The sequence below is a fragment of the Deinococcus budaensis genome, from assembly GCF_014201885.1.
GTDB classification, from domain to species: Bacteria; Deinococcota; Deinococci; order Deinococcales; family Deinococcaceae; genus Deinococcus; species Deinococcus budaensis.
On the sequence record NZ_JACHFN010000003.1, the window covers coordinates 164,263 to 218,964 of the forward strand.

Genomic DNA, 54,702 nt, shown 5'->3' on the forward strand with positions numbered 1-54,702 from the left:
GCCGCGAGTTCCCCGGCGGCGTGCCCGCCCATGCCGTCCGCGACCGCGTACAGCCCGCCCTGCGGCAGGTCCAGCGCCAGCGCGGCGTCCTGATTCACACTCCGTTGACGCCCCACATCCGTCAGCAGACCGGAGGAAAGCAAGGGCGACGCGGCGGCGCGCATGTGACCAATATAAGGGAATGGTGTAACGCCCCGCGCCGCAGGTGGCCGCCGGACGCGGCCAGCCCCCCTCAGGGCAGCCTGGCCCCGAATTCGGCCACGTCGCTGAGATAGTCGCTCAGCCAGGCCCGCAGCGCCGCGCGGGTGTGGCCGCCACGCAGGGTCAGCGTGCTGTCGAGGTAATAGGCGTCCTCGTAGACGTAGGCCTGGGTAAAGGCGTCACTGTTCCACTCGTTCAGAAAAGCCAGGTCGGGATCGTCCGCGCCCAGCTCCCAGCCCAGGCTGACGGTGACGCGGGCGCAGCTGCCCGCCTGGCAACCGCTGAACCACATGTCCAGTTCGTATTTTCCGGCGACCACGCTCAGGCTGGGGGCCTCGCCCGCTGCGGGAGCGTTCACGGTCACGCGGTAACCCGCCTCGCGCAGGCCTGCGGCGACAGCGGCGGGCGTGGCCGGCTGCACCTGCGTGCTTCCCGGCGCGGGGGGCGCGGCGGGCGTCTGGGCCAGCGCGGCTCCCCCACACGCTGCCCAGGCTGGCAGACAGAAGGAGGGCCGCAAGGGTCCGGGCAGAGGGCGTCATGCCCCCACGGTACGCCCCCCGGCGCCGGGCGCGCGCTCATTCTTCTCACCCCAGCCTGGCCTCACCGTGAGCCATGACGGCCCCGCGCGACCCCGCCCTGACCTCGCCCCCGCCCCCGGCGCCGCCCGGCGGCTTTCGCCACGCCTTCGGGGTGTATATCGGGCGCTTCGAGCCGCCGCACGCGGCCCACCGGCTGGTGATGCTGGAGGCGCTCGAAAGGGTGCAGACCTTGATCGTGGTGATCGGGAGCGCCCGCGCCGCGCGCACGCCCAAGAATCCCTTTAGCGCCGGGGAGCGCGAGGCGGTGATCCGGGCGATGCTGGAGGAAGCCGGCACGGCGCCGGGGCGGCTGCGCTTCGTGCAGGTGCGCGACTACTTCTACAACGAGGGCCTGTGGCTGTCCGAGGTGCAGCGCGGGGTGGGAGCGCACACCGCCGGAAGCGCCGACGTGGCCCTGATCGGCCACCTCAAGGACGACAGCAGCTACTACCTGCGCTCCTTTCCCGCCTGGACCTTCATCCCCACGCAGGTGGTCAGCCCGCTGAGCGCCACCGACGTGCGGGGCGCCTATTTCGGGGACCGCCTGGACGAGGTGCGCGGCATGGTGCCGCCCGCCGTCCACGCCTTTCTGGAGGCCTTCCGGCAGACAGACGAGTACGCCGAGCTGCGCGCCGAGGCCGAGCACCTGCGCGCCTACCGCGCGGCCTGGGCGGCGGCGCCCTTCGCGCCGGTCTTCGTGACGGCCGACGCGGTGGTCACGCGCAGCGGGCACGTGCTGCTGGTCCGCCGCGCCGGGCAGCCGGGACGCGGACGGCTCGCCCTGCCGGGCGGATTCCTGACCCCCCCCGAGCGGCTGCTGGCCTGCGCCGTGCGCCACGCCCACCGCGAGACCGGGCTGGACGAGGCCCTCGACCTCCCCACCCGGCTGCACGCCCAGGCGGTTTTCGACTACCCGGAGCGCAGCCTGCGTGGGCGCACGGTCACCCACGCCTTCCATTTCGACCTGGGGCTGGGGCCGCTGCCGCCGCTGCGGGCCACCGCCGACGCGGCCGAGGCGCTGTGGCTGCCGCTGGGAGACGCGCTGGCCTGGCCCGAGGCCTTTTTCGAGGACCACCACGCGATCATCGAGCACTTCCTGATGCGGGGGTAGGGGCCGGGGGGTACGCGGGGCTAGACCCCCAGGCGGCGCACGACCTGCACCCCGTTGCGCTCCAGCTGGTGCAGGAACAGGGCGTGGTAGAGGTCGCCGGGGTGCCCGGGCGCGTCCCAGGTCTGGGCGCAGTCGGCGGGCACGACGACCTGCCGCGCGAGTTGCCGGGCCATCCCGTCGGTGACGAGGTGCAGCGCGAGCGTGTAGAGGCACAGGTCGGTCACGTCGCCCACGGCGACCACCACGTCGAAGTCGGCGGCCTCCAGCCACGCTCGGAACTCCGGGCTGGTGTGGCTGGCGATGCTGTTCTTGCGGAAGTGCCGGAACTGGGCAAATTCGGGCAGAGCTTGCAGCTCGGCCACCGCCTCGGCTTCGGGGGTGCCCGCAATGCAGTGGGGCGGGTAGGCGGCGAACTCGCGGGCGTCCGCCGGGTGCTCGTCCTGCACCAGCACGACGTTCGCGGCGGGCACGCCCGCGTCCAGCAGCCTGCCGATCAGCCCGACCACCTGCGGGATGATCGCGGTCACCCGGGGACTGGCGAGCGGCCCCAGCCGGGTAAAGCCCTCGATCAGGTCCACACACACGACCGCCACCCGCGTGGGCGGGACGTCCAGGGTCACGTCCTGGAGATCGTCCAGCCAGCGTCCCAGAAGGTCGGCCTGCTGCGTCGCCTGTTCGCGGAGGGTCATGGGGCAGGTGTAGCACGGGGAGGGGGCGCCGCGTCGCCAGGCTGCGCCTTTGGAGGGACGCAACCCTGGCCCCCCGCGTGGCGTACTGGGAGCATGACCCGAGACGACCGCAGCGACGACCCGCCGCAGGGACCGCCCCCGGACCAGCGCCCCCCCACCAGGCCCGAGGTGCCCTCCTGGGTAGACGAGGTGCTGAGCGCCCAGAGCAACCCGCCACCCACAGCGCCCAGCGCCCCGGCCCCCGTCCCGGACATCACGGTGGCGAGCGTGGACCCCGCCGCCGTGGCCCGCCCGGCGTCCAGCCCTCCCTCCGGCAGCAGCGACCTGCGGATTCCCGAGACGCAGGCCGCGCAGCCCCGCCCGACGCCGCTCACGCCGCCCGACCGGACGGCACCCCCCCAGCCTGCGCCCCGGCCTGCCGCCCAGACAGCGCCGACGCTGCTCGACTCGGCCGACGACTGGATCGCGCGGGCGACCGGGGGCGCGGCGCGCAGTCCCTCCATGCCCGGCTCCAGCGCGCCGTCCGCCGCCTCTCCCTCCCCCTCCCCCCTCCAGACCGAGGCCGTCACGCACGCGCCGGTGCCGACCCGTCCGCCGGACCCCTGGGCGCTGGGGCAGTCTGCCGCCAGTGGCCCCGTGCCCGGCGACATCGCCACCCGGCGGCTGATCGCCGGGTTGCTCGCCATCGTGCTGGGCAGCTTCGGCGTTCACAAGCTGTACCTGGGCATCACCACGCCGGGGCTGATCATGCTCGCGGTGAATGTGGGCGTGTGGATCGTGGCGCTGCTGCTGGGGCTGATCACGTTCGGTATCGGGCTGGTCGTCACCCTGCCCCTCGCCGGGCTGGTGAGCGGGGCGCTGGGGTTGCTGGGGCTGGTCGAGGGCATCCTGTACCTCACCAAGTCGGACAGCGACTTTTACCAGCAGTACGTCGTGGAGAAAAAGCCCTGGCTGTGAGGGCTTCCAGCAGCCAGCACAAGAAAGGGCCGTCCTGGAGGCGGGACGGCCCTTTCCCCTTCCCTTAGTCCAGCGCTCCCGCCAAGTCCGCCTGCAAATCCTCCAACGCCTCCAGGCCCACGCTCAGGCGCAGGGTCTGCGGCGTGACCCCGGCCGCCGTGCGGGCCGCTTCGGGGAGGCGGCCGTGGGTGGTGGTCCAGGGGTGGACGATCAGGGTACGGGTGTCGCCCAGGTTGGGCGCGATGCGGATCACCCGCAGCCGGGCCAGGAAGGCGGCGGGGTCGGGCACCTCGAAGGTGAGGACAGCCCCGCAGCCGCCGCGCAGGTAACGCTGCGCCAGGGCGTGGTGGGGGCTGCCGGGCAGGCCGGGGTAGCTCACGCGGCCGACCTCCGGCCGGGCGTCCAGCCACCCAGCCAGCGCGAGGGCCGTGGCCGACTCGTGTCGTAGCCGCAGCGCCAGCGTCTCCAGGCCCTGCGCGATCAGAAAGGCGCTGTGCGGCGCGAGCGTCATCCCGAGCTGGTGCGCCCCGAACCAGCGCGCCCGCCAGCCCAGCGCGGCCTCACCCCGGACACTCAGCAGGCTGCTCTCGCCGCCCTCGGTGTAGAGGGGGTTGCGGGTCAGGTCGTGCCGGGTGCCCACGGTCACGCTGCCCCCCATCACGCTGCCGTGCCCGCCCGCCCACTTGGTCAGCGAGTGGGTCACGAGGTCGGCGCCGTGCTCCAGCGGACGGCACAGCAGGCCGACGCCGCCCCAGGTGTTGTCCACCCCCAGCAGCGCCCCCTGCCCGTGCGCCACCTCCGCCAGCGCCGCGAGGTCCGGCACGTCCCCGGCGGGGTTGCCGATGGTCTCGGCCCACACCAGCCGCGTGTTCGGGCGCATCGCCGCCGCGATGGCCTGCGGCGTGTTCGCGGTCAGGGTGGCCGAGATACCCATCAAGGGCAGCACGTTGTTCAAGAGGCCCGCGCTGCCGCCAAACAGGCTGGCGGTGGACACCACATGGTCCCCGGCGCGGCACACGCTCAGGATCGCCGTGAGGGTGGCCGCCTGCCCACTGGCGAGGGCGACCGTCGCGGCGCCACCCTCCAGCGCGGTGAGGCGTTCTTCCAGCGCCCGCACGGTGGGGTTCTGGAGCCGGGCGTAGCTCAGGCCGGTGCCCTGGGCAAACTCGCTCTGGGCTTCTTCCAGCGTGGTGAACTGAAAGGCGGCGGCCTGATGGACCGGGATGCCCACCGTCTCGCCCAGCCCGCGCGGGATGGCGCTTTGCACAGCGGTGGTTTCGTAGTGCCAATTGGGAGTGGGCCAATCGGGAGTGGGCCAATCCGGGAGAGGGTCGCGGGCGTCGGACATGCGCCCACGCTACGCGGCGGCGGACGGTAAGGTGCGGGGCATGTCCTACCTGGGAGACTTACGCGCCGTGTGGGGAAGTGGCGTCTTGATTTCCGTGGGCGTCGGAGTGTTGCTTCAGGATGAATCGGGCCGAGTCCTGCTCCAGCAGCGCGGAGACAGTGGCCTCTGGGGCACGCCCGGCGGCGGCCTGGAACCTGGCGAAGACTTTCTGACTGCTGCCCGCCGCGAACTGCTGGAGGAGACCGGGCTGGAGTGTTCAAATCTCGCACTGCTGGGATTGGGCGAGGGGCTGGTCAGCGGCCCGGAGTTCTATCACCGCTACCCCAACGGGCATGAGGTTTATCAGGTTGGAATGCGGGCCTACGGCACGCTACCCGCCTCAGCCCTGGAATATGCCGCGCCAGACGACAGCGGCGAGACGCTCGCGCTGGCGTGGTTCGAACTGGATGGATTACCGCCGCTGAGCAGCAATATCGACCGCGCGAAATTGAACGTGCTGCGCGTCCGGGCGGACCTGCCGCCCCTGCCGCTCCTCCCCTTCCCGGAGGCCCCACCCCACGACGACCACCTGACGCGGCTGCGGGCGGCGGTCGGCCCCCGCCCCCTCTTCGCCCCCGGCGCCAGCGTGCTCGTCACCGACGACCGCGAGCGCCTGCTCCTGCTGCGGCATGGCCGGACGGGGCGCTGGGTGCTGCCCGGCGGCAAGCTGCACCCCGGCGAGAGCTTCGAGGCGTGCGCGCGGCGTGAACTGGCCGAGGAAACCGGGCTGCGGGCCGGGCGGTTGACCCCAGTGCAGCTTCTGCAAGGGCCGGAGTTCCGCTACGAGGACTCCGGGGCATGGGACAGCGTGGGCGTGCTGTACCGCGCGGAGGGTGTGACGGGCAAACTCACGTTGCCGCAGGATGAGGTCACGGACGCGCGCTGGTGGTCGCCGGGAGAGCTGAGGGAGGCGGAGTTGCTGGGAATGTACACCCGGCGGGCGGTGGAGACGTGGCGGGGCCGCGCTAGCCTCGTGCCATGACCGCCGTGACCGACCCCCTGACCCTGCCCTGCGGCGTGACCGTGAAGAACCGACTGCTCAAGGGCGCCATGAGCGAGGCGCTGGGCACCCGCGACCACGCGCCCCGGCCCGAACTGCCCGCCCTGTATGCGCGGTGGGCACGGGGCGGCACCGGCATTCTGCTCACCGGAAACGTGATGGTGGACGCCCGTGCCCTGGGGGAACCCGGCAACGTGGTGCTGGAAGACGAGCGCCATCTGGCCGACTTTCACCGCTGGGCGGTGCAGGGGTCGCGGGACGGGGCCGCGCTGTGGATGCAGCTCAACCACCCTGGCAAGCAGGCCCCGCGCGGTCTGAACGCGGGCGGCACGGTGGCCCCCAGTGCCCTTCCTTTCCGGGCGGACTGGCCCGCGCCTTTGCCACGCCGCGCGAGCTGACGGTTCCCGAGATTCACGAGTTGACCGCCCGTTTTGCCCGCTCCGCGCGGCTGGCGCAGCGGGCAGGATTCGGCGGCGTGCAGCTTCACGCGGCGCACGGCTACCTGTTCTCGCAGTTCCTCTCGCCCCGGCACAACGTCCGCACCGACGAATACGGCGGGAGCCTGGAAAACCGCATGCGCTTCCTGTTAGAGACCTACGACGCGGTGCGGGCGGCGGTGGGGCCGCGCTTTCCGGTGGGCGTCAAGCTCAATTCTTCCGACTTCGTGCGGGGCGGCTTCTCGGAGGAGGAGAGCCTCGCGGTGGTGCGGGCGCTGGGCGAGCGTGGCTGCGACCTGATTGAGCTGTCGGGCGGCACCTACGAGAAACCGATGATGATGCTGGGCCGGGGCGAGCGCGGCGGCTTCTTCGCGCACTTCTCGCGCCGGGCGCGGGCGGTGGCGGGCGTGCCGATCTGCGTGACGGGCGGCTTCCGCGACGCCGCCACCATCCGGCAGGCGCTGGAGGACGGGGCCGCCGACATGGTGGGCATCGGCCGCCCACTGGTGCTGGACCCCGAGTTCAGCGCACGGGTGCTGCGCGGGGAGGCCGCAAGCAGCAAGGTCCGGCCCCTGAAGACGGGCATTCGCCCTCTGGACCACAGCGGCTATATGGAAATCACCTGGTACGAGGACGCGATGCGGCGGCTGGCTCGGGGGGAGGACATAGGGGCAGAAGAAGCCCCGCTGCTCGCCCTGGCCCGGATGACGGCGGAGATGGGGGCGGGCGCGGTGTTCCGGCGCAGGCGGGCATAAAGGAGAGGGGCCGGAGCCTCTCGCCCCAGCCCCACCCCTGCTCCCGGCCTACTTCTCGCGGATGCTCCAGCCCTGCGCCCGCACCGCGTCCATCAGGCGGTCCATCACGGGGTCCACCTCGGCGTCGGTCAGGGTCCGCTCGCCCCGGAAGACGAGGCGCACGGCCACGCTGCGGTTGCCCTCGCCCACCTGCTCGCCCTCGTAGACGTCAAAGGGTTGCACGCTCTCCAGCAGCTCGCCCGCCTCCCCGCGCAGCAGGGCGGCCACCTCGCCGTAGCTCACGCCACGCGGGGCGATCACGGCGAGGTCGCGCCACGCGGCGGGGGCGCGGCTGGGGTCGCGGAAGCCCCAGGCGCGGCCCGGCAGCGGCAGGCCCGCTTCCAGCAGGTAGGTTTCTCCCTTCAGGCCGAACTCGGCAGCGATCTCGGGGTGCAGGGCGCCCAGCCAGCCCACGCTTTGCCCGTTCCAGACGACCTCGCCCGCGATGCCGGGGTGCAGGGCCGGGGGCACCGCCTCGCCGCGCACCTGCCGCACCTCCAGCGCCGCGCCCTGCCCGGCGGCGAAGGCTTCCACCAGCCCCTTGAACGCCGCGAACGACCCCGCCACGCCAGGCTGGTAGGTCGCCGGGGCGAGCGGCCCGCGCATCAGCAGCCCGAGGCGCTCGGCCTCGCCCGACGCCGGGAAGACGCGCCCGATCTCGAACAACAGCACCCGCTCGCCCCTGGGGTGGGCCTGGGCGGCCTTCAGCAGGCTGGGGTAGAGGGCGGTCCGCAGCCCGGTCCGGTCAGCGCTGAGGGGATTTTGCAGGCGTACGCCGGGACGCGCGGCGCGGGCCTGATGGGCCTCCTCGTCGCTGGTAAAAGTGTAGGTCACGACCTCCTGAGCGCCCAGCCCGGCGAGGGTGCGGCGCAGGTCGGCGCGGGCGGCGCTGTCCCGCTCGGCGCCCACGTTGCTGGGGTGGACGCGCAGGGTAGGCAGCGTCTCGGGAAGGTGCGCGTAGCCGTGCAGCCGGGCGACCTCCTCCGCGAGGTCCTGCCACAGCACCATATCCACCCGCCACGGCGGCGGGGTGACAGTCAGGTGTTCGCCGTCCTGCACGACCTGACAGCCCAGCCGGGTCAGCAGCGCGGCCATCTCCCGGCTGGTGATCTCCATGCCCAGCAGGGCACGAATCTGCTCGCCCGTCGCCCCGATGGGGCCGGGGAGTTCGGGCTGGCCCACGACGGTCGCGCCGGGATGGACCTGGCCGCCGCCGTGCCGGGCGAGCAGCCCCGCCACCCGGTCGGCGGCGCGGGGCGCGAGCAGGGGGTCCACGCCGCGCTCGTAGCGGTAGACGGCGTCGGTCTTGAGGCCCAGGCGGGTGCTCGTGCGGCGCAGCAACACGGGGTCAAAGTGCGCGGACTCGATCACCACGTCCGCCGTGTCCGCCCGCACGTGCCCGTGGTCGCCGCCCATGATGCCCGCAATGCCTAATACGCCCTGGCCCGCTTTCGGCTGGCCCGCCGTGGCGAAGGCCTCCGCCACGCTGGGAATGCCCACCTCGCGCCCGTCGCGGATCAGCAGGTCTTCGGGGCCGACGGTGTGCTCGCCCCCCAGCAGGTCGCGCACGGTTTCGCCCTGCCGCAGCCCGAAGGAGACGACGATCTGGTCGCCCTCCACGTCGCGGCGGTCGTAGAGGGCGGTGGGCTGGCCGAGTTCCAGCATCACGTAGTTGCTGGTGTCCACGATCAAGTCAATGGAGCGCATCCCCGCCAGGGTCAGGCGGCGCTGCATCCACAGGGGCGCGGGGCCGTTCTGCAAGCCGCCCACGGTCCGGGCCGCGAAGTGGTCGCAGCCGAACCGAATCTTGCCGGAGGGGTCGCGCTCCAGCGTCACCCCACGCGGGGGAAGGACGACACGAATCTCGCCCTCCCCGCTGGCGGCGGGGCCAGCTTCCGGCTCCACCAGCTCGGTGCCCAGGTACGCCGCGAGGTCGCGGGCGAGGCCCAAGGCGCTCAGCACGTCGGCGCGGTTGGGGGTGACCTCCACGTCGAGGACCGAGTCGGCGGCCCATAGCTCGCGCATGGGCGTGCCGGGCGCCGCCGTCCCCGCCGGGAACAGCAGCAGTCCGGCGCTGCTTTCCCCGACCCCGAGTTCCTTCGCGCTCGCGGCCATGCCCCACGACTCCACGCCCTGCATCGGGCGCACGCCGTATTCCACGTCGCCCAGGCGGGTGCCAGGGGTCACGAGGGCGACCATCGTTCCGACGGGAAGGCCCACCGCGTTGGGCGCCCCCGAAGCGATCTCCCGCGCCCCGTGCGGCCCCACGTCGAGCGCGAGGCGGGTCAGCGCGGTGCCGGGCAGAGGCTCGGCCTGCGTGACGGTGGCGAGCACGACGCCCTCGGCCGGGGCGGGCACCTCCTCCACCCCTTCCAGTGGCAGCCCCAGCGAGGCGAGGAGGGGTTCGAGGTCGGAGACAGGCGGGAGGGCGGGGACAAGTTCCTTGAGCCAGGAGTAGGGCAGTTTCATGGGGGACCTCGGGGGCAAATTGAGTGGAACGGAGAAAGGGCTGCTTGGCCTGCTCACCCCCTCCCCGGCCCTCCCCCCTGAAGGGGGAGGGAGAAAAGATGTGAGGGCGTTAGGTTGAGGTGTGGGTTACAGGGGAGAAAGGATGAGTCCGTCCACCGAAGTCGCGCGGTCGCTGCGGCGTCGCATGACGCCCGAGGAGGCGCTGCTGTGGCAGCACTTGCGCGGCAAGGCACTCGGCGTCAGCTTTCGGCGGCAAGAACCGATGGGGCGATACGTGGCCGACTTCGTGTGTTACGAGCGCAGCCTTGTCATTGAACTCGACGGCAGCCAGCACCTCAACAGCGAGGCGGACCGGGAGCGGGACACGGACATGGCCGCCCACGGCTTCCAGACTCTCCGTTTCTGGAACAACGAGGTTAGAAGCAACCTCGGTGGTGTTCTGGAACGAATTCAGCAAGTCGTGGAATTGAGGAAGAATTTGTAGCCCCTCCCCCTTAAGGGGGGAGGCCGGGTGGGGGTGAGCGGGCCGGGCCACCCCGCTCCCGTTCATCCCTCCTCCCCCATCTCCCGCACCAGCCCCCGAACCCCCTCCGGCACCAGATTCACCTCGTCCAGCCTATGGAGCGCCACCCATTCGGGCGAATACCAGTTCTCATCGCTGTGGCGCACGCCTTCGGGACCGTCCCCGAGGCGCATCTCGCCGGACAGCACGCGGGTCAGGAAGTAGTGCTCGCGGTTGCCGAGATTGTCCAGCGTCAGGACTTCGCGGACGACCTCTACGGCGAGGTTGACCTCCTCCAGCATCTCGCGGGCGCAGGCTTCGGCGGGCGTCTCGCTGCCCTCGATGCCGCCGCCGGGCAGGGTGGCGTAGACGCGGCCTTCCTTGCGGCGGCGCATCAGGAGGACTTCGTTTTGATTATTGAAGAGGATGCCGACGGCTCTGGCCCTCACCCCAGCTCCCCCCGGAACTGCCCCAGCACCCTGGGGTCGTTGGCGTAGAAGTAGCGGATATCGGGAATCCCGTACTTCAGCATGGCGATGCGCTCCGGCCCCAGCCCGAAGGCGAAGCCCGTCTTGCCCTCATACACGCGGGGCTTGCCCGCCGCCTCGCGCAGGTCGTCCACGGCCCGGAACACGCTGGGGTGGACCATGCCGCAGCCGCCCAGCTCCAGCCACTTGCTCTCGCCGCGCGGATTCTCCCACCACACGGCGAAGTCGGCGCCGGGTTCGGTGAAGGGGTAATAGGAGGGCTGAAAGCGCACCCGCGCGGTCGGGCCGTACAGCCCGCGCGCCATCTCCGCGACCGTGCCCTTGAGGTCGGCCATGGAGATGCCGTCGCCCACGACCAGGCCCTCCAGCTGGTGAAACATCGCCTCGTGGGTGGCGTCGGTGGCCTCGTAGCGGTAGACCTTGCCGCGCACGACGATCTTCAGGGGCGGCTCGTGGTCCACCATGTAGCGCACCTGCATGGGCGAGGTGTGGGTGCGCAGCAGGCGGCCGTCCTCCAGCCAGAAGGTGTCCTGAAGGTCGCGGGCGGGGTGGTACCACGGCACGTTGAGCGCCTCGAAGTTGTGGTGCTCGTCCTCGACCTCCGGTCCCTCGATCACCGCATAGCCCAGCCGCCCGAAGATGCCGGTAAGGTCCTCGTACACCCGGTTGATGGGATGCAGCCCGCCCGCCGGGAGGGGCAGGCCGGGCAGGGTCACGTCCAGCGCCTCGGAAGCGAGCCGGGCGTCGAGGGCAGCACGCTTGAGCACCGCCTCGCGCTCACCCAGGGCGGCGTCGATGGCCTGACGCACGGCGTTGATCTCCGCGCCCCGGGCCTTGCGCTCCTCGGGGGGCAGCTTGCCCAGGGCACCGAGTTCTCTGGTCACCAGGCCGCTCTTGCCCACGTAGCGGGTCTTGACGCTCTGGAGGGTGCCGAGGTCGGGGGCTTCTTGAATGGCTTGCAGCGCTTCTTCTCTCATGGCTTCTCCTGACGGCAACGAAAAACCCGCCACTGGCAGGTGGCGGGACCGGGCGCTCGACCGTCTTTCAGGTCGGCGCTGCCCCGCGCCCCGCAAAGGGCGAAGGTGTACCGGCCAGCCGGGACAGACGGGGCGTCATCGGCTCAGGGTAGCGGGCGCGGGGAAGGGGGTCAAGGCCGGACCCGTTTGCGCTGCGGCCCCGGCGGCTTTGACACCCGCATCACACTTCGGGCGGCAGGGTAAGCGGCGTGAACGCTTCTCTGCCCGTCTCTGCGCCCGTCTCTGCCCTGCTCACCCTGTCGCTGACCCTCACGGCCTGCGGCCACGCACCGGAGGCCCGGACCGCCGCCCCGTCCCCCGCGCTGGCTGCGCTCGCGGCGGCGGGCGAGCCGGTCCTCAACGAGCTGTACTACGACGCGCCCGGCACCGACGCGGGCACCTTTATCGAATTGAAGGGTCCGGCGGGCAAGAGCCTGAGCGGCTACACGCTGACGGCTTTTGATACGGCGGGCACCGCGTACCGCACCCTGACACTGTCGGGGACCATCCCGGCGAGCGGCTACTTCGTGGTGGCGCAGGACAGCACCGTGCCGAACCGCTCGGTCGTGAACGTGGGCGCGGACCTGAACAACGGCAGCGGCAGCCTGCGCCTGCTGAAGTCGGGAACCGTGATCGACGCGGTGGCCTACGGCACGCCGACCTCGGGCCGGGGCGAGGGCAGTCCGGCCCCCACGACCGGCGCGGGCAGCGCCCTGGCCCGCGTGCCCGACGGCACGGATACGGACACCAACAGCGTGGACTTCCGGGTGCAGGTCGCCACCCCCGGCGCGGCGAACGGCGGGAGCGGGGGGATCGCCAAGAAGGTGCTGTTCGACCTCACGAAGGCCGAGGACGCCGGAAACGCCGACTGGCGCATCGACGGGGCCTACAGCGACTACGCGGCGGCGTTGCGGGAGCTGGGCTACGCGGTGAGCAGCGTGACAGGCACGGCGATCACCTCGACCACGCTGTCGGGCGCGTCCGTGCTGGTCATCCCCGAACCGCAGGCCCCCTTCAGCGACGCGGAACGGGCGGCCATCCAGACTTTCGTGCAAAACGGGGGCGGGGTCTTCCTGATCACCGACCACCGGGTCAGCGACCGCAACAACAACGGCTGGGACAGCCCCGAGGTGTTCAACGGGTGGGACGGCAGCACGCCGGGCAGCGTGAGCACCGCGTACCAGGCCAGTCTGGACAGTGACAGCGTGTTCGGGCTGGGGGCCTCCTTCAACTCCAGCTTCAGCGACCCGGTGTACACCGCGACCCCGCTGACCTCCCACCCCATCCTCAGCGGCGTGAGCAGCGCGGGCGTGTACGTGGGCACCAGCGTGGACGTTCTGCGGGGCACCGCGCTGATGGGCACGGGCGGCAAGACCTACCTCGGCGTGAACACGGTGGGCGCGGGCCGGGTGGCGATGTGGGGCGACAGCAGCACCTTCGGAGACAACACCTCCTCGGACGGCAGCACGGGCAGCTACAACAACTGGCCCAACCTGAGCAACGCGGCGCTGGGAAAGAACGTGGTGCGGTGGCTGGCGGGGGACCTGTAGCGGGGGTCAGTGGCTGATCGCGGGCGCCTGCCGCAACCAGCGGTCACTGTCCAGCTGCTCCAGCATGAAGGTCGCCACGCTCGCCCGGCTGACACGCGGGCCGATGTCCCCGACCCTTCCGGCACGCACCGGCTGGGCGGGGCCGTCGATCAGCATAGGCACCCGCACGACCGTCCAGGCCAGGTCGCTCTCGCGCAGCCGCGCGACGTGGCCCTCCGAGTCGCGCAGCACGTCGGGCTGGCTCAGGCGCAGCGCCGTGCGAATCACCCGGTCAAAGACCTTGGGCTGGTCCCCAGGCTGCGCCACGCCCGCGCCCGTCATCGAGATCAGGCGCGAGACGCCCGCCCCCGACATCGCCGCGACCAGGTTCTCGGCCGCGCGGGTCATCACACCGCTGCCGTCGCCGCGCGCCTCGCCGCGCACGGGTCCCAGCGCGCTCAGGACCGCGTCCACCCCCTCCAGCAGGGTCGCCACCGCCTGCGGGTCGCGGGCGTCTCCGGTCACCGGGACCAGCCGGGGGTCCTGGCGGTGCAGCCGGGCGGGGTCGCGCGCCAGCACCCGCAACCCATACCCGGCAGCGAGCGCCACGTCGATCAGGAGCCGTCCGCTGCGCCCCGTGCCGCCCAGAATCGCCAGCTGGCGCCCGCCGCCGCCCTGGCCCGCGTCCCTCTGCTCCGTATGGGTCATGCCCTCAGGGTAGGAACTGCACTTCCCTCCCGGAAGAAGGCGGGAGAAAGAAAGCCGCTTTCCAAAAGGAACCTTTTCGCCTGGCGGGCCTGCGGCCTATGCTGGGGGCATGAAATATGGCCGCGCCGCTTCCTCCGGCCCCGAGTGCGGGGTCGAACGCACCCTGACCGTGATCGGGGGCAAGTGGACCACGCTGGTGCTGCGCGAGCTGCTGGCCGGGACCCGGCGCTACAGCGACCTCAAGCGGGCGCTGGGGCGGGTGTCGCCCAAGACGCTGACCGAGCGGCTGCGCCACCTGGAAGCCGAGGGGCTGCTCACCCGCACCGTCCACGCCGAGGTGCCGCCCCGCGTGGAGTACACCCTCACCCCGCACGGCGAGAGCCTGGGCGAGATCATCGCGGCGATGGGACGCTGGGGCGCGGCGCACCGCCCCGCCGGGGCTACCGCCGAAGCCGAGCGGGCCTGAGCTGCCTGTCCTCACGTCCCCGCTGGGAGGACAAGGCCCCGGCGCCCCTCACCGCCGGGTGTTACCGTAGCCCCATGACCACCGCCGAACCCTCTGCCAGCGTCCAGGCCGCCGTTCCGGGCGCGGCGGCCCGCGACACCGAAGTCTTCGAATTGATCGCGCAGGAGCAAGGGCGCCAGCGTGTGGGGCTGGAACTCATCGCCTCCGAGAACTTCACCTCGGCGGCGGTGCGGGAAGCGCAGGGCAGCGTCCTGACCAACAAGTACGCCGAAGGCTACCCCGGCAAGCGCTGGTACGGCGGCTGCGAGGTCGTGGACCGGGTCGAGACGCTCGCCATCGAGCGGGTGAAACAGCTGTTCGGCGCGGCGTGGGCCAACGTGCAGCCGCACTCGGGCAGCAGCGCCAACCTGGCCGTCTACAACGCGCTGATCGAACCCGGCGACGTGGTGCTGGGCATGGACCTCTCGCACGGCGGGCACCTGACCCACGGCAACCCGGTGAACTTCTCGGGCCTGCGCTACCACATCGTCGGGTACAAGGTAAACCCCGAGACCGAGCGCATCGACATGGAGGAGGTGCGCCGCCTCGCCCACGAGCACCACCCCAAGATGATCATCGCGGGCGCGAGCGCCTACAGCCGGACCATCGACTTCGCGGCGTTCCGCGAGGTGGCGGACGAGGTGGGGGCGATCCTGTTCGCGGACATCGCGCACATCGCCGGACTGGTCGCGGCTGGGCTGCACCCCAACCCACTGCCCCACGCGCACGTGGTCGCCTCCACCACCCACAAGACGCTGCGGGGGCCGCGCGGGGGGATCATCCTGTCCAACGACCCCGAACTGGGCGCCAAGATCGACCGGGCTGTCTTTCCCGGCTACCAGGGCGGCCCGCTGGAACACGTGATCGCGGCCAAGGCCGTCGCCTTCGGCGAGGCGCTGCGGCCCGAGTTCCGCGAGTACAGCGCGCAGGTGATCAAGAACGCGCAGGCGCTGGCGCAGGCCTTTCAGGACCGGGGCTACCGGGTCGTGTCGGGGGGCACCGACAACCACCTGCTGGTGCTCGACCTGCGGCCCCAGGGCCTCAACGGCACCAAGGCGACCCGGCGGCTGGACGCCAACCACATCACCATCTCCAAATCCACCCTTCCCTACGACACCGAAAAGATCCTGCACGGCGGCGGCATCCGCCTGGGCACCCCGGCGGTCACTACGCGCGGCATGGTCGAGGCCGACATGGACACCATCGCCGGACTGGTCGACCGGGCGCTGAAAGGCGAGGACGTGAAGGCCGAGGTCCACGCCTTCGCCGGGGGCTTCGGGCTGCCCTGAGCCTCGCGCTGTCAGACGGCTGTCAGAGAAAGGCGGGCCTGCCTTCCGGCACAGGCCCGCCCTCTCCTGAAGGTTTCCTTCATCTCCGCCTAACACGGTCAAAGATGTCCTTGACAAGTCCGTCCTCCCCTCCCCACCAGATCAGACTTCTGTGAGATTTCTGGCAGTACCATCAACCCGATGACCGCCCAGACCCTCGCGCCTCCTGGTTCCCTTCCGCTCGGCCTGCCGCAGCCGGAGGCCGTGACCGCACCGGAGCTGAGGCGCGGGCTGGCGGCGCTGGGGCTGAGGCCCAGCGGGGCGGGCGAGGCGCTGCGTCCGGTGCTCGAGTTGCTGGCCGAGCGCACAGCCGCGCCCGGGGTGGGGTACTTCGCGGTGCCCACCGGGTCCCGGGGGTCCGCCGCACAGGACGGGGGCGCCTGGCCCCTGGTGGCCGCCCTGAACGCGGCCGACGGGGGGGCCTTGGCCTTTGAGGACACCCGCCGCAGCGCCCACGCCGCCGCCCTGGCGCCGCGGGGGGTGCTGGCGCTGCTGGCCGCGCCCGTGCGCGGCGCGCGGGGCCACCTGACCGGGGCGCTGCTGGCCTACAGCGGCGCGGCGCGGACCTGGACCCCGGGCGACCGGCAGCTGCTGGGCGCCGCCGCCGAGGTGCTGGCGCTGCTGGCCGCGCCGCAGGGCGCCGAACGGGAAGCTGCCCACCCGGCCGCGTTGCGGGCGCTGGGGGTGCTGCTCGAAGCGCGGGACGCGGAGACGCGCGGCCACACCGAGCGGGTGACCCGGCTGGCGCTGCGGCTGGGGCAGGCGATGGGGCTGGGCGCCGCCGAACTGCGCGCCCTGCACTGGGGGGCGTCGCTGCACGACATCGGCAAGATCAGCCTGCCCGACGCCCTCTTGCGTCATCCGGGCGCCCTAGACGCCCCGGGCCGCGCCCGCATGCAGCAGCACGTCAGCGAGGGCACGCGGCTGGCGGGGTTGCTGCCCGGCGTGCCCGGCGCCGCCCTGGCCGTGATCGCCGCGCACCACGAGCAGTGGGACGGCGGCGGCTACCCGCGCGGGCTGGCCGCAGAAGCCATTCCGCTGGCCGCGCGCATCCTGACCGCCTGCGACGTGTACGACGCCCTGACCAGCGTGCGCCCCTACAAGCGGGCCTGGACCCACGCCGAGGCCGCCGCCCACCTCGCGCGGTGCAGCGGCACGCACTTCGACCCGGCGGTGGTGGGCGCCCTGCTGCGCCTGCTGGAAGAGGAAGTGACCGCCCGGTCGGCCTGACCGTCTCCGTCTGTGGGGGGAGGGGCCTGCGCGCCGCTTTCAGGCAGGCGTGAGGCTGAGCAGCGTGACTTCAGGCGGGCAGAGGTTGCGAAAGGGCACGCCGCTGGTCCCCAGCCCGCGGCTGACGTAGGCGGGGGTGGCGTGGGCGCCCGTGACCCAGCCCATCGCGTAGCGCTGGCCGTAGCGGCTGGGAATCATCGGGGCGCCGATCAGGGGCAGCCGGACCTGCCCGCCGTGGGTGTGGCCGCACAGCGCCAGCCCCGCCCGCCCCGGCAGCTCGGGCAGGATGTCGGGGTTGTGGCTCAGCAGCAGGGTGGCGCGCGCCCCCGCCCCCGCCAGGGCCTGGGCGGGGTCCGGCTGGCCGAACCAGAAGTCGTCCACGCCGCCCACCCAGAGGTCGCTGCGCGCGGCCCGGCCCTCGTCGCGCAGCAAGGTCACGCCCGCCGCCGCAAAGGCCCGCGTCATGTCCTGCTGGCGCTGGAACCAGTCGCGGCGGGCCGGACCGCGCCAGCGCGGGGCGTAGCGCCCGAAGCTGCCGTAGTCGTGGTTGCCCCACACGCCGTACACGCCCAGCGGGGCGCGCAGGCGGGCGAGTTCGGCGAGCAGCGGGGCGGGGTCGGCGTCCGTGCGGGTGTCCAGAAAGTCGCCGCCCAGCAGCACCACGTCGGGGCGCTCGGCGTTGGCCGCGTCCACCCAGCCGCGCACCTGCCCCGCGCCCACGTACAGCCCGTAGTGCAAGTCGGTCAGGAAGGCCGCGCGCAGCGGCGAGCGCAGCCCCGGCAGCGCGGCCCGCTCGCGCACGACCCCGAAGGTCGCGGCCTGCGCCACCCCCGCGCCGCCCAGCGCCCCCACCGCCAGACCGCCGCCCAGCAGCCCCCGCAGCACGCGGCGGCGGGTCACGTTGGGGGGGGAGGAAGGAGAGTCGCTCATGGCTCCAGGCTAGCGGGCGGGCGTGAGGTTCTCCGTCCCTCAAAAGGTGCAGGGCGGGCCCAGGGCTATAGGCGCAGGGCCAGGCGGGGCAAGCTCAGGGCCAGGGAAGCGGGCGGGCGGGCCGCGCCTCATCCCACCCGGCGTACACTGCCCCCATGACCTGGGCCGGTGACCTTGTGGTGGTGGACGTGCTCGACGAGGACGCGGGCCTCGCGGACGTAGAAGACGCGCGGGGCCGCACCTACCAGCTGCCCGCCGAGTGGCTGCCCGGGGTGCGGGACGGCGCGGCCTACCGGGTGACCGTGGGGGCCCAGGGCGTGACCTTTACCCCCGACCCCGGCGGCGCCCGGCAGCTGCGCGAGCGCAACAAGCAGACGCTGCTGGACTTTTCCGATGAACCCGGCAGCGGCGAGGACCGGGCGTGACCCGGCCTGTGGTCGTGGTTCCCGACCTGCACGGCCGGGCCGACCTGCTGGGCGAGGCGGTGGCGCACATTCAGGACACCCTGGGGCCGGACGCGCACCTCCTGAGCCTGGGGGACGCCATCGACCGTGGGCCGCACAGCCTGCGCTGCGCCGAGCTGCTGCTGGACCTTCAGCGCCAGGGCCGCGCGACCCTCTTGATGGGCAACCACGAGCGCATGGCGCAAGAAGGCTTGCAGTGGTACCGCCGCTACCTGACCAGCCGCGAGATGGAGGACTACCGCCGCGCGATGGAGGGCTTTCGCTGGTGGATGGGCAACGGCGGCGAGAGCGTGCGGCGCGAGGCGGGCGGCCTGACCCTGGAACAGTTTCCGGCGGGGCTGGCCGAATACCTCGACGTCCTGACGCGGGTGGTGTACGTGACCGGGGATGGGGAGGTCCACCGCGCGGTGCCCGCCGAACCCAGCGTGCTGGTCGCCCATGCCAGCCCGCCGGTGGCGCACCGCCAGTATCCCAGCCCCGAGTCGGCGGCGCTGTGGCTGCGGCCCTTCGAGGGTCCCTTTCCGCTGCCGCCCGGCGTGACCTACAGCGTCCACGGCCACACGCCCGTGCGCGGGCCGTCGCGGCTGGGGCGCCACGTGTACCTGGATCTCGGCGCCTACGAGACGGGCCGCCTCGCGCTGCTGACTCTCAGCGTGGGCGGGCGGCCCGAGGTGACGGTGCTGGAGGGGCGCGGCGATCCGGGCGCGGCGCGGCGCTATCCGGCCTTCGGCGAGCCGCTGCCCGTGCGCCCCGTTTCTCTGACCGGGAGGTCCACAAGGTGACGAAGCACAGCCAGGCGGCCCGCCGCCTCAAGGTTCTCTGGGACGACCTGCGGGCAGGCGATCCGGGCGCGGTGCACGCCGCGCGCAAACTGACCCGCCGCGCCCAGGCCGAGCTGCGGGTGGCGGAGGCGGGCCGCCAGACCGAGCGGGCCTGGCGCGACCTGCGCCGCGCCGCCGCGCCCCTGCGCGACCACGACGTGGCGGGGGGGCACCTGCGCGAAGCGCTGACCGAACTGGGGGTGCCCGCCGACACCCTGGCCTACTTCGACCGCACCTGGGCCGAGCGGCGGGCGGCGCTGCTGGCAGGGACCGTCTGGCCCGGGCGCCCGCGCGGCTTCGACCTCGCCAGCGGCTGGAAGGGCCGTGCCCGGCGGCTGGCCCGCCAGGACGGCAGGAAGCTGCAAGACAGCGGCGAGGTCGCGCTCGCCTCGCACGAGGCGGAACTGTGGCACGCCTGGCGCAAACGCCTCAAACGCTACCGCTACACCCTCGACCTGCTGGGCGAGGTGCCCGCAGTGGTGACCGACACCCTCGAAGCTCTGGGCCGCTTTCAGGACGCCGAGGTGGTGCTGGGCCTGCTGCACGCCGACCCCGAGCTGCTGCGCTACGAACGCGCCCGCCTGATCGCCCGCGAGGAAGTGGCTCGGCACGCGGCGCAGCGCCAGGTACGCGAGCTGTTCCCGGCGCTGGCGGCACAGCTCACCGCGCCGGACTGACCCCGGCTAGCCCCGGCCTTCCCCCTCTCCGGCCAGCCGGGCCAGGTCGTCCGGCGTGTCCACGTCGGCCAGCAGGGCGGCGGGAAAGCGCAGGGTCACGGCCTGCCCCGCGTGCTGGCGCAGCAGCGCCCGGGGACCGTGGTCGGCGTCGGGCAGCCCCGGCAGCGCCGCGAGCAGGTCGGCGCGCAGCAGGTGGGGCGGGGCGCGCACGGCCTCACCCCCGCCCGCTTCCCCGTACTCGGCCAGCACCAGCGGCGCCCCGGTCTGCCGGAAGGCGCTCAGCAGCCGGGCGTGGACCCCCGGGCTGACCAGCGGCATGTCGGCCAGCGCGAAGTGGGCGGCGGCGAGGCCCGGCGGCAGCGCGGCCCCGGCGACCCGGAACGACCCCGCCAGGCCCCGCGCCGGGTCCGGATTGACGGCAAAGGCGTAGGGCAACCCCCGCAGCGCCCCCCGCACCTGCTCCCCGACCTCGCCTGGGGGCACCACCGCGAGCAGGCCGCCGAAGCCCCCCCCGGCCAGCGCCAGCGCGGCGCGGCGCACCAGGGTTTCTCCCCACAGCGGCGCGAGCTGTTTGGGCCGCCCCATCCGGCGGCTCTCCCCGGCGGCCAGCAGCACGCCCCAGACGGGGCCGGAGGGAGGAGCAGACATGGGAGGAGTGTAGGGGACACGGGGCGCGTGACCGGCGGCAGGCCGCGCTGAGGCACAATGAGAAGCGTTCGGCAACCCCGGCACGCCCCACGGAGGAACGACCCATGAAACTGAACTACAGCGGTCAGGAACAGGTCCAGGCGCCCCCGGCAGTGGTCTGGGCCTTCGTGCAGGACCCCGAACGGGTGGCCCGCTGCCTGCCCGACGTGCAGGAGGTCGTGGTGCACGACCAGACCCATATGGACGCGACCGTGCAGGTGGGCGTGGGCATGGTGCGCGGCAAGTTCAAGTTCAAGATCGAGGTCTTGCCCGACGAGGCGCAGGGCCGCGTCAACGTGAAGGTGCAGGGCGGCGGCCTGGGCAGTGTGGTGGACCTGACGGCGGGCGCGAACATCGTGGACAACGGGGACGGCACGACCACGCTGGACTGGACCGGCGACGCGACCATGCGCGGCCCGGTGGCGACGGTGGGCGGGCGGGTGCTGGACGCGCAGGCGCAAAAATTGATCCAGAAGACCTTCCAGAACATGAGCGCCCAGGTCGGCGCGAGCGCCGGAACCCTGGCGTGACCGCGCCCCCCGAACCCCCTGACCTCCGCGCCGCCTTCCGCGAGCGGGGGTACGTGGCGGGGGACGCGCTGGCGACGGCGCTGCGGCTGGTCGTGGCGCTGGGCAAACCGCTCTTGCTGGAAGGTCCGGCGGGCGTCGGCAAAACGGAGGCCGCCAAGACCCTCGCGGCGGCGCTGGGCACCCGCCTGATTCGCCTCCAGTGTTACGAGGGGCTGGACGCTCAATCGGCCCTCTACGAGTGGAACTACGCCCGCCAACTGCTGCACCTGCGGGCGACGGAGGCGGGGGGGCGGCCCGTGACCGACGCCGACCTCTACGGCCCCGAGTTCCTGATGCAGCGGCCTCTGCTCGAGGCGATTCGGCAGCCCACGCCCCCGGTGCTGCTGATCGACGAGGTGGACCGGGCGGACGACGCGTTCGAAGCCTTTATGCTGGAACTGCTCGCCGAGTGGCAGGTCACGGTGCCGGAGCTGGGCACCCTGACGGCCACCGCCCGCCCCCACGTCCTGCTGACGAGCAACCGCGCCCGCGAACTCAGCGACGCGCTGCGGCGGCGGTGCCTCTACCTGTGGGTGGACTACCCCAGCCGCGCCGAGGAACTGGAGATCGTGCGGGCGCGGCTGCCAGGGATTGACGCGGCGCTGGCGGGACAGGTCACGCGGGCCGTCCACGCCCTGCGCGAGCTGCCGCTGGGCAAACCGCCCGGCGTGGCCGAGACGCTGGACTGGGCGGCGGCGCTCGTCGCCCTGCACCGCGACTGGCTCGACGCGGAGGCGCTGGAGCTGACCCTGGGCGCCGTGCTGAAGCTGCGCGAGGACCAACTCCTGGCCCGCCCGGTGCTGGAGAAGCTCGCCCGGCCGTGACCGCCGACCTCCCCTCGCGCGTGTCGGCCCTGTGCGCCCACCTGCGCTCGGCGCACGGCTTCCGGCTGGGACCGGGTGAAACGGCAGCGGCCCTCGCCGCGCTGGAGGCAGTGAATCTGGGGCGGCGGCGCGAGGTGCGGGATGCCCTGCGGGCCGTGCTGACCGCCAGCCGGGAGGAGGGACGGGTATTTGACGCGGCCTTCGATACCCTCTTCCGGCAGGGCGAGGCTCCTGCGCCGCCCCAGTTGCCGCCCCTGCTGCCCCAGACGCAGGCCCCGCTGCCGCCCCCACCCCCGGCTCCAGCGAGCCAGACGGGAGACGGAGGGCCGCCCCGACCCACCGCAGCGGGCCGAGCCATCGCGGGCGAGGAAGATGACGCCGCGCCTACCCCCACCCGTCCCGACCCCGAACGCGAGGCAACGGGCGACCCGGACACATCCGCACCCCTGCTTCACGCCCGCCGAAGTCCGAATGCGGGCGCGGGGGGTGGCGTGACCACCCCGGAGGACGACCTCACGGGGATGCTGCGGGCAGCCGGGGCGCTGGTGCGGGCGGTGGAACTGGGGCGCGGGCGGCGGCTCGTTCCGCGTCCGGTCGGCTCCCGGCTCGACGCCCGGCGCACCCTGCGCTCAGCGGCGCGGACGGCGGGCGACCCGGCCCGGCTGCGCTGGCTGGGACGGCCCCAGCGTGCCCCCCGCTTCCTGCTGGTGCTCGACGGCAGCCGCAGCATGGGCGAGCACGCGGCGCGGCTGCTGCGCTTCGCCCACGCCCTGCACCTGCGCTCGCGGCGGGTGGAGGTGTATGCCTTTTCCACCGACCTCACGCGCCTGACCCCGCACCTGCGCCGGGCGGTGCCGGGAGCGGCCCTGACCCTCCCTGACCTCGGTGGGGCGTGGGGCGGCGGCACCCGCATCGGGGACAACCTGTTGCGGCTGGCGCGGGAGGAGCGGAGCCGGGTGACCCGCGACACGGTGGTCCTGATTCTCAGCGACGGACTGGACACGGGCGAACCGGACACGCTGACCCGCGCCCTGCGCGACCTCCGCGCCCGCGCGGGCCTGCTGGTGTGGCTCTCGCCACTGGCCTCCCTGCCCGGCTACCAGCCCGTGCAGCGGGCGGTGGCGGCGGCCCTTCCGCTGCTGGACGCCTTCCTGCCCGCCGCCAGCCTGCGCGACCTCCACGCGCTGCCGGGACGACTGCGGCAGCAGAAACGGCCAGCCGCTGGGGACTGACCGTTGAAAGCTGAGGGGTCTACCGGTACTTCAGGGCTTCCATCAACTCCTCGACCATCTCCAGCGTGTCCCCGCGCTCGTGGGCGGTGGCGACGTGGGCTTCGAGGTGGCCACGCAGGACGACCTCACCCGCGCCGGAGAGGGCGCCCTGCACCGCCTTGATCTGCCGCAGCACGTCCACGCAGTACACGTCCGGCTCGTCGAGCATCCGCACGATGGACTCCAGATGCCCCCGCGCAATGCTCAGGCGCCGGGCCGCGCGGCGGCGGGCGTCTTCGGGCATGCACAGCTTGTTCTCGGGGTGGCAGTGGGCGGCGGGGTCGGCCTGAGTCATTTCACGACCTTCAGCCACGCGCGGTACTGGTTGATCTCGGCAGACTGGCTCCGGATGATCTGCCCGGCCAGCTTCCGCACGGCGGCGTTCTGGGTGCGGGCCGGGACCAGCCGCGCCATCTCGACCGCGCCCTGGTGGTGAGGAATCATGTCGGCCAGGAACCAACGGTCCACGCCGCTGCGCGGAACGTTCAGGGTCATGGAGGTGGGGCGGTAGGCCTTGCCTGTCCAAGTCTTCACCCAGGCGCCCATCTGCGCGAGTTCCTTTTCCTGCGCGGTGATGACCTCGCGGGCGGCGGCCCGAACCCGTGAGTCGCGGCCGGACTTCAGGGAGGCCCGCGCCATCTCCACCGCCATCTGGTGGTGGTCCATCATGAGCTGCGAGAAGCGCACGTCGAAGGCCCGGCCCCGCAGGGAGCGCAGCTCGGCCATCATCTGCGCGTTCATCGCCTCCATCGTCATGGCGCCCCCGTGGCCCCCATGCGAGTGCGTCTGGGCCAGCGCCCCACCCGCGAGCGCTGCCCCCAGCAGCAGGCCCCGCCTCACTGCCCGGCGGCGACCGTCGCGCCGTAGCCTTCCTCGGTCACGGCGGCGATCAGGGCGCTCTGCTCGGCCTCGCCCTGCACGGTCGCCTTGCCCGCCGAAAGGTCCACCTGGACACCTTGCACGCCAGGAACGCCCTTCAGCGCCCCCTCCACGGCCTTCACGCAGTGCCCGCAGCTCATTCCGGAAATGGTCAGTTCAGTGGTCATGGTCCCAGGATAGACCCAGGGGGGGAGGGTGTCAAGGAATGAACGACTCTTGCTTGTTTAGAGGATCAAAGGGATTCCACCCCAGCGGCTATTTCCCAAATCATGTGGCTTGCTATCCCCCCCCGGAGGGTATAGGCTGGGTGCATGGACACCAAGACCCTCGACCTCGACATCGGCGGGATGACCTGCGCCGCGTGCGTGGGGCGAGTCGAACGCGGCCTCAAGAAGGTGGACGGCGTGGAGGAGGCGGTCGTGAACCTCGCCACCGAGCGGGCCACCGTGACCTTCGACCCCGCCCGGACGAACCCAGCAGCGCTGATCCGGAAGGTGGAGGACACCGGTTACGAGGCCCGCACCGCCGAACTCTCCTTCCCGGTGGAGGGGATGACCTGCGCGGCCTGCGTGGGCCGGGTCGAGCGGGCGCTGGGCAAGGCGGAGGGGGTGCTGAATGCCTCGGTCAACCTCGCCACCGAACGGGCCACCGTGACGTATCTGCCCGCCGCGACAACCCCCGCCGCCCTGCGGGACGCCGTGCGTGGAGCGGGGTACGACGTGCCCGACGAGGCCTCGCAGGCCCAGTCGCGCCTCGACGCCGACCGCGAGCGCAAGGCCGCTGAGATTGCGGCGCTGCGGCGGGACGTGACCTTTGCGGCGGCCTTCAGCATCCCGCTGTTCCTCATTGCGATGGTGCCCATGTTGTATGCGCCGCTGCACCACTGGTTGCTGGGAGCGGTGGGCGAGCGAACGCTGAACTGGGTCACGCTGGCACTCGCCGCTCCCGTGCAGTTCGGCCCCGGCCTGCGCTTCTACCGCACAGGCTGGGCGGCGCTGCGGCACCGCTCGCCCGACATGAACACCCTCGTCATGCTGGGCACGACCGCCGCCTTCGGGTACTCGCTCCTCGTGACGCTGGCCCCCGGCCTCTTCCCGCCGGGCAGCGCCCACGTCTACTACGAGGCGTCGGCTGTGGTCATCACCCTGATTCTGCTGGGCAAGCTGTTTGAGGCCATCGCCAAGGGAAGGAGCAGCGAGGCGATGCGGACCCTGCTGGCCCTGCAACCCAACACGGCACGGGTGCAGCGCGGCGGGGAGGTGCTGGAGGTCGCGGCGGACGACGTGCGGCTGGGCGACCTCGTGCTGGTGCGCTCGGGCGAGCGGCTGCCGGTAGACGGCGAGGTCGTGGACGGCCGCTCCTACGTGGACGAGTCCATGCTCACGGGCGAGCCTGTTCCGGTGGAGAAGCTGCCCGGCACGAAGGTCACGGGCGGCACGGTGAACGGCAACGGAGCGCTGACCTTCCGGGCAACCGGGGTGGGGGCCGACACCGCCCTCTCGCGCATCATCCGGCTGGTGGAGGGAGCGCAGGCGAGCCGCCCGCCCATCCAGGGGCTCGCGGATAAGGTGGTCGCCGTCTTCGTCCCGGTCGTGCTGGTGATCGCCGCCCTGACCTTCCTGGCCTGGATGCTGATCGGCGGGGAGGGAGCGCTGGCGAACGCGCTGGTGCACACGGTCGCCGTGCTGATCATCGCCTGCCCCTGCGCGATGGGCCTCGCCACTCCGGTGAGTATCATGGTGGGGAGCGGCAAGGCCGCGCAGATGGGCGTGCTGTTCCGTACCGGGGCCGCGCTGGAGGGCCTGGGCCGCGCCGGGGTGATCGCCGTGGACAAGACGGGGACGGTGACGCGGGGGGCGCCGGAGGTCACGGAAGCCGTCAGCGGTCAGCCCTCTGCCGTCAGCGAGGACGAGTTGCTGCGGCTGGCGGCGGCGGCGGAAAGCTCCTCCGAGCATCCACTGGCGCGGGCGATTGAGCGGGCCGCGCGGGACCGGGGCCTGAGCATCCCCACCGCCACCGACTTTGAGGCGGTCCCCGGCTACGGCCTGCGGGCCACCGTGGAGGGCCGCCGGGTGGAGGTCGGCGCGGCGCGGTACATGGCGCGGCTGGGCCAAAACGGGGAGGGGCTGGATCTGGGCGAGTTGGGAACGCAGGCCGGGGCGCTGGCCGCACGGGGCCGCACCCCCGTCTTCGTGGCGGTGGACGGTGTGCTGGCCGGGCTGATCGCCGTGGCTGACCCGGTGCGCGAGGGCAGCGCCGAGGCCATTCGCGCGATGCAGGCGCAGGGCGCCGAGGTCGCCATGATTACTGGGGACACTCGCGCCACCGCCGAGGCCGTCGCCCGCGAGGTCGGCGTGACCCGCGTGCTGGCCGAGGTGCTGCCCGAGGGCAAGGCGGACGCGGTGGCCGAGCTTCAGGCGGGCGGCCGCGCCGTCGCCTTCGTCGGGGACGGCATCAACGACGCTCCGGCCCTGGCACGGGCGGACGTGGGGGTCGCCATCGGCACCGGGACGGACGTGGCCGTGGAAACCGCCGACGTGATCCTGATGTCGGGCGACCTGCGCGGGGTGCCCAACGCGGTCGCACTCTCGCGGGCCACGTTGCGCAATATCCGGGTCAACCTCTTCTGGGCGTTCGCGTACAACGTGCTGCTGATTCCGGTGGCGGCGGGCGTGCTGTCGGCCTGGGGCATCACCCTCTCGCCCGTGCTGGCCGCTGCCGCGATGGGCCTGAGCAGCGTCTTCGTGCTCACCAACGCGCTGCGGTTGCGGGGCTTCCGGCCCCCGCTGGCTCCCCAGCCGCCGCAGGGCACGCCGGACCTTAAACCTGTCACAGCCTGATCCTCTCCCCCGCCCCACGTTCCGCTAGCCTCGGTCTATGGCGAAGCTGAACGTGGGACCTTACGTGGCGAGTCTCAAGACCTCCCCGGCGCAGGTGCGCGACCGGGCCGCCTTTCTGGACCGCGCCCGGCTGCGCGACGAGGTGCCGCAGGTGGCCGGGATGCCGCTGGTCGGCCTGGGGGGAAGCTGCGGCAAGCCCGCCTTCCTGCTGCCCTACCTGATCCGCTGGGACGAGACGAACACGCGGGCGCTGGAGGCTGTGGCGGCCGAGTTCGGCTGTTTCGTCGAATACGGCGCTTACCCGCACCTCAAACTGGAGGACGGTGGGCAGGAGATCGCGGCGGTGCAGGACTGGGCAAACATGGCGATGGTCTTCGTGCGCCCCGGCTACGAGCGCGGCGAGGAAGTGCTGACCCAGCTGGCCGACGCCCTGCGCCCGGCCTGAAGGTTTCTCCCACGTCCTCCTCAGACGGGCGGGTACGGTAGGGGCAGGAGGGCTTCACCATGACCCAGTCCCTGAACGTGCAACGGATGCAGGAGTGCCTCGATGCCTGCCTCGCCTGCCTGCGGGCCTGCGAGATGTGCGCCGAGGCGTGCCTGGACGAGGCGGACGTGACGATGATGGCCGAGTGCATCCGCCGCGACCGGGACTGCGCCGACGCCTGCGCCCTGACCGCCCGGCTGCTGATGCGGGCGAGCGACCTGCACCCGGAGGCCTGCCGGATGTGCGCCGAGGCCTGCGCCCGCTGCGCCGAGGAATGCGAGCGGCACGCCGGGCACCACGAGCACTGCCGTATCTGCGCCGAGGCCTGCCGCCGCTGCGAAACGCTGTGCCGTCAGATAGCGGCCTGAACAAGACAAGACAGATGCCCCCAGTCACCCGAACTAGGGGCATTCTTTGAGGCAGAGCCCAGCATATCCGTTAAAGCGCCGTGCAGTTCCTATCCCTCGCGGAAAGCTCGCCAGTGGATCACAAGAAAAGCAGAGACACCGAGCAGAAAAATCAGCCCCGGATAGACCACGAAGGCCGGACCCCCAAGACCATCAGGCAAATAAAGCACGCAAGTGAGCAGAAACACACCGAGAGCCACCCAGGTTGCCGCGCCGAGGATGCCTGGTCGTTCGGACCTCCGAAAACCTGACATCAGCCAGAGCGACAATAGATAGGGCGCGATCGTACAGGCCAGGACGAGGGCGTTTTTCCACTCTTGCCAGAACAACCAGCCGCTCTGCCGCACCAACGCGGCGACCGCCACAAACAGGGCCAGGATTAAGAGGAGGCGGCCCAAACCTCCTGCTGACCAGGTCAGAACCAGCCGCGCCGCTTGGCCTTCTTCCCACCCAGTCGGCGCTCGGCCTGCGAGAGCGCGAAGTCGAGGGCGCGGTCGCGCTTGCGGAGCTTGGTGTATTTGCCGCGCTTCGCCATCTGCTGGCGGCGCATCACCGAGACGACTTGCAGAATCAGGGGCGCGTAGACCATCAACTTGCCGAGTTTGCCGGAGGAGCGGCGTGCTTTCATGCCTCCCATTACGGCACGGGGAGTGCAAAAGTTGCTGAGGTCCGGCTGACCCGCCTTCACCCTCCCCCCGCCGCCCTACACTGGGGCATGACCACAACCCAGGACCGGGTAGAAAGCCTGCGGGATCAACTCGTCGCGTGGCGGCGGCACCTGCATAGAAATCCCGAGGTCGGCTTTCACGAGCACGACACCGCTGACTACATCGAGGCCGAGCTGCGCCAGATGCCCGGCCTGACGGTGACCCGCCCCACCGCGACGAGCGTGCTGGCGGTCCTGAAGGGCGGGAAGCCAGGGCGCACGCTGCTGCTGCGGGCCGATATCGACGCGCTGCCCATCGAGGAGGAGAACACCTTCGAGTTCCGCTCGCAGCGCCCCGGCGCGATGCACGCCTGCGGGCACGACGGCCACACCGCGATCCTGCTGGGCGTGGCGCGGCTGCTCTCCGAGAATCCGGAAGAGGTGCCCGGCGAGGTCCGCATGATCTTCCAGCACGCCGAGGAGATCGGGCCGGGCGGGGCCGAGGAACTCGTGATGGAGACGGGCCTGATGGACGGCGTGGACGTGGTGACGGGCCTGCACCTCAATTCGCAGCTTCCGGCGGGGCTGGTTGTGGTGAAGCCGGGGGCGTTTATGGCCGCGCCCGACACGGTGCACATCACGGTGAAGGGCAAGGGCGGGCACGGGGCGCACCCCGAGCAGACGGTGGACCCCATCGCGGTCGGCGCCCAGGTCGTGACCAACCTCCAGCATGTGGTGAGCCGCCATGTGGCCGCGCTCGACGCGCTCGTCGTGTCCATCACCTACTTCCAGAGCGGCACCACCCACAACGTCATCCCCGACACGGCAGTCCTGATGGGCACGGTGCGGACCTTTGACCCCGAGCTGCGGCAGCGGGCGCCGGAGCTGATCGAGCGGGTCGTGAAGGGCGTGACGGAGGCGCACGGGGCGGGCTACGACTTCCGCTACGAGCTGGGCTACCGCCCGCTGATCAACACCGACTGGGTGGCCGCGCAGCTCAAGGAGATCGCGCTGGAGACGGTGGGGGAAGAGCACTACCAGGACGCCCAGCCCACGATGGGCGGTGAGGATTTCAGCGCCTACCTCGAAAAGGCGCCCGGCGCGTACTTCAACGTCGGCTCGGGCAGTGACGAGGCCGACAGCCGCTGGCCGCACCACCACCCCCGCTTCACCATCGACGAGGAGAGCCTGGTGACGGGCGCGCGGATGCTGCACGCGGCGGCGCTGCGGCTGACCACGCCGGAGTAAGGCGGGGACCATGCTGCCCGAGGCCCTGGCCCGCCAGATTCTGCAAGACCACGCGGCGCACCCGCGCGGCCGGGGCGAGATCGCGGGCGCCCCGCACGCGGCGCTGGACAACCCGGGCTGCGGCGATCAGGTCACGGTCTGGGCGCGGGTGGAGGGCGGCGTGCTGGCCGGGGTGCGCTTCGCCGGGCGCGGCTGCGTGATCAGTCAGGCCAGCGCCAGCCTGATGACCCAGGCGCTGGAGGGCCGGACGCTGGAGGACGCCCGCGCGCTGGCGGCCCGCTTCCGCGCGGTGGTGATGGGCGAGGCCGCGCCCGACCCGGCGCTGGGCGACCTGCGGGCGCTGGCGGGCGTGAGCCGTCTGCACGCCCGGCGCCGCTGCGCGCTGCTGGCCTGGCGGGCGCTGGACGCGGCGCTGGCGGGAAGCGGCGCCGGAGCCGGGGAGGGCGAACCGGGGAGAGCGTGACCTCTGGCGTGCCCGGTGCGGCACGCGGGCCAGCAGGGACAGCGGGCGGGGTGGGGGCCAAGCACCGCGCCGTGAACGTCCCTTTCTGCCTGCCCTCCCCTGCCTACCTCGGAGCAGCCTCGGCCTCGTCCGTGCGGCGGCCCGGCGCGCCGGTCCCGGCGTGCCGCACGGAGCCGAACGCCCCGGCTTGCCACAGCTCCACGAAGCGGTCGGTCAGGTGGGGGTCGAACTGGGTGCCGCGTCCCGCCCGAAGCAGGGCCAGGGCCTCTGCGGGGGGCAGGGCGGGGCGGTAGGGCCGCGCACTCACCAGGGCGTCGTACACGTCACACAGGGCAAAGAGCCGCGCCAGGGGCGGAATCTCCTCGCCCTTCAGCCCGTCGGGGTAGCCCTGGCCGTCCCAGCGCTCGTGGTGCGAGCGGACCACGCCGATGGCCTCGGGGTGCAAAAAAGGGATGCGGGCGGTCAGCGCCGCGCCCAGCAGCACGTGGCCCTCGACCACCTCGCGCTCCTGGGGGGTCAGGCGGCCGGGCTTGAGCAGCACGGCGTCGGGCACGCCCAGCTTGCCGATGTCGTGCAGCGCCGCGCCCTGACGCAGCCCCAGCAGCCGCTCGGCGCACAGCCCCAGCGCCTGCCCGAACGCCAGGGCGTGGGCCTGCACCCGCTCGGTGTGGCCCTGGGTCTCGAAGTCGCGGGCCTCCAGCGCAAAGCCCAGCGTGTTCAGCGCCGCTTCCAGGGTGGCGCGCAGGTCCTGGACGTGCGCGCCGCGTTCCAGCAGCCGCGCCGCCAGACTGGCGAGCATCAGCGCGAGGTGCTCGTCGGCAGGCAAGAAGGGCCGCTCGGCCTCCCGGGTGATCACCAGCACGCCCAGCGGCTCCAGGTGGTGGGTGGGCAGCGGCGCCACCAGCATCGCCTGATGGCCCAGTTGCGCGCGGCGGTAGACCCCGGGGTGCTGCTGCACGTCGTCCACCCGCAGCGTCCGGCCCTCCCGCAGCGCGGCCCACGCCAGCCCCTCCCCGCGCGGCAGTTCCACCGGACCGAGGTCGCCTCCCGCGATCTCGGCGCCCGAGGACAGCAGCCGGTCGCCCGCCGGGTCGTAGCGCAGCAGCACCGCCCAGCGGGCACGCAGCAGGTCGACGGCCGCCTGCGACAGGTGCTCGTCGACCGAGACGGCGCCCCCCCGCCCGGCCCCCACCCGCAGGTGCAGCTCGCCCAGCACGCCCAGTTCACGCCAGCGCTCCTGCAAGTCGAGCAGCGCGGCGATCTGCCGGGCAAACAGCTCGGCCACCTCGGTGCTCTGGTCGTCAAAGGCGTCGGCGGGGCCGCGCGCGTCGAGGTTGAGGTGCGCGACGACCTCGCCGCCCAGCACCACCGGCAAGCAGAGGTTGGCCTCATGCTCGCCGCCCCGCCCGGCGGCCTCCAGCGCGCGCACCACGCCATCTTCCAGCACCTCCCCGGAGGAAACGGAGGCGGCCTGCAACTCGGCCCCGCGCAGCACCCGGGGCCTGCCCGCGCGCCACGCCGAGGGAGACCGGGCATACCAGCGCTGCTGCGAGGCCTCGGAGAGGGTCAGGCCCATCAGCTCCGGGCCGTAGCCCTCGGCGGCGCAGATGCGGAAGCCCCGGCCCTCGCGGATGGCCAGCGAGCCGCCCACGGCCCCGTCCACCGCGTCCACCGCCAGGCGCAGCACCTCGGTCCAGTCCTCGTCGTGCAGGGTGCGGCGCTCGGCCAGCAGCCCGACCGTGGTCCGCAGCGCCTGCCACACCGAGTGCCGGGGTTGGATCGGCCCGCTGCCCGGCAGCCCCGGCCCCGGCCACCCCTGTCCGGCCAGCTCCGTGCCCGGCGCCCCGGCCCCCAGCTCGGCCGCCCGGGCCGCCGAACCGTCCGGCGGGGTCCAGACCACCAGGCGCCCCCGGCCATTGGTCTTGGCGAGGTAAAGCGCCTCGTCGGCGCGGCGAAACAGCGCGGCCGCACTCTCGCCCGGCCGGCGGGTCGCCAGCCCCGCCGAGAGGGTAAGGCCCGCCCACATGCCCCGGCCCGCCGCCGGGACCTCGCGCAGCAGCGCCTCGACCTGCGCGCGGGCGCGGCTCTCGGCGCCCAGGTCGGCCAGCAGCGCGAATTCCTCGCCGCCCACCCGGTAGGGGCGCAGGTGCGCCGGGTCCAGTTCGCGCAGCAGCGCCGCGACGTGCTCCAGGGCGCGGTCCCCCGCCGCGTGGCCGTGCGTGTCGTTGATCCGCTTGAAATGGTCGAGGTCCAGCAGCACCAGCTGGGTGCCGGGGTCCAGGGCCGCGAGGTCCTCGTCGAACTGGCGGCGGTTGCTCAGGCCGGTCAGGTCGTCGGTGCGGGCCTGGGTCCGCAGGGTGTGGGCCAGGCTCAGCAGCCGCAGCCGCGAGTGCAAGATGCCCAGCGCGAGCACCGCCCCCGCCGCGCTGAGCAGCACGCCCAGCGGGTAGTACAGGGCGGCCACGCTGCGGCCCTGCGGCGTCAGCAGCAGCGGCAACCCCACCCCCAGAAACGGCACCGGCGCCAGCCACAGATCGCGCGCCCGCAGCTGCGGCCGGGTCACCGGCAAGCGGCGCCGGAGCGCGCCCGTCAGCGCCACCACGCTCAGGCCGCTCAACGCCGTGGCCAGGCCGCCGTGCAGGTCCTCGGCCGCGCGCCACAGCAGGGCGGGCAGCAGGGTCAGCGCGCCCGCCAGCGGCCCGTAGCGCAGGGTGACCAGCGCCACCGGCACGTACCGCAGGTCCAGCCGGAAGCCCTCCAGCCGCAGGGCATACATCATCAGCAGCCAGCTGGCCCCCGACGCGAGGGCCACCCGCAGCACATGTTCGGCCCGCCGCCGCCGCACTGGCCACTCGTGGTAGCTCAGGCTCAGCAAAAAGGCGCAGCTCACCAGCAGGGACAGGTTGAACAACATGTCAAGGGCCACCCGGACGCCGCCGCGCCCACACAGAAAAGACCTGGGAGGCCTAGGGGGGGGAACCGCTCCCGCCCCGGCACCGCCGCATTGTGCCTCAGCTCAGCAGTAAATGCCAGGTTACGCCCGCCCGCACGTGAGATTTTCGTCTTTTTGGACTGCTGCCCAGTGGGGGGGATCCCCCCCCCCGGCCCCGGCGTCAGCGGGCGCGCAGGGTGGTCTGCACGGCGCTCATGAACTCGGCGCGGGTGCGGGCGTCTTCCTTGAAGAGGCCGCGCATGGCGCTGGTGGTAGTCGAGGAGTTCTGTTTTTGCACGCCGCGCATCGCCATGCACAGGTGGACACCTTCCATCAGGACGGCCACGCCGCGCGGGGCAAGCAGCTGCTCCACGGCGTCGGCGATCTGGGTGGTGATGCGCTCCTGCACCTGAAGGCGGCGCGAGTACAGGTCCACGATGCGCGCGAACTTGCTCAGGCCCAGAATCTGGCCGTCGGGAATGTAGGCGACGTGCGCCCGGCCGTAAAAGGGCAGCATGTGGTGCTCGCACATCGAATAGAACTCGATGTCCTTGACGATCACCATCTCGCTGCCGTCCGCCTCGAACACGGCGTCTCCGGCGGCGTCGTGCAGGGTGCGCTGGTACCCGGCGGTCAGAAAGCCCCAGGCCTTGGCGACCCGGTGGGGCGTTTTTTGCAGGCCCTCGCGCTCGGGGTCCTCGCCCACCGCCGTGAGCCACTCTCGGGTGAGGTCACGCAGCCCCGGCACTTCCAGCCGCTCGTCGGCGGCGCTGATGGACGGAGGAATGGTCAAGGTAGGTCAGCTCCTTATGCTCCCGCGTCTGTGACTCCGGCAGCAGGCGCCAGCGGCCCGGCAAGCGCGGGTGAGGGTGGTCTTGGAGTGTAGAGGCCGGACCTGCCCGCCAACTGTCGCGCTGGGGACGGTCGGGCGGAAAAGGTCCGGGGGCAAAGGGGCCGGGGGGGCCAGCGGGGACCGGCCCCCGAGGCTCAGTTCCAGCTCACGGCCCCGTAGGTCTGCTCGCGGGCGGGGCCGCAGGAAAAGATTACGACCGGGCAGTTCACGGTCTCCTCGATCAGGTCGAGGTACGCCTGGGCCTGCGGGGGCAGGGTGGCGCGGCTCTCGGCGCCGTCGGTGCTGGCCCAGCCGGGCAGGTCGCGGTAGATGGGCTGCCCTTCCGAGCCGTACCCGACGCAGACCCGGACCGTCTCCAGCCCGGCCAGAATGTCCATCTTGTTGATCACCAGGCCGTCGAAGCCGTTGACCTCCACCGCGTAGCGCAGCAGTTCCAGGTCGAGCCAGCCCACCCGGCGGGGGCGCCCGGTGGTGGTGCCGAACTCGTCCCAGGGCTGCGAGCCGTCGCCGCGCAGCCGCCGCTCCATCTCCCCGAACACCTCGGTGGGAAAGGGGCCGTGGCCCACGCGGGTGTTAAAGGCCTTGGCGACCCCGTAGACCTGCCCCACCGCCTTGTGGTTCACGCCCGCCCCGACCAGCACGCCGCCCACGGTGGGGTGGCTGCTCGTGACGAAGGGGTAGGTGCCGTAGTTCAGGTCGAGCAGGGTAGCCTGCGCGCCCTCGAACAGCACGTTTTCTCCGCCCGCGATGGCCCGGCGCAGCTGCGCGCCCGTGTCATGAACGAAAGGCAGCAGCGCGCCCGCGATGGGCAGCAGGTAGCCCAGCGCGTCCGCGACGGTCGCCCAGCCCGCGTCGCGGGTGGAGTTGGGTTTGGCCTCCAGCAGCCGCCCCACGCGCTCGCGCAGGGTCCCCTCGTCTGCGAGGTCCCCGAAGCGGATGCCGACCCGCCGCGCCCGGTCGGCGTAGGCCGGGCCGATCCCGCGCCCGGTGGTGCCCACGAAATCTCCCCGGCCGTCCACGTACTTGTGGTGCGGCAGCACCAGGTGCGCGCGGTCGCTGATGCGCAGCTCGGGCGAGAGGCCGCCGTCAAGGAGGTTCTGGCGCTCGGCCAGGAACTTCTCGGGGTCGATCACCATGCCGTCGCCCAGCACGCTGACGGTGCCGGGGTGCAGCACGCCGCTGGGCAGCAGGTTGAGCTTGAAGGTCTGGCCCCCCGCCGTCACGGTATGCCCGGCGTTGGCGCCGCCCTGATAGCGCACCACGTAGGCGGCCTGCGGCGCCAGGAAATCGGTGATCTTGCCCTTGCCCTCGTCTCCCCACTGCGCGCCGATAATTGCGATTCCAGGCATTCAGAAGCCTCCAGCCGCGCGCTCAGACTTGCTCCTCTTCGGCGCCCGACCAACCATCCGGGGCCAAAAAAAAGCACGGCGCGCAGCACCGTACCCCAGTGTAACCCGCTGCTCCCCCGGCCAGGGGCGGACCTGTCCAGGGGGCAGGCGGGGGAACATCCTCCGGAATGGGGGGGGCGCAGGGGGGGCCGCTGCCGCAGCTCTGGCCCCCCCCTCTCTGCGCCCCGGCGGACGACCTCAGAGCACCAGGATGATCGGCTCTTCCAGCGTGGCCGCCACGCCCGCCAGGAAGCGCGCGCCCTGGGCCGGGTCCACGTCGCCGTTGAGGGTGAGGGCGGCGCGGCCTTCCTGCACGCGGCCCACGCTGAGGGTCAGGGTGTGCGGCAGGTGCAGCTCGTCGAGGTCCAGCGCGCCCGCGTCGGTCACCAGCAGGTCCGGCGTGCCGTCGTGGTCGGTGCCCAGCGCGGCCAGAGCGTCGCGCAGCCCAGCGGCCTCAACGGCCCGGGCGCGGCCCGCGAGGGTGTCCTGCACGGCTACTGACGCCAGGCCCAGCGCCCCGGCGTGGTGCCGGGCCGCGCGGGCGACCAGCAGCGCGAGCGGCACGTCTTGCCCCAGCGCGCCCGTGAGCTGGCGGCGCAGCTCGGCGGCAGGCCGCAGGTCGGCGTCGCGGCGCAAGTAGCTGCCGAACCAGACGGCGTTTTGCGGCGGGGCGGTCTGGGGCAGAGGGGCAGAGATGACGGGCGCGGCGACCAGCTCGGCCAACTCCGGCTGAGTCGGCTCCGGCTGGGTCGGCTCCGGCTGCATCGGCTCCGGCTGGGCCGCTTCGGGCAGCGCGGCCGACAGCGGCTCGGCCTCGGGCTGCGGTTCGGGACCGGTCTGGGCGGCGGGCCGATCGTCCACCTCGGGTGCCGCAAACGCCGCGACCTCGCTCCGGGGCGGCCCGGAGGCCGGCAGCTCGACCGGGGGAAGTTCCAGGTGAGACGCGGGCGCCGGGTCAGCGGCAGGCTGAAGCGGCTCGGGCGCGCTGGGCTGGGCAGGCGCCTGGTACAGCCGCGAGAGCAGGTTGCCCAGACCGCCCATCACGCCGCCCGTGGCCGCAGCGGCTGCCGGAGCAGGTGCCTCGGGGGCGGGGGCAGGGGTGGGGGCAGGGGCCGCCTGAACCGGGTTCTCCTCCGGCTCGCTGAAGCGGGGCACCGGCGCGAAGTGGCTCGGCAGGGCAAAGCCCGCCGCGCGGTCGGTCCCGGCGGCAGGTATGGCCTGGGCGGCGACCGGCTCGGCCACCTCCAGGTCGGTGGGCAGCGCGGGAATGGGGGCCACGACCTCGGGGGCCGCCGCCAGCACCGGCTCCGGCTCGTCTTCCAGCTCGAACTCCAGCGCGTCGTCCAGCAAGGTGTCGGGCAGCGAGGCGGCAGGCGCGGCCACCGGGGAGGCCGGCTGGCCGACCAGGGCCGCCAGATCGGAATCCACGCCCGCGCTGCTGAGCATGTCCATGCTGGGCATTCCGGGCGCGAGCAGGCCGCCGCCGGGGGGCAACTCGGTGCCGGTCCACTCGGGCGGGGGCGCGTCCACCGGGGTCGCGGGGGGTTCTTCCTCGCCGCTCATGATGCGGGTGAGGTAGTTCAGGATGTCCTGCTCAACGATGAGGCCGCCCTCGCCGCTGCCGTGCAGGTGCTGCCAGTCGATCCCGTTCGCTTCCGCCAGAATTTTGGCGAGCGGAGCAATGCGTTCCATTCATGTCCCCCTTTGTGCGTCCCTGGTCGGGGACCGCCGAGCACCGCCGCAGCCGTCCGTCCGGGCGTGCGTCCGTGAGCGGCTGCGCTGTGACATGAGGCACAGAGTGCCGCGCCGGGCCTGACAGGCTTCTTTCACGTGCGCGCGGGGTCCCGCGTGGCGGCGGGCGAAGAGCCGCTGGGCCGGGAATGCTAGTCTCGGGGGGTTGCCGCGCGGCGCGCCCCGAAAAAGGCGGGAGAGGCCCGCGCTGCCAGGGAGAGCCATGCAGATATTCGAGGAGATGCAGTCGCGCGGGCACGAGAGCCTGACGCTCCTTCACCACGCGCCCAGCGGCCTGAAGGCGGCGCTGGCGGTGCATTCGACCGTGCTGGGTCCGGCCATCGCCGGGGTGCGGCTGCGCCCGCTGGACGAGCTGGAAGCGCTGCGCGGGGCGCTGGCGCTCTCGGAGAGCCTGACCCTCAAGGCCGCGCTGGCGGGCCTGAACTACGGCGGCGGCGCCTGCGTGCTGCTGCTGCCCGACCAGGGCGTGGACGACCCCCACGCGCGCGAGGCCCTCTTCCGGGCACTGGGCCGCCAGGTCCGCCCGCTGGAGTCGCGGGTGGTGCTGACCGAGGACATCGGCGTGACGCCCGCCGACATCGCCTTTGTGGCGCAGGAGACGCCCGCCACGCTGGGTGTGAACACCGACACCAGCAGCGTGACCGGCTACGGGGTGTACCGGGGCATGAAAGCCGCCGCCCGCTTCGCGCTGGGTAGCGAGAGCATGCGCGGCGTGCGGGTGGCGATCCTGGGGGTCGGCGCCGTGGGGCGCACCCTGGCCGAGCACCTGCACCGCGAGGGCGCCCGCCTGACGCTGGCCGACCACCGCCCCGAGCGTGCCCAGGCCCTGGCCGACGACCTGGACGGCGCGGCGGTGGTGGGCACGGCCGAGCTGTTCGACGTGCCCTGCGACATCCTGGCGCCCTGCGGATACGGCCACTCCATTCGCAGCGCGGACGTGCCCCGCTTGCAGTGCCGCCTGATCGCGGGCGGCGAGCACCACCCGCTGAGCCGCAACGGCGAGGCGGCAGTCAAGGAGGCCGGTATCGTGTACATGCCCGACTTTGCCATCAACGCCGCCGGGCTGATCGCCGCCGCCACCGCCCTGACCCCCGAGCAGGCCGCCGAGCGGGTCTACGGCACCGTCTTGCGCATCGGTACGGTGGCCGAGCAGTACGGCAAACCCCCCCACGTGGTCGCCCGCCGCATGGCCGAGCGGCGCATCGACCTGATCGGCAGCCTGGGAACCGGCACGGCCCTGCAAGGGAGGAGCGCGTGAGGGGGGCGGTCGCCCGTCGCCTGTGGCGTACGGCGAAAGTCCCCGCCGCTGTCCACGTGACACCAGCCACGGGCCACACCCTGCGCCGGGGGCGCGCGTGACCTCTCCCTTCGTGATCGGCGTCGCAGGCGGATCGGGCAGCGGCAAGACCACGGTGACCCGGCGGGTGATCGAGACGGTGGGGCAGCAGGGCGTGGCGGTGCTGAGCCAGGACAACTACTACCGCGCCCAGGACGACATTCCCTTCGAGGCCCGGCTCTCCACCAACTACGACCACCCGGCGGCCTTCGACTGGGCGCTGCTGCGCGAGCAACTGGACGCCCTCTTGGCGGGCGTGCCCATCGAGATGCCCGAGTACGACTTCACCCGGCACACCCGCTCCGAGCGGACCACCCCGGTGCTGCCCGCACCCGTGGTCGTGCTGGAGGGCTTTTTCGCGCTGTACGACCCCGAGCTGCGCGGGCGGATGCACCTCAAGGTCTTTGTGGACGCCGACGCCGACGTGCGCTTTATCCGGCGGCTGAAACGCGACACCCAGGAACGCGGGCGCACCCCCGAGAGCGTGATTCAGCAGTACCTCGACTTCGTGCGGCCGATGCACCTCTCGTTCGTGGAGCCGACCAAGCGTTACGCCGACGTGATCATCCCCCACGGCGGCATGAACGAACCCGCGCTCGACATGCTCGCCGCCCGCATCCGCACGACCGTCTGAAACCCGCGCCCCCCCTCCCCCGCCCCAGGGCTTCCCTCTTTGGGAGGACGACCTGCGCCTGGGGGTGGGCGCACGCTGGCGGCGGCTTTTGCCGGCCCCCTGTGCGGCCCCCTGTGTGCCGCGTGTGCCGCCGCCCTCCTCACCCTTGCCCCCTAGGATGTCTCCTGTGACCGATCCCCACCCGCCCGGTTCCCCGCCGACCCACACGCCGACCCACACCCCCTCAGCGCCGCACCCCGCCCTTCCCGCCCAGCGCGGCGCCGGGGGCACACCCGCTCCGGCGACCCCCGCGCCGCCCGCCACCCGCCACCGCTTGACGTGGCCGCTGCTGAGCCTGACGCTGCTGTCCCTGATTCCGGCGCTGGTGCTGGCGTGGCAGCGGGTGGCCTTCGAGCAGGGCGAGAAGACGGTCGCGCTGGTGATGGACTACCCGGCGATGGCGGTGCAGGCGCAGCGGGTGGGCCTGACCCCGCAGCAGCTGCTCGACCGTTACAAGGCGCTGGGGGTCAACGGCGCGGCCGTCTACGAGGACGTGATCGGCAACCTGGAACAGCGCGGGGAGGTGTACGTGCGCCGGGGCGCCGACCTCGCCGCCGAGAACCCCGGAGCGGGGGTCGATCCGCAGGCCGCCTACATGCGGGCGCTGCGCCCCGGCGGGCTGGACGGCCTGAGCGGGCGCTACACCATCCCCACCCGGGAAGTCCAGATCGGTGGGCAGACCTGGCTGGAGTGGCCCACCGACCCCTCTTTCCTGCCTGCCGGGCCGAACGAGGCCCTGATCGCCAGCCTGAAAGCCCAGGGGCTGGTCACGCTTTACCGCCCCTACGACGACGTGGCGGTGCGGGCGCCCGGCGCCGACTGGCCCGACGTGCCCTTTGTGGCCTTTACCGGCGACGAGGTGATCGGGGCCAGGACCCCCGAGCGGCTCGCGCAGATTGACCGGGCGATGGGGCGCCGCCTCCCGGCCCTGATCGAGGGCAGCGAGCAGCGCGGACTCGACACCCTGATCGAAAACCGGGGCGCGGCGCGCATGTTCGCCCTGAACCCGTCGTGGCAAAACCGCCTGGGGCCGGAGGAGGTCGCCAGCAAGTACGCCCTGGCCGCCCGCGAGCGTGGCCACCGCCTGCTGTACCTGCGGCCCTTTCCCACCGTCAACGAGACCGAAGATTTCCTGCGCCGCACCTCCACCCTGCTGGAGCGCTCGGGGGTGACGGTCGGCGCGCCGGTCATCCGGCCGTTCGCGCCCGACGGCACCCTGCGCGCCCTCAGCCTGCTGGGGCCGCTGGCCGCGCTGGTGCTGCTGGGCCTGAGCTTTCCGCTTCCCCGGCTGGGGCTGCTGGTCGCCGGGGGGCTGGGGCTGGGGGCGCTGGCGCTCAACGGGCTGGACCCCTTCGCGGGCACGGCCCTCATCGCCGCGCTGACCTTTCCGGCGCTGGGGCTGGTGCTGCGGCGTTCTAGGGTCACCGACTGGTTTCTGGCGACGGGCCTGTCGCTGGTGGGCGTGCTGTTCGTCTCGGCGCTGGGGGCCAACCGCGAGAGCGTGCTGGGCCTGGAACCCTTCCGGGGCGTGGGCCTGACGCTGCTGGTGCCGCTGGTGCTCGTCGGCCTGAGCTTCCTGCCCCGGCAGGACCTGCGCCAGACCGCCCGCGACCTCTACCACGCGCCCATCAAGCTGGGGGACGTGGCGGTGATGGGGCTGGGACTGGCGGTGTTCGCGCTGGTCTTCCTGCGCCGGGGCAACACCAGTTCGGTGGGGGTGAGCAGCACGGAAGCGCAGCTGCGGCAGGACCTGCAAGACACCATCATCCGCCCGCGCTTCAAGGAACTCGCCGGGCACCCGCTGGCGCTCGTCGGCCTCAGCGGAGCGCTGCCGGGCTACTTCAGCCTGATGCTGATTCTGGGCGGCGTGATCGGGCAGGCCAGCATCCTGAACACCTTCTCGCACTTTCACACGCCGCTGCTGATCAGCGCCGCGCGCTGCTTTATCGGGCTGGGCGTGGGCCTGCTGCTGGGATTGATCGCCATTCCGGTCGTGCGGTGGCTGCTGCGGCTGTGGACGACCTGGGGCAGCCGCCGCGCTCCCACCGCCGAGGTGCGGGCATGACCGAGGTTCCGCTTCGGCCGGGCCAGCACCGGACGCCACGGCGCGGGCCGGAGGGCCTGTGAGGGTCGCCGTCAGCGGTTACTACGGCTTCGGCAACACCGGGGACGAGGCGATCGCGCTGGCGATCACGCGCGAGCTGAAGCGGGCGGGGCACGCGCCGCTGCTGCTCTCGCAGACGCCCGCCGACACCGCGCGGCTGTACGGCTGCCAGAGCGCGCCCCGGATGCACCCGCTGGGCCTGACGGGGGCGCTGGCCCGCTCGGAGGTCCTCCTCTCGGGCGGCGGCGGCCTGCTGCAAGACAAGACGAGCGCGCGCACCCTGACCTACTACCTGGGCGTGATCCGGCTGGCGCGGCTGCTGGGCAAGCGGGTGGTCGTGTTCAACCAGAGCGTGGGACCGCTGAGCGAGGCGGGCGGGCGCAAGGTCGCCTCGGCCCTGCGGGGCGTGCGCGTGATCGTGCGCGACCGCGCCAGCCTGGAAACGCTGCGGGCGCTGGGGCTGGAGGGCGAACTCGGCGGCGATCCGGCCTTGCTGCTCACGCCCACCCCTGGCCCCACGCCCGACCCCGCCCAGGTGATCGTCGCCCCGCGCGGGGACGTGACCGGGGCCGCCGAGGGGCTGCGCGAGGTCGTCCGCCGCCTGCGGGAGGAAGGCCGCCGGGTGACCGCCCTGAGCTTCATGCCGGACCACGACGACGCGGCCGCGCGCGCCCTGGGCGCCGACACGGTCCTGAGCACCCGCGACCCGCAAGAAGCGCTGGACGCCATCGCCGCTTCGGGCTTCGTGATCGGAGTACGGCTGCACGCGGTGATCCTGGCCGCCGCCGCCGGAGTGCCATTCGCGGGGGTCGCCTACGATCCCAAGGTCGCGGGCTTCTGCGCCGACGCGGGCGCGCCCACCCAGCCGGTCGCGCTGGACCCGCAGGCGCTGACGGCCCAGGCCCTGGCGCGCACCTCGCCCGACTGGGCGGCGGTGGCCGAGATGAAGGCGCGGGCGGCAGGGAGCTTCGCGCGGGCGCTGGGCCGCTAGAGGCCCGCCGACAGCGGCGGCCCGTGCTCAGGCCGCCGCTTTGTCCTGCCCTCACCCGGCCGAGTGCGTCACCACGTTGCAGGTGCAGCGGGCCAGGGTGGTCGTGCGGCCGCGTTCGTCGCGGACCTCCACCGTCCAGACCATCACCGTGCGGCCCCGGTAGGCCAGCGTGGCCTCGGCGGTGACCCAGCCCTCCGAGACGCCGCGCACATGGGTGCCGCTCACGTCCACCCCGACGCCGACCTGCCGCCGCACGTCGAGGTGCAGCCAGGTGCCGATGCTGGCGAGTTCCTCGGCCAGGGCGAGGCTGGCGCCGCCGTGCAGGCGTCCGGCAGGCTGGCGGTTGCCCTCCACCGGCATCCGGGCGGTGAGGCGCTCCCGCGAGGCGGTGAGCAGTTCGATGCCCAGGCGCTCGGCCAGCGTGCCCGAAAGGCCGTTCAGGCGGGCGGCCAGTTCCTCGGGGGTCAGGCTGTCCAGCTCGTCGGAGGCGGGGAGGGTGAGGTCGGGGTGCAGCGTCATGGGAGGAAGGATAGGCCTACATGCCGAAGCGGCGCACGGTGCGCTCGGCCTCAACGCGGTCGGGGTCATAGGGGACGCATTGCTCAGGCTGGCCGTACTCCAGCTTGTAACGGTACACCTCGACCACGAGGTCGGAGCGCCCGTCGCCGTTCACGTCCTGTTTGCGCCAGTCACCCAGGCGGGTCTGCGTGGTCCGGCCCCCGGTGCAAGGCCGCGAGGAGCCGTCCAGCAGCGTCTTCAAGTGGGTCCGCTTTGCATCGGCGGTGACAAGGTACAGGCCGACGCCATACATGTTCATGCCGTTTTCGCGGCAGGCCAGTTGATCGCGGCCGTCGAAGCGGCGGAACTTCAGGCACTCGCTGGGGAAGACGCCGGGCGTGTGGTGAAGGGCCTTCCAGCGCCCGCCCGTGCGGCGCAGCAGGGTGGTGCCGTCGCAGGCGTCGCTCTCGGCGGAGCAGAGGGTCAGCAGCACTTCCTGGGCGCCAGGGCGGGTGAAACTGCCGTAGGCGACGTTGACGGGAACGCGGCGGTTGGCGGCCGGAACCCCCGCACCGTTCTGGCCGATGGGCAAAAACTCTACCTGGCAGTCCGGGCGGCCCTCGCAGGAGGCGGTCAGGAACACGCGGGCCTCGTGGGCATTCGCCGGGCGGGTGTCGGACTTCACGGGCGCTCCCCAGGTCGGGGCGTCCCAGGCGGGGAGGCTCAGGGAAGTGAGGGTCAGCAGAGTGGTCAGCATGTCTCAGCGTAGGCGGGCGCGGTGACGGGCCGCTTATGCCCGCTCGGCCACGCACCCCGCCCACGCCGCCTCGTACTCGGCCCGGTCCAGCCCCCGCCCGATGAAGACGAGTTCGGACGCCCCCGGCTCCCCCTCCCAGGCGTCGGCGGTGAAGAGGTCGCGCACGGCCTGAAAGAGGACCGGGTGGGGATAGCCGTGGAGCGAGAGCCTCCTCTTGACCCGCAGCACCTCGGCGGGGCGCGTGAGGATATGCCCCGTCATGAAGCGCTGCCAACGGTAGGGGTCCAGCGGCGTGTCCGAGCGCAGGCTGAAGGAGGTCAGGCCGGGCGTATGCCGCACGGGTTCGGCTCCCTCCAGCACACGCGGGTCGAAGTCGTCGCGGGCGAGCAGGGCGCCTGCGTCCACCTGTCCGCGCTCTACCCGCACCATGCGGGCGAGGGGATTGACGCCGCGCAATACGTCCTCGGCGTGACCCAGCCGCACGGGATCGGCGAGGTCGGTCTTGTTCAGGACGATCACGTTCGCGTAGGCGAGCTGCCGCGCCGCTTCCGGGTGCTCGCGCAGGGTCTGGAGGACGTGCCGGGCGTCCACCACCGCGACCAGCGTGGTCACCCGGAAGGCGGCCCGCACCGAGCGTTCCAGCAGGGTGGTCAGCACGGGCGTGGGGTCGGCCACCCCGCTCAGCTCGACGAGCACGGCGTCGGGCTTCTGCTCCCTCATCGAGGTGGTCACCAGCGCCCGCAGCAGGTCATCCCGCCCCGTGCAGCACAGGCACCCGGCGGTCAGCTCGGTCACGTCATCCTGAAGGCGCTCGATCAGGCTGCCGTCCACGCCCGCCTGCCCGAACTCGTTCACGATCACGCCGAGGCGGTGGGGCAGCGAGCGAATCAGGTGGTTGACCAGCGTGGTCTTGCCCGCCCCCAGAAAGCCGCCGATCACGAGGACAGGAATGCGGTCATCGGGGCGGGCGCCAGACGGGGTCATGGGGGGAGGATAGGACACCCCCACCCTCCCCCACCGGGGGCACCGTCTCTGTGGGACGGCTGTCAGATGGCCCTGTCTAGGGTGATCACAGCCTGATCACACCTGGCTCTCCCCGGCGTTCCTCACGTCCGGCGGTCGGTGGGCGGCGCGGCGCCGGTCTGGCGGCGGGGAGGGACCATGCACGCAGAACCAGGGACCGCCGATGCGCACCGCCGGGGCCGGGCGCGGGGAGGGGCGGAGACGGGGCAGCCCGCCGCTCCCCCGACCGGCGACTTTTCCATCTTCACGCCGGGGTACGTCCGGTCGCTGGACCGGGCCTTTCGGCGCATCTTTCCCGCCATGGGCGTGGCCGAACTGCTGCGGGCCGCGCTGGAATGGCAGGCCCACCCGCTGGACGCCTGGCTCAATGCGGCCTTTGGGGCGGTGTTCCTGGCGGGTGCCCTGGGGCTGAGGCTGCACCGCTCCGCGCTGACGGTGATTCGGGGGGCCTTCCTGCTGGCCTGCGCGGTCGCGCTGAGCTTCTACGTCCTCTCCTACGCGCTGCTGCCGCCCGGGCTGGCCGCTGCCGAGACGGGGTACGTCCTCGCCGGGCACTACATGTACCTGCTGTACGTGCTGATGCTGCTGTGCTGGCTGCTCTTTCCGCCCCCCTGGGCCTCGCGCGTGGCGCTGACCCTCTTGCTCGCCAGCCTGCTGCTGGGGCTGCTCGCCAGCGGGCTGGCCCTCTCGGAAGGCCGCGCGACCCTGACCGGCGTGCTGAATTACGGGCTGCACCACGCCCTCGTCGGCGGAAGCTTGTACGTGCTCCTCGGCGTGTTCACGGCGGTGTACGCCCGGCAGGCCCGGCTGGAGCGCGACCGCGCCCGCCTGAGCCGCGACGCCCTGACCGATCCGCTGACCGGGCTGGCCAACCGCCGGGCCTTTGACGCCGCGCTGGAGCGCGAGGTGCAGGCCAGCCACGCTCCCGGCCGCCCCCTGAGTCTGGTCACGCTGGACGTGGACCATTTCAAGGCCGTCAACGACACCCACGGACACGATGCGGGCGACCGGGTGCTGATGGAGCTGGCCGCGCTCCTGCGGCAGCAGGTCCGCGCCAGCGACCTGCCCGCCCGCTGGGGCGGCGAGGAGTTCGCCTGGTTGCTGCCGGGCGCCCCGGCGGCGGCGGCCGTGCGCACGGCCGAGCGGCTGCGCGTGGCCGCCGGGTCCCACGACTTCGGCTGCGGGCGCCTGACGGTCAGCCTCGGCGCGGCCACCCTGCGCCCCGGCGAGTCGGGCGCGGAGCTGTTCGCGCGGGCCGATGGGGCGCTCTACCGCGCCAAGCAGTCGGGCCGCAACCGGGTCGAGGTGGGCTGACAGGGACGTGTTCGGGGGGAGGGTCAAAGCCCCGGCCTGCGCCGCGCCGCCGCCTGCCCCCCACCCCCGACCCCGCCACGCACGGCCCCGGCGTGACCCGCCGCCTCTACGGGCTGCTCACGCCCTACCGCCGCACGGTGGGGCTGGGATTGATGCTCCTCGTGGGCAGCGTGGCGGCCGAGCTGTACCCGCCGCTGGTCTGGATTCGGGTGGTGGACCAGGGGATTCCGGCGCGCGACTGGACCTTGATCGGGGGGCAGCTCGCCCTGCTCGTCGGGGTGTTCGGGCTGCAACAGCTCCTCTCGGCGTGGCGCGGGCTGCTGCTGGAGCGGGCGGGGCAGCAGCTCACGCTGGACCTGCGCCTGAGCGTGTACCGCAAGCTTCAGGGCCAGTCCGCGAGCTACTTCGAGGCGCAGCGCACCGGGGACCTGATCGCCCGCGTGACCGGGGACGTGGACGCCCTGCAGGACGTGCTGGTGCGCGGGACCGACGCGGTGCTGGCGAACGCCCTGCGGCTGATCGGCGTGGTCGCCATCTTCATCGCGCTGCAACCGCTCCTGGGGGTGCTGGTCACGCTGCCGATGCTCGCCGTCGCGCTGATGCTGCGGCGCTACGCCCGCACGGTGCGGCCCGCCTACCGCGCGGCGCGGACGCGGCTGGGGGACCTCACGGCGCTGATCGCAGACCGCCTCGCGGGGGTGCGGGTGGTGCAAGGCTCCGCGCGGGAGGGGACGGAGGAGCGCAAAGTGGCGGCGCTCGCGGGCGAGTTGTACGCCGAACAGGTCAAGGCGGTCGTCCTGCGCAACCGCGCCTTTCCGCTGGCCCGCTTCGTGGCGAACTTCGGCAACGTCTTGATGCTGGGGGGCGGCGCGTGGCTGATTCTGGCCGGGCAGTTCACGCTGGGCGGGCTGCTGGCCTACCGGGGCTACGGGCGCTACTTCTACGGCCCGATCGACGACCTCGTGAACATCGGGGACCTGCTGCAACGCGCCGAGGCGAGCGGGCGGCGGGTCTTCGAGGTGCTGGACGCGCCCGTGGCGGTGGCCGAATCGCCCGGTGCTCAGCCCCTCCCCGAACCCGCGCGGGGAGAAGTGCGCTTCGAGGGCGTGACCTTCGGCTACGACCCCGCCCGGCCGGTGCTGCGGGACGTGACGCTGACCCTTCCGGCCGGGCAGCGGGTGGCGGTGCTGGGGGCGTCGGGGGCGGGCAAAAGCACGATGCTCTCGCTGGTGCCGCGCGGGCATGATCCCCTGGAAGGCCGAGTGCTGCTGGACGGGGTGGACGTGCGCGACCTGACCCTGGCGAGCCTGCGCACCCACGCCGCCGCCATGCCGCAGGACACCTGCCTCTTTCACGACACGGTGCTGGAGAACGTGCGCTACGCCCGCCCCGACGCCAGCCCGCAGGAGGTCGAGGCCGCGCTGGAGGCCGCCTACGCCCTGGAGTTCGTGCGGGCGCTGCCGCAGGGCCTCGACACGCTGGTGGGCGAACGCGGGGTGAGGCTCAGCGGCGGCCAGCGCCAGCGCCTCGCCATCGCGCGGACGCTGCTGGCGCGGCCCACGGTCCTCCTGCTGGACGAGCCGACGAGCGCCGTGGACGCCGAGAGCGAAGCCGTCGTGGTGGCGGCCCTGGGGCGGTTGATGCGCGGGCGAACGGCCCTGATCGTGACCCACCGCCTCAGCCTCGCGCGGACCTCCGACCGGGTGCTGGTGCTTGACGGGGGGCGCATTGTGGAGGACGGCCCACCCGACGTGTTGCGGGCGCGGGGCGGCGCCTATGCCGCGCTGGAACGGGCCGCGCGGGGACTGGACGGCACGCTGCCCGGTGAGTGGCCGGACGACCTGTCGCTGCCTGCCGAACCCCTCCTGCGGCTTCCGTCCGATTCCTGAACCGTCGGTGCTCTCCCGGCGGTCGATCCGGCTCCCGACCTCCGTCCTCGTTCCTGCCCACTTAGCCCCGCAGCTCCACGGGGCCGCCCGGCTTTCCGGGCGCGGCCCACGCTGCAATCAGACTCCGGGCAACCAGCCTCCGGCTCAGCGCGGAGTGAGCGCCCCGATCATCCCGGTGGCGATCAGGGCCGCCGTCCCCAGCCCCAGCACGACGAACCACGCGGGCGCCCGGCCCCGGTGGGCAGCATTCGCCGCCGACCACGCGACCCGCAGGTTCACCAGCGCGAAGACCAGCAAAAAGGCGTCCAGCGCGTCCACGCTGCGCCCGCCTCCGATACTCCAGGGATACGACACGAAGAAGGTCAGCCCCGCCAGCGCGAGCGCGACCACGAGTTGGGGGGCGTAGGGAGGCACCGGGCGCTCCTCAGCCCAGCTCGTGATACTGGCCCCGGAAGTAGACCAGCGGATCGTCGTCGGTGTAGCGGGCGTACTCGACCAGCCCCAGGTAGAGGGTATGGTCGCCCGCCGGGATGACCTGCTGCTTGCGGCACACCAGTTGCGCCACGCTCCCGCCGATCAGCGGCAGGCCCTCGTGGGTGAACCACGGCACCGCCTCCTCCGGCCCGGGCCGCCCCGCAAAGTGGTCGCTGAGGTGGCGCTGCGCGAGGCTGAGCACGCTCACACCGAAGCGGGTCACGTCCTCCCGCCCCAGCAGCCCGTGCATCTGCGCGCGGTGGTCCACGCTCACCAGAATCAGGGGCGGCGTCAGGCTCACCGACACGAAGGCGCTGGCCGTCATGCCCCGGCGTTCCCCGCCGTCCTGCGCCGTGATGACCGTCACGCCGCTGGCAAAACGCCCCAGTGTCTGCCGGAACTCGTAAGGGGGAATGCCTTCGTGAACGGGGTCAGTCATGAGGGTGAGTGTAGCGGGGGAGGAAGGGGACAGCGTTGAGCAGGGGGCCACTCTGCAAACAGCGCGGGGACGGGAACGGCTGCGCCGTCCACCCCCCTCCCCAGCCCTCTGCTGACGCAGCTCTGCGAGTCCCCCACAAGGAGGGAGGGAGAAAAGCCGCAGGAACTGGAGCTTTCTGGAAAACGGGCACAGCAGACGCCGCACAGGTTGGAGCGAGCAGAGTCCGCACCGCCTTCCCCACGCCTCAATCGCGCAGCCCCCTGGGTGGCCGCAGCCAGGCCGCACCAAGATCAAACATTCCGGTCGAGGACGGCGCCCGACCAGCGCGGCTCATGTGCCCTTGCCGAGCGCAGTGCTCCGCTCCCCCTACCCCCCGGGGAGGGGGCTGGGGGGTGGGCGCCTTCGACCAAAGTGCGGACCAGCGTTACGGCTTCCCGCTCGCCGCTGGAGCAGGCGCCACATCCCGCACCAGCAGATCGGGAAAGCGCACCACCCCCGTCTCGGGCACCGCCTCCACCCAGCGCTGCCCGCTGACCCGGACCTCGACCCGCCCCGGCGGCAACGTCAGGAAACCGTAGTGCCCGCCGCCGTCGGTCAGCGTGCGCGCGACGACCCGGCCCTCCTGCACGGCCTCGACGACCCGGCTCCCCGGCACAGCGGTGCCCACGACCCGGCCGGCCAGCCCGCGCACGGTGGGCGGCTTGCCCTTCCAGGCGACCGGGGTGGCGAGCGCGCCGCCCGGCGCGGTGAGGGCGCTGCGAATCGCCTCCAGCCCCTGGCCGGTGCTCTGGCGGGTGCCGTACACGTCCAGGGTGGGCGTGCGGTACGAGTAGCCCACCCAGCCCAGGCCGGAGGCCACCGTGCGCGTCGCCTGCGCGGCAGTGATCCCGGGCGGGTTGAGGTACAGGGCGGTGCCGCCCGCGACCTCGCTTCCGGCGCGCACGCTGGCGGCAAAGGCGTTCCAGCCGTCCAGCCACGCGCCCTGCTCGCCCACGCTGTCACGCTTGTAGTTCATCAGAACGTTGAGGTCGAGGTAGCCCTCACGCATCCAGGTCGGCCAGTCCTGAAGCACGTCGGCGTAGGTGCGCGAGCGGCGAAAGGCGGCGAGGTCTCCCGGCGCGGGCGGCGCCCCGTAGGTGATGGTCGCCGCACTCACCCAGGCGGTCGGGCGAATGGCCTTGACCTCCAGACTGACGCGGCGCACCAGGGCCGTGACCTGCTCGCGCTTCCAGGCCTGCCAGCGCGGATCGGAAGCGGCGGGGGTGCCTTTGGTGCCGCTCTCGGCGCGGTAGCGCGCCAGCGTCTTGGGGTCGTAGCCCCAGGCGCCGCCGTCGGGGTAGCGGATGCGGTCGAGCTGCACCCCGTCGACCGGATAGTTGCGCACCAGGCTGACCACCGACTCGACCATGTGGTCGGCGGCGGCGGGAATCGCCGGGTCGAGCCAGCCGTCGGCGCCCTCCAGCCAGGAGCCGTCGGGGCGCCGCGACATCCACGACGCGGCGCCCGACGCCGGGCCGTGCAGCCGCGACACGTGTTTGGGGTGGGTGTTGGGCACCCGGGCGTTCACCCCGCCCGTCACGCTGACCCAGGCGATCACCCGCATCCCGCGGGCGTGCGCCAGCCGGGTCACGATGGTCAGCGGATCGAAGTTGCGCTCGAAGTCGCGGTCGGTGATGTGCGGCACGCTGCCCCGCAGGCACAGGCAGTCGCCCCGCCGCACCGCCTGCACGAAGAGGGTGTTCACGCCCAGCGCGGCGGCGTCCTCGACCGTCTGCGCGACCTGCGCCCGCGTCTTGAGGCCCGGCCCGAAGGCGTCCACCCACAGCCCGCGCACGGTGCTGATGGGCGCGGCCGGAACCGGAGCCGGCTGCACCGGCGCGGGCAGGGCCGGACCAGGCGGGACTGGGCTGGGCAGGACTGGGCTGGGCAGCGGGAGCGCCGGTGCACCGGGAGCGGGGACCGGGGGACCCAGGACGGGAGGGTCCGTCACCGGGGCCATCACCGGAGGCACCGGCGCCGGAGCCGTGAAGGCGGGCGGGGCAGGCTCCACCGGGGGCGGAGCCGGAGCGGACGCCCCGGCCAGCACCTGGAGCGTGAGAACCAGCAGCGGGACCGAGCGCGAAAGGAAGGAAGTCTTCACGGTATGCGGGCAGGGTACCGCAGGGCCACAGGGTCCAACGTGAAGCGCCCGCCTCACCCGCCTGGGGGGGAGGAAAGGAAGTTGCCAGCCTAGGCCGTCTCGTCCTCGGGGTCGTCGGCGGCAGCGGCGGCGGGCGGAGGATTGCGGTTCTTGCCGATCTCGCGCACCCGGCCCGAAAAGCGGCCCTTGATCTCCTCGTACATCGGGTGGGCGCGGATGTCGCCGGGACGGCCCGCCGGGGGAGCGGTCACAGCGGCGGCGGCCGCCTGGGCCTGCGGCTGGGGGCGGGGGGAGGGCGCCGGGCGGGCGGGAACTGCCGCCGCGAAGGGCGCGTCGTCCAGGGTCGGCGCCCCGCCCTCCACCGCCCCGCCGATCTCGCCCCAGTCGGGTTCCTCGCTGATCGCCTCCACGATATACAGCTCACGGGACGCGCCGGGCGGGGGCACCCGGTCTCCGGCCTGCGCGCCCTCGGGCGGGGGAGGCGGGTCGGCGGCGTGCTCCGTTTCCCAGGGCGCCGCCCCGGTCTGGGGCAGGGGCGCGGGGGCCACGTCGTCGGGGCTGGGTGGGGGGGCGGGACGCAGGGCCGCCGCCGGGGGAGCGTCGAGGGTGGCGGTGGCCGTACGGGCAGAGGCAGGCGGGGCCGGACGGGGCGCCTGCACGGGCGCCGCCGGGGCTGGGGCCGCCTGCGCGGAGGTCCGCTCCACCGGCTCGAACGCGGGACCCCGCGCCGCGCGGGGCCGGGCGGCAGGTTCGAACGCGGGAACCTCGGACGCGGGGACTCCGGACGCCGGGGACGCGGCGCGGCGGGCAGGCGCGGGGGCCGGGCCAGCCGGGGCCGCAGCGGACAGCACGCCGCCTCCCCCGCCCCCACCGCCGCCAGGACCGCCGCCCCCACCCAGCCGCACCCGGCGGCCTCCCTCGGGGGCGATCAGCTCGAAGGTGACCGGGCCGAAGACCTTGAGGACCAGCGCGGCGACCTCATCGAACTTCCCGGCGATCTGCTTGGCGTGAAAGGCGTTCTTCTCGTCGTACGTCAGGCTCACGTAGCCGGATTCGGCATGCATCCGCGCGGGCTTCAGGAAAGCGCGCAGTTGCATGGACGCCTGCCGGGTCACGTCGGCCCAGTTGCCGTGGGCGGCGGGCGTGGGCGCGGCCCCGACCTCGGCCGCCGCCTCCCGCACCACCTCCGCCGCCGGGGCCGGACCGCGCCGCCCGGCAGGCTCGAAGGCGGGCACGTCGTCCCCAGGGCCGCCGACGGTGGGGGCCGGAGCCGGAGCCGGGGCCGCCCGCACCCCCGAGGCCCGCAACCCGGCGAGTTCCTTTTCCAGCCGGTTCAGGCGCTGGGTCACGTCGGCGGGGACGGAGGCCGGGGCCGGGGCCGCCGCGCCCGCCCCCGATGCGCCGCCCCCATCCGCCGCCAGCAGCGCGTGGGTCAGCGCGAGTTCCAGGCTCAGGCCGTCCGCCGAGCGGGCGAAGCGCGCTTCTTGCTCGTCCAGCGCCGCCTGGAGCCGCAGCAGCCGGGGCACCTCGGCGCCTTCCAGCCGGGTGCCCTCCAGGCCCAGTTCGGCGTGCAGGGCGTCGGAAAAGGCCGCGACCAGCCCCTCGACCACCGTGCGGGCCGCGAAACCGCCCCGGTACAGCTCGGCGGCGCCCGAGATCGCCGCGCCCGCGTCGCCCAGCACCAGCGCCTCGGCGATCAGGCGCACCCGCTCGCCGGGGGGCAGGCCCAGCGCGTCTTCCACGCCCGCGCGGGTGACCGCCGTGCCCGCCGCCAGCATCCGCTCCAGCAGGCTCTCGCCGTCGCGCATGGCCCCGTCGGCCAGCCGCCCGATGAGTTGCAGGGCTTCCGGTTCGGCCATGACGCCCTCCCGGGCGACCAGGCCCGCCAGTTTTCCGGCGATCTCCCCTTCGGTCAGGCGCCGGAAGCGGTAGTGCTGACAGCGCGACAGGATGGTCGGGATGATCTTTTCCGGCTCGGTCGTCGCCAGGATGAAGATGACGTGGGGGGGCGGCTCCTCCAGCGTCTTGAGCAGCGCGTTGAACGCCGCCCGGCTCATCATGTGCGCCTCGTCGAGAATGTAGATCTTCTTGCCGCCGCGCATGGCCGCGAGGCCCACCTTCTCGCGCAGGTCGCGCACGTCGTCCACGGAGTTGTTGCTTGCCGCGTCGATCTCCAGCACGTCGGGATGCGACCCGGCCCGCACGCTCAGGCAGCTCTCGCACTCGCCGCAGGGCTTTGGCAGCGCCCCCGTGCAGTTGGCGGTCATGGCGATGAGCCTGGCGGTGGTCGTCTTGCCCACCCCGCGCGGCCCGGAAAAGAGGTAGGCATGCCCGACCCGCCCCTGCTCCAGCGCCGCGCGCAGCACGTCCTTGACGTGTTCCTGGCCCACGACCTGGTCCCAGTTGACCGGGCGGGCGCGCTGGTAGATGGCGCTCACGCCAGCCCCCGCGACTGGGCACGGGAGTCGGGCACAGGAGAGCGGAAATTCCGTCTCCAACGGGATTTTTCGTTCAACCTCGTGCTGTGCCCCGCGTCTATGCCCCTCACCCGCCCAGTGTACCGGGGCCGCCCACGGCCCGGGGTGAGGTCGGCACGTCGGCTCCCCTGCCCCCCTGCTCGCCCAGCAAAAAGGAGCGCCCCGCCGGACGCTCCCCTCTGTTCCCCGGTTGTTACTCCGAAAGCCAGATGTAGCGCGCCAGCAGCAGCGCCGCGACCACGTAGAGGATCGGACTCACCTCGCGGCCCCGGCCCGAGAGCAACTTGATGCCGCAGAGGCTGATCACGCCCCAGCTCACCCCGTTGGCGATGGAAAAGGTCAGCGGCATGGCGATGATGGTCAGGAAGGCGGGAATACTCTCGGTCACGTCGTCCCAGTTGACGTGCCTCAGGCCTTCGAGCATCAGGGCGCCCACCAGGATCAGCGCGGGCGCGGTGGCGGCAGCCGGAATCGCGCTGGCGAGCGGCCACAGGAACATGGCGAGCAAGAAGAGCACGCCGACCACCACGGCGGTCAGCCCGGTGCGGCCCCCGTCCTCGATCCCGGAGGCGCTCTCGACGTAGGCCGTCGTGGTGGACGTGCCCATAAAGGCGCCGAACATCGCCGCCAGACCGTCCATCGTGAAGACGCGGCGGGCGCGGGGCATGTCGCCCTCGGGGGTGAGGTAGCCGGATTTCTGCGCCAGGCCCGTCAGGGTGCCGGTCGCGTCGAAGAAGTCCACGAAGAAGAAGGTGAAGACCACGCTCAGCAGCCCCAGCCCCAGCGCCCCGGCGATGTCGAGTTGCCCGACCAGTGCCCCCGGCCACACCGGCACGTCGAAGATGCCCAGAAAACGCCCGGTAAACCCGCTGAAGGGGGCCAGCGCCCCGTTCGCCCCCGGATACACCGGCAGCCGCAGCACGATGGCGAGCAGCGTGGCGACCAGGATGCCCCACAGGATCGCGCCCTTGACCCGCCGGGCCAGCAGCGCCGCCGTGACCACCAGCCCCACCAGCGCCACGACCGAGGGCGCGGCGGTCAGCGGCCCCAGGCCCACCAGCGTCGCCTCGTTCGCCACCACGATGCCCGCGTTCCGCAGCCCGATAAAGGCCAGAAAGGCCCCGATTCCGGCGGTGATGGAAAACTTCAGCACGTTGGGAATCGCCCGCACGATGGCCTGCCGGGCGCCCAGTACGCTGAGCAGCACGAACAGCACCCCCGAGATGAACACGGCTCCCAGGGCCGTTTGCCACGGCACCCCCAGCCCGCCCACCACCGTGAAGGCGAAAAAGGCGTTCAGGCCCATCCCCGGCGCCTGCGCGAACGGGTACTTCGCCACCAGCCCCATCGCCAGCGACCCGAAGGCGGCGGCCAGCGCGGTCGTCATCAGCAGCTGCACGAAGGCGTTCGGGACCTGAATCGCCGTGCTGAGAATCTGCGGATTCACGAACAGGACATAACTCATGGTCAGGAAGGTCGTCAGCCCGGCCCGCAGCTCGGTGGAAACGCTGCTGCCCGCCGCA

General features: G+C 72.8%; 54 protein-coding genes (2 of these 54 cut by a window edge). 27 read left to right on the forward strand and 27 right to left on the reverse strand.

The window, feature by feature from the left end; genetic code table 11:
- Positions 1–164, reverse strand: partial view of a PP2C family protein-serine/threonine phosphatase gene (locus HNQ09_RS05680; protein WP_184026631.1) — the beginning only. The gene continues 889 nt to the left of window position 1, outside the view; the window shows 164 of its 1,053 coding nt (coding positions 1–164); its start codon is at positions 162–164; its stop codon lies off the left edge, out of view.
- A gap of 68 nt (positions 165–232) precedes the next feature.
- Positions 233–622: a YbjN domain-containing protein gene (locus HNQ09_RS05685; protein ID WP_184026633.1), complete on the reverse strand. Its 390-nt coding sequence runs from the start codon at positions 620–622 to the stop codon at positions 233–235.
- A gap of 191 nt (positions 623–813) precedes the next feature.
- Here HNQ09_RS05685 and HNQ09_RS05690 point away from each other — a divergent pair, with 191 nt between their 5' ends.
- Entirely contained in the window at positions 814–1,890 is a 1,077-nt protein-coding gene (locus tag HNQ09_RS05690; RefSeq protein ID WP_184026635.1) for a bifunctional nicotinamide-nucleotide adenylyltransferase/Nudix hydroxylase, read from the forward strand.
- A 20-nt stretch (positions 1,891–1,910) separates the two neighbouring features.
- Here HNQ09_RS05690 and HNQ09_RS05695 read toward each other — a convergent pair whose 3' ends face one another.
- Entirely contained in the window at positions 1,911–2,579 is a 669-nt protein-coding gene (locus HNQ09_RS05695) for a cysteine hydrolase family protein (protein ID WP_184026637.1), read from the reverse strand.
- A 93-nt stretch (positions 2,580–2,672) separates the two neighbouring features.
- Between HNQ09_RS05695 and HNQ09_RS05700 the strand changes: the two genes are divergently transcribed.
- A complete protein-coding gene (locus HNQ09_RS05700; RefSeq protein ID WP_184026639.1) occupies positions 2,673–3,536 on the forward strand; it encodes a TM2 domain-containing protein in 864 nt (287 codons plus the stop codon).
- 64 nt (positions 3,537–3,600) lie between these two features.
- Here HNQ09_RS05700 and HNQ09_RS05705 read toward each other — a convergent pair whose 3' ends face one another.
- Positions 3,601–4,884, reverse strand: a complete 1,284-nt coding sequence (locus HNQ09_RS05705) for an aminotransferase class I/II-fold pyridoxal phosphate-dependent enzyme (protein ID WP_184026641.1) — start codon at positions 4,882–4,884, stop codon at positions 3,601–3,603.
- Between the two features lie 40 nt (positions 4,885–4,924).
- Between HNQ09_RS05705 and HNQ09_RS05710 the strand changes: the two genes are divergently transcribed.
- Genes HNQ09_RS05710 through HNQ09_RS05715 form a run of 3 tightly spaced genes read left to right on the forward strand, consistent with a single transcriptional unit; the run spans position 4,925 to position 7,115 of the window.
- Positions 4,925–5,905, forward strand: a complete 981-nt coding sequence (locus HNQ09_RS05710) for an NUDIX domain-containing protein (protein WP_184026643.1) — start codon at positions 4,925–4,927, stop codon at positions 5,903–5,905.
- The gene (locus HNQ09_RS19105) at positions 5,902–6,321 is read left to right on the forward strand and encodes a beta/alpha barrel domain-containing protein (protein ID WP_281378279.1); all 420 of its coding nucleotides are present in this window, start codon (positions 5,902–5,904) and stop codon (positions 6,319–6,321) included. The genes HNQ09_RS05710 and HNQ09_RS19105 overlap by 4 nt, the downstream gene beginning before the upstream one ends.
- Positions 6,318–7,115 (forward strand): oxidoreductase, encoded by a 798-nt coding sequence (locus tag HNQ09_RS05715; protein ID WP_281378287.1) that lies wholly within the window; start codon positions 6,318–6,320, stop codon positions 7,113–7,115. Before HNQ09_RS19105 ends, HNQ09_RS05715 begins: the two co-directional genes overlap by 4 nt.
- Positions 7,116–7,163: 48 nt before the next feature.
- Here HNQ09_RS05715 and HNQ09_RS05720 read toward each other — a convergent pair whose 3' ends face one another.
- Positions 7,164–9,623 (reverse strand): phenylalanine--tRNA ligase subunit beta, encoded by a 2,460-nt coding sequence (locus HNQ09_RS05720; RefSeq protein WP_184026645.1) that lies wholly within the window; start codon positions 9,621–9,623, stop codon positions 7,164–7,166.
- Positions 9,624–9,765: 142 nt separating this feature from the next.
- Here HNQ09_RS05720 and HNQ09_RS05725 point away from each other — a divergent pair, with 142 nt between their 5' ends.
- On the forward strand, positions 9,766–10,107 hold the full coding sequence (locus HNQ09_RS05725; RefSeq protein WP_184026647.1) for an endonuclease domain-containing protein: 342 nt from the start codon (positions 9,766–9,768) through the stop codon (positions 10,105–10,107).
- 62 nt (positions 10,108–10,169) lie between these two features.
- Here the strand turns inward: HNQ09_RS05725 and HNQ09_RS05730 are convergent, their stop codons facing one another.
- Both HNQ09_RS05730 and pheS read right to left on the reverse strand, forming a co-directional pair.
- Complete coding sequence (locus HNQ09_RS05730; RefSeq protein ID WP_184026649.1) at positions 10,170–10,574, reverse strand: NUDIX domain-containing protein; 405 nt, start codon at positions 10,572–10,574, stop codon at positions 10,170–10,172.
- Positions 10,571–11,590 (reverse strand): phenylalanine--tRNA ligase subunit alpha, encoded by a 1,020-nt coding sequence (pheS, locus tag HNQ09_RS05735; RefSeq protein ID WP_184026652.1) that lies wholly within the window; start codon positions 11,588–11,590, stop codon positions 10,571–10,573. The genes HNQ09_RS05730 and pheS overlap by 4 nt, the downstream gene beginning before the upstream one ends.
- A gap of 248 nt (positions 11,591–11,838) precedes the next feature.
- On the opposite strand from pheS, the gene HNQ09_RS05740 reads away from it, so the two are divergent.
- On the forward strand, positions 11,839–13,179 hold the full coding sequence (locus HNQ09_RS05740; RefSeq protein ID WP_343057627.1) for a lamin tail domain-containing protein: 1,341 nt from the start codon (positions 11,839–11,841) through the stop codon (positions 13,177–13,179).
- 6 nt (positions 13,180–13,185) lie between these two features.
- Here the strand turns inward: HNQ09_RS05740 and HNQ09_RS05745 are convergent, their stop codons facing one another.
- Positions 13,186–13,866, reverse strand: coding sequence for an NAD(P)-dependent oxidoreductase (locus tag HNQ09_RS05745; protein ID WP_184026655.1), 681 nt, complete (start codon positions 13,864–13,866; stop codon positions 13,186–13,188).
- A 109-nt stretch (positions 13,867–13,975) separates the two neighbouring features.
- Here HNQ09_RS05745 and HNQ09_RS05750 point away from each other — a divergent pair, with 109 nt between their 5' ends.
- From HNQ09_RS05750 to HNQ09_RS05760, 3 genes are all read left to right on the forward strand, one after another.
- The gene (locus HNQ09_RS05750; RefSeq protein WP_184026657.1) at positions 13,976–14,332 is read left to right on the forward strand and encodes a winged helix-turn-helix transcriptional regulator; all 357 of its coding nucleotides are present in this window, start codon (positions 13,976–13,978) and stop codon (positions 14,330–14,332) included.
- 74 nt (positions 14,333–14,406) lie between these two features.
- Complete coding sequence (gene glyA / locus HNQ09_RS05755) at positions 14,407–15,660, forward strand: serine hydroxymethyltransferase (RefSeq protein ID WP_184026659.1); 1,254 nt, start codon at positions 14,407–14,409, stop codon at positions 15,658–15,660.
- A 180-nt stretch (positions 15,661–15,840) separates the two neighbouring features.
- Entirely contained in the window at positions 15,841–16,929 is a 1,089-nt protein-coding gene (locus HNQ09_RS05760) for an HD-GYP domain-containing protein (protein WP_184026661.1), read from the forward strand.
- Positions 16,930–16,968: 39 nt separating this feature from the next.
- Here the strand turns inward: HNQ09_RS05760 and HNQ09_RS05765 are convergent, their stop codons facing one another.
- Positions 16,969–17,859, reverse strand: coding sequence for a metallophosphoesterase (locus tag HNQ09_RS05765; protein ID WP_184026663.1), 891 nt, complete (start codon positions 17,857–17,859; stop codon positions 16,969–16,971).
- 155 nt (positions 17,860–18,014) lie between these two features.
- Between HNQ09_RS05765 and HNQ09_RS05770 the strand changes: the two genes are divergently transcribed.
- The 3 genes from HNQ09_RS05770 to HNQ09_RS05780 are packed head-to-tail and all read left to right on the forward strand — an operon-like array spanning position 18,015 to position 19,821.
- Positions 18,015–18,284 (forward strand): hypothetical protein, encoded by a 270-nt coding sequence (locus tag HNQ09_RS05770; protein WP_184026666.1) that lies wholly within the window; start codon positions 18,015–18,017, stop codon positions 18,282–18,284.
- Positions 18,281–19,105, forward strand: a complete 825-nt coding sequence (locus HNQ09_RS05775) for a metallophosphoesterase (RefSeq protein ID WP_184026668.1) — start codon at positions 18,281–18,283, stop codon at positions 19,103–19,105. The genes HNQ09_RS05770 and HNQ09_RS05775 overlap by 4 nt, the downstream gene beginning before the upstream one ends.
- Entirely contained in the window at positions 19,102–19,821 is a 720-nt protein-coding gene (locus tag HNQ09_RS05780) for a CHAD domain-containing protein (protein WP_184026670.1), read from the forward strand. Before HNQ09_RS05775 ends, HNQ09_RS05780 begins: the two co-directional genes overlap by 4 nt.
- 6 nt (positions 19,822–19,827) lie before the next feature.
- Here the strand turns inward: HNQ09_RS05780 and HNQ09_RS05785 are convergent, their stop codons facing one another.
- Positions 19,828–20,469, reverse strand: coding sequence for a nucleotidyltransferase family protein (locus HNQ09_RS05785; protein ID WP_184026672.1), 642 nt, complete (start codon positions 20,467–20,469; stop codon positions 19,828–19,830).
- Between the two features lie 104 nt (positions 20,470–20,573).
- Here HNQ09_RS05785 and HNQ09_RS05790 point away from each other — a divergent pair, with 104 nt between their 5' ends.
- From HNQ09_RS05790 to HNQ09_RS05800, 3 genes are read left to right on the forward strand one after another with little or no spacing between them, the layout of a single operon-like run.
- The gene (locus HNQ09_RS05790; RefSeq protein ID WP_184026674.1) at positions 20,574–21,038 is read left to right on the forward strand and encodes an SRPBCC family protein; all 465 of its coding nucleotides are present in this window, start codon (positions 20,574–20,576) and stop codon (positions 21,036–21,038) included.
- The gene (locus HNQ09_RS05795) at positions 21,035–21,901 is read left to right on the forward strand and encodes an AAA family ATPase (protein WP_184026676.1); all 867 of its coding nucleotides are present in this window, start codon (positions 21,035–21,037) and stop codon (positions 21,899–21,901) included. The genes HNQ09_RS05790 and HNQ09_RS05795 overlap by 4 nt, the downstream gene beginning before the upstream one ends.
- Entirely contained in the window at positions 21,898–23,133 is a 1,236-nt protein-coding gene (locus HNQ09_RS05800; RefSeq protein ID WP_184026679.1) for a VWA domain-containing protein, read from the forward strand. Before HNQ09_RS05795 ends, HNQ09_RS05800 begins: the two co-directional genes overlap by 4 nt.
- Before the next feature lie 19 nt (positions 23,134–23,152).
- On the opposite strand, the gene HNQ09_RS05805 is transcribed toward HNQ09_RS05800, so the two are convergent.
- Genes HNQ09_RS05805 through HNQ09_RS05815 form a run of 3 tightly spaced genes read right to left on the reverse strand, consistent with a single transcriptional unit; the run spans position 23,153 to position 24,218 of the window.
- Entirely contained in the window at positions 23,153–23,467 is a 315-nt protein-coding gene (locus HNQ09_RS05805) for a metal-sensitive transcriptional regulator (protein ID WP_184026681.1), read from the reverse strand.
- Entirely contained in the window at positions 23,464–24,012 is a 549-nt protein-coding gene (locus tag HNQ09_RS05810; protein WP_184026683.1) for a DUF305 domain-containing protein, read from the reverse strand. Before HNQ09_RS05810 ends, HNQ09_RS05805 begins: the two co-directional genes overlap by 4 nt.
- Entirely contained in the window at positions 24,009–24,218 is a 210-nt protein-coding gene (locus tag HNQ09_RS05815) for a CopZ family metallochaperone (RefSeq protein WP_184026685.1), read from the reverse strand. The genes HNQ09_RS05810 and HNQ09_RS05815 overlap by 4 nt, the downstream gene beginning before the upstream one ends.
- A 144-nt stretch (positions 24,219–24,362) precedes the next feature.
- Between HNQ09_RS05815 and HNQ09_RS05820 the strand changes: the two genes are divergently transcribed.
- From HNQ09_RS05820 to HNQ09_RS05830, 3 genes are read left to right on the forward strand one after another with little or no spacing between them, the layout of a single operon-like run.
- Positions 24,363–26,891 (forward strand): heavy metal translocating P-type ATPase, encoded by a 2,529-nt coding sequence (locus HNQ09_RS05820; protein ID WP_184026687.1) that lies wholly within the window; start codon positions 24,363–24,365, stop codon positions 26,889–26,891.
- A 37-nt stretch (positions 26,892–26,928) separates the two neighbouring features.
- Positions 26,929–27,336 (forward strand): hypothetical protein, encoded by a 408-nt coding sequence (locus tag HNQ09_RS05825; protein ID WP_184026689.1) that lies wholly within the window; start codon positions 26,929–26,931, stop codon positions 27,334–27,336.
- Between the two features lie 59 nt (positions 27,337–27,395).
- Positions 27,396–27,743 carry a four-helix bundle copper-binding protein gene (locus tag HNQ09_RS05830; RefSeq protein WP_184026691.1) on the forward strand — a complete coding sequence of 116 codons (348 nt, stop codon included), beginning with the start codon at positions 27,396–27,398 and terminating at the stop codon, positions 27,741–27,743.
- Positions 27,744–27,832: 89 nt separating this feature from the next.
- Here HNQ09_RS05830 and HNQ09_RS05835 read toward each other — a convergent pair whose 3' ends face one another.
- On the reverse strand, positions 27,833–28,180 hold the full coding sequence (locus tag HNQ09_RS05835) for a hypothetical protein (RefSeq protein ID WP_184026693.1): 348 nt from the start codon (positions 28,178–28,180) through the stop codon (positions 27,833–27,835).
- Positions 28,181–28,197: 17 nt separating this feature from the next.
- Positions 28,198–28,410 carry a hypothetical protein gene (locus HNQ09_RS05840; RefSeq protein ID WP_184026695.1) on the reverse strand — a complete coding sequence of 71 codons (213 nt, stop codon included), beginning with the start codon at positions 28,408–28,410 and terminating at the stop codon, positions 28,198–28,200.
- Between the two features lie 87 nt (positions 28,411–28,497).
- Here HNQ09_RS05840 and HNQ09_RS05845 point away from each other — a divergent pair, with 87 nt between their 5' ends.
- Entirely contained in the window at positions 28,498–29,676 is a 1,179-nt protein-coding gene (locus HNQ09_RS05845) for a M20 family metallopeptidase (RefSeq protein WP_184026697.1), read from the forward strand.
- Between the two features lie 10 nt (positions 29,677–29,686).
- Complete coding sequence (sufU, locus tag HNQ09_RS05850; RefSeq protein ID WP_184026699.1) at positions 29,687–30,139, forward strand: Fe-S cluster assembly sulfur transfer protein SufU; 453 nt, start codon at positions 29,687–29,689, stop codon at positions 30,137–30,139.
- Between the two features lie 103 nt (positions 30,140–30,242).
- Here the strand turns inward: sufU and HNQ09_RS05855 are convergent, their stop codons facing one another.
- From HNQ09_RS05855 to HNQ09_RS05870, 4 genes are all read right to left on the reverse strand, one after another.
- Complete coding sequence (locus HNQ09_RS05855; RefSeq protein ID WP_184026701.1) at positions 30,243–33,053, reverse strand: HD domain-containing phosphohydrolase; 2,811 nt, start codon at positions 33,051–33,053, stop codon at positions 30,243–30,245.
- A gap of 199 nt (positions 33,054–33,252) precedes the next feature.
- Positions 33,253–33,864: a GTP cyclohydrolase I FolE gene (gene folE / locus HNQ09_RS05860; protein WP_184026703.1), complete on the reverse strand. Its 612-nt coding sequence runs from the start codon at positions 33,862–33,864 to the stop codon at positions 33,253–33,255.
- Between the two features lie 194 nt (positions 33,865–34,058).
- Complete coding sequence (locus tag HNQ09_RS05865) at positions 34,059–35,273, reverse strand: adenylosuccinate synthase (RefSeq protein ID WP_184026705.1); 1,215 nt, start codon at positions 35,271–35,273, stop codon at positions 34,059–34,061.
- Between the two features lie 237 nt (positions 35,274–35,510).
- On the reverse strand, positions 35,511–37,004 hold the full coding sequence (locus tag HNQ09_RS05870; protein WP_184026707.1) for an E3 binding domain-containing protein: 1,494 nt from the start codon (positions 37,002–37,004) through the stop codon (positions 35,511–35,513).
- Positions 37,005–37,266: 262 nt separating this feature from the next.
- Here HNQ09_RS05870 and HNQ09_RS05875 point away from each other — a divergent pair, with 262 nt between their 5' ends.
- From HNQ09_RS05875 to csaB, 4 genes are all read left to right on the forward strand, one after another.
- On the forward strand, positions 37,267–38,322 hold the full coding sequence (locus HNQ09_RS05875; protein ID WP_184026710.1) for a Glu/Leu/Phe/Val dehydrogenase family protein: 1,056 nt from the start codon (positions 37,267–37,269) through the stop codon (positions 38,320–38,322).
- A 97-nt stretch (positions 38,323–38,419) separates the two neighbouring features.
- Positions 38,420–39,034, forward strand: a complete 615-nt coding sequence (gene udk, locus HNQ09_RS05880) for a uridine kinase (protein WP_184026712.1) — start codon at positions 38,420–38,422, stop codon at positions 39,032–39,034.
- A 157-nt stretch (positions 39,035–39,191) separates the two neighbouring features.
- Positions 39,192–41,138 (forward strand): DUF5693 family protein, encoded by a 1,947-nt coding sequence (locus HNQ09_RS05885; RefSeq protein ID WP_221269638.1) that lies wholly within the window; start codon positions 39,192–39,194, stop codon positions 41,136–41,138.
- Between the two features lie 58 nt (positions 41,139–41,196).
- Complete coding sequence (gene csaB, locus HNQ09_RS05890) at positions 41,197–42,168, forward strand: polysaccharide pyruvyl transferase CsaB (RefSeq protein ID WP_184026714.1); 972 nt, start codon at positions 41,197–41,199, stop codon at positions 42,166–42,168.
- 51 nt (positions 42,169–42,219) lie between these two features.
- Here csaB and HNQ09_RS05895 read toward each other — a convergent pair whose 3' ends face one another.
- The 3 genes from HNQ09_RS05895 to HNQ09_RS05905 are packed head-to-tail and all read right to left on the reverse strand — an operon-like array spanning position 42,220 to position 44,407.
- Positions 42,220–42,687 (reverse strand): PaaI family thioesterase, encoded by a 468-nt coding sequence (locus tag HNQ09_RS05895; protein WP_184026716.1) that lies wholly within the window; start codon positions 42,685–42,687, stop codon positions 42,220–42,222.
- 16 nt (positions 42,688–42,703) lie between these two features.
- Positions 42,704–43,423, reverse strand: a complete 720-nt coding sequence (locus HNQ09_RS05900; RefSeq protein ID WP_184026718.1) for a hypothetical protein — start codon at positions 43,421–43,423, stop codon at positions 42,704–42,706.
- 33 nt (positions 43,424–43,456) lie between these two features.
- A complete protein-coding gene (locus HNQ09_RS05905; RefSeq protein WP_184026720.1) occupies positions 43,457–44,407 on the reverse strand; it encodes a CobW family GTP-binding protein in 951 nt (316 codons plus the stop codon).
- 177 nt (positions 44,408–44,584) lie between these two features.
- Here HNQ09_RS05905 and HNQ09_RS05910 point away from each other — a divergent pair, with 177 nt between their 5' ends.
- On the forward strand, positions 44,585–45,760 hold the full coding sequence (locus tag HNQ09_RS05910; protein WP_184026723.1) for a GGDEF domain-containing protein: 1,176 nt from the start codon (positions 44,585–44,587) through the stop codon (positions 45,758–45,760).
- Between the two features lie 92 nt (positions 45,761–45,852).
- The gene (locus HNQ09_RS05915; RefSeq protein ID WP_343057628.1) at positions 45,853–47,649 is read left to right on the forward strand and encodes an ABC transporter ATP-binding protein; all 1,797 of its coding nucleotides are present in this window, start codon (positions 45,853–45,855) and stop codon (positions 47,647–47,649) included.
- A gap of 144 nt (positions 47,650–47,793) precedes the next feature.
- Here the strand turns inward: HNQ09_RS05915 and HNQ09_RS05920 are convergent, their stop codons facing one another.
- The 5 genes from HNQ09_RS05920 to HNQ09_RS05940 form a co-directional block, all read right to left on the reverse strand.
- Positions 47,794–48,063 (reverse strand): hypothetical protein, encoded by a 270-nt coding sequence (locus HNQ09_RS05920; RefSeq protein WP_184026725.1) that lies wholly within the window; start codon positions 48,061–48,063, stop codon positions 47,794–47,796.
- A 10-nt stretch (positions 48,064–48,073) separates the two neighbouring features.
- The gene (locus HNQ09_RS05925) at positions 48,074–48,562 is read right to left on the reverse strand and encodes a flavin reductase family protein (protein WP_184026727.1); all 489 of its coding nucleotides are present in this window, start codon (positions 48,560–48,562) and stop codon (positions 48,074–48,076) included.
- 424 nt (positions 48,563–48,986) lie between these two features.
- Positions 48,987–50,561 carry a family 10 glycosylhydrolase gene (locus HNQ09_RS05930; RefSeq protein WP_184026942.1) on the reverse strand — a complete coding sequence of 525 codons (1,575 nt, stop codon included), beginning with the start codon at positions 50,559–50,561 and terminating at the stop codon, positions 48,987–48,989.
- 230 nt (positions 50,562–50,791) lie between these two features.
- Positions 50,792–53,140, reverse strand: a complete 2,349-nt coding sequence (gene dnaX, locus HNQ09_RS05935; protein ID WP_184026729.1) for a DNA polymerase III subunit gamma/tau — start codon at positions 53,138–53,140, stop codon at positions 50,792–50,794.
- Between the two features lie 232 nt (positions 53,141–53,372).
- Positions 53,373–54,702, reverse strand: partial view of an NCS2 family permease gene (locus HNQ09_RS05940; RefSeq protein WP_246363166.1) — the 3' portion only. It continues 56 nt past the right edge of the window; the window shows 1,330 of its 1,386 coding nt (coding positions 57–1,386); the start codon falls outside the window, past its right edge; its stop codon occupies positions 53,373–53,375.

What these genes read in the sequence shown, in the direction of transcription:
- HNQ09_RS05690 (WP_184026635.1), top strand. Translation starts at nt 814, where the DNA reads ATGACGGCCCCGCGCGACCCCGCCCTGACCTCGCCCCCGCCCCCGGCG.
- HNQ09_RS05695 (WP_184026637.1), bottom strand. Translation starts at nt 2,579, where the DNA reads ATGACCCTCCGCGAACAGGCGACGCAGCAGGCCGACCTTCTGGGACGC.
- HNQ09_RS05700 (WP_184026639.1), top strand. Translation starts at nt 2,673, where the DNA reads ATGACCCGAGACGACCGCAGCGACGACCCGCCGCAGGGACCGCCCCCG.
- HNQ09_RS05705 (WP_184026641.1), bottom strand. Translation starts at nt 4,884, where the DNA reads ATGTCCGACGCCCGCGACCCTCTCCCGGATTGGCCCACTCCCGATTGG.
- HNQ09_RS05710 (WP_184026643.1), top strand. Translation starts at nt 4,925, where the DNA reads ATGTCCTACCTGGGAGACTTACGCGCCGTGTGGGGAAGTGGCGTCTTG.
- HNQ09_RS19105 (WP_281378279.1), top strand. Translation starts at nt 5,902, where the DNA reads ATGACCGCCGTGACCGACCCCCTGACCCTGCCCTGCGGCGTGACCGTG.
- HNQ09_RS05720 (WP_184026645.1), bottom strand. Translation starts at nt 9,623, where the DNA reads ATGAAACTGCCCTACTCCTGGCTCAAGGAACTTGTCCCCGCCCTCCCG.
- HNQ09_RS05725 (WP_184026647.1), top strand. Translation starts at nt 9,766, where the DNA reads ATGAGTCCGTCCACCGAAGTCGCGCGGTCGCTGCGGCGTCGCATGACG.
- pheS (WP_184026652.1), bottom strand. Translation starts at nt 11,590, where the DNA reads ATGAGAGAAGAAGCGCTGCAAGCCATTCAAGAAGCCCCCGACCTCGGC.
- HNQ09_RS05745 (WP_184026655.1), bottom strand. Translation starts at nt 13,866, where the DNA reads ATGACCCATACGGAGCAGAGGGACGCGGGCCAGGGCGGCGGCGGGCGC.
- HNQ09_RS05750 (WP_184026657.1), top strand. Translation starts at nt 13,976, where the DNA reads ATGAAATATGGCCGCGCCGCTTCCTCCGGCCCCGAGTGCGGGGTCGAA.
- glyA (WP_184026659.1), top strand. Translation starts at nt 14,407, where the DNA reads ATGACCACCGCCGAACCCTCTGCCAGCGTCCAGGCCGCCGTTCCGGGC.
- HNQ09_RS05760 (WP_184026661.1), top strand. Translation starts at nt 15,841, where the DNA reads ATGACCGCCCAGACCCTCGCGCCTCCTGGTTCCCTTCCGCTCGGCCTG.
- HNQ09_RS05765 (WP_184026663.1), bottom strand. Translation starts at nt 17,859, where the DNA reads ATGAGCGACTCTCCTTCCTCCCCCCCCAACGTGACCCGCCGCCGCGTG.
- HNQ09_RS05770 (WP_184026666.1), top strand. Translation starts at nt 18,015, where the DNA reads ATGACCTGGGCCGGTGACCTTGTGGTGGTGGACGTGCTCGACGAGGAC.
- HNQ09_RS05785 (WP_184026672.1), bottom strand. Translation starts at nt 20,469, where the DNA reads ATGTCTGCTCCTCCCTCCGGCCCCGTCTGGGGCGTGCTGCTGGCCGCC.
- HNQ09_RS05790 (WP_184026674.1), top strand. Translation starts at nt 20,574, where the DNA reads ATGAAACTGAACTACAGCGGTCAGGAACAGGTCCAGGCGCCCCCGGCA.
- HNQ09_RS05805 (WP_184026681.1), bottom strand. Translation starts at nt 23,467, where the DNA reads ATGACTCAGGCCGACCCCGCCGCCCACTGCCACCCCGAGAACAAGCTG.
- HNQ09_RS05815 (WP_184026685.1), bottom strand. Translation starts at nt 24,218, where the DNA reads ATGACCACTGAACTGACCATTTCCGGAATGAGCTGCGGGCACTGCGTG.
- HNQ09_RS05820 (WP_184026687.1), top strand. Translation starts at nt 24,363, where the DNA reads ATGGACACCAAGACCCTCGACCTCGACATCGGCGGGATGACCTGCGCC.
- HNQ09_RS05825 (WP_184026689.1), top strand. Translation starts at nt 26,929, where the DNA reads ATGGCGAAGCTGAACGTGGGACCTTACGTGGCGAGTCTCAAGACCTCC.
- HNQ09_RS05830 (WP_184026691.1), top strand. Translation starts at nt 27,396, where the DNA reads ATGACCCAGTCCCTGAACGTGCAACGGATGCAGGAGTGCCTCGATGCC.
- HNQ09_RS05840 (WP_184026695.1), bottom strand. Translation starts at nt 28,410, where the DNA reads ATGAAAGCACGCCGCTCCTCCGGCAAACTCGGCAAGTTGATGGTCTAC.
- HNQ09_RS05845 (WP_184026697.1), top strand. Translation starts at nt 28,498, where the DNA reads ATGACCACAACCCAGGACCGGGTAGAAAGCCTGCGGGATCAACTCGTC.
- sufU (WP_184026699.1), top strand. Translation starts at nt 29,687, where the DNA reads ATGCTGCCCGAGGCCCTGGCCCGCCAGATTCTGCAAGACCACGCGGCG.
- HNQ09_RS05855 (WP_184026701.1), bottom strand. Translation starts at nt 33,053, where the DNA reads ATGTTGTTCAACCTGTCCCTGCTGGTGAGCTGCGCCTTTTTGCTGAGC.
- HNQ09_RS05865 (WP_184026705.1), bottom strand. Translation starts at nt 35,273, where the DNA reads ATGCCTGGAATCGCAATTATCGGCGCGCAGTGGGGAGACGAGGGCAAG.
- HNQ09_RS05870 (WP_184026707.1), bottom strand. Translation starts at nt 37,004, where the DNA reads ATGGAACGCATTGCTCCGCTCGCCAAAATTCTGGCGGAAGCGAACGGG.
- HNQ09_RS05875 (WP_184026710.1), top strand. Translation starts at nt 37,267, where the DNA reads ATGCAGATATTCGAGGAGATGCAGTCGCGCGGGCACGAGAGCCTGACG.
- HNQ09_RS05885 (WP_221269638.1), top strand. Translation starts at nt 39,192, where the DNA reads ATGTCTCCTGTGACCGATCCCCACCCGCCCGGTTCCCCGCCGACCCAC.
- HNQ09_RS05895 (WP_184026716.1), bottom strand. Translation starts at nt 42,687, where the DNA reads ATGACGCTGCACCCCGACCTCACCCTCCCCGCCTCCGACGAGCTGGAC.
- HNQ09_RS05900 (WP_184026718.1), bottom strand. Translation starts at nt 43,423, where the DNA reads ATGCTGACCACTCTGCTGACCCTCACTTCCCTGAGCCTCCCCGCCTGG.
- HNQ09_RS05905 (WP_184026720.1), bottom strand. Translation starts at nt 44,407, where the DNA reads ATGACCCCGTCTGGCGCCCGCCCCGATGACCGCATTCCTGTCCTCGTG.
- HNQ09_RS05910 (WP_184026723.1), top strand. Translation starts at nt 44,585, where the DNA reads ATGCACGCAGAACCAGGGACCGCCGATGCGCACCGCCGGGGCCGGGCG.
- HNQ09_RS05925 (WP_184026727.1), bottom strand. Translation starts at nt 48,562, where the DNA reads ATGACTGACCCCGTTCACGAAGGCATTCCCCCTTACGAGTTCCGGCAG.
- HNQ09_RS05930 (WP_184026942.1), bottom strand. Translation starts at nt 50,561, where the DNA reads ATGGCCCCGGTGACGGACCCTCCCGTCCTGGGTCCCCCGGTCCCCGCT.